The following is a 57,671-nucleotide window of genomic DNA, read 5'->3' as shown; positions in this document are numbered from 1 at the left end:
CTTAGCTGCTGCTGCGCTTCCTTGTAATTAATGAATGCCGGACCTTGCAGGGCAACGATGCCCGGCATCACCATTCTGGCCTCCCCGAAGCCCTGCAGCCGGGACAGAACCTCCGGCACTTCTGTGCACAAGCTTCGCTTCTGCTCTCCCACTGCTGCAAAAATCACCTTGCTGCCGCTGTTCATCCCTGTTCCGGAATAATCAAGCGTATCAATCGTCGTATTGGTCTGAAAATGAATGTCGCGGTGAAGGTCAATCCGCTCCAGAATATAGGTCAGGAAATCAACCACATTATGAGTGCTTATGGCCCGGTCCTCCTCGGCCGTAATGAACAGATACTTGGCCAGGCTAAGCTGGCCGGTTCCCAGGATCCGGTTGGCGATGGTAAGAATCTCCGCCGGCTGCTTCAACTGCTGATAAGGAGTATACCGTTCGCTGCCAATGGCAAACAGCAGGGGATGCACTCCTGAAGCATCAACCGCGTGTACTTCTTTCACTCCCGGAATCTCCTGCTTCACAGCGCCTCCGGTCAGTTCATGAATCAATTCCCCAAAGGCGGTATCCTCCTGAGGCGGCCGTCCCACTACGGTGAACGGGAAGATTGCCCTTTTCTTGGCATACACCTTATGTACTTTCATGACCGGGAAAGGATGCACCAGGCTGTAGTACCCTAAGTGGTCGCCAAAGGGACCTTCCGGTTTGGTCTCGCCGGGATGTATTTCCCCGGTAATTACAAAATCTGCATCCGCGCTGATGCAGAAGCCGTCTACATAGCTGTAGCGGAAATGGCGTCCGGCCAGCAGGCCGGCAAAGGTCATTTCGCTTAAGCCCTCCGGCAGCGGCATGACAGCAGACAATGTGTGTGCGGGAGGACCGCCGATGAAGCAGCTCACTTTAAGCGGTTCGCCCCGCTTGTTCGCTTGGGACTGGTGGATTCCGATGCCGCGGTGGATCTGGTAATGAACCCCCACTTCCTTATTCACTTCATACTCATTGCCGCTGAGCTGAATACGGTACATACCCAGGTTGGAATTCATTATGCCCGGCTTGTCCGGGTCCTCCGAGTACACCTGCGGCAAGGTTACAAAAGCCCCGCCATCTCCCTGCCAGTGCTTAATCTGCGGAAGGTCGGAGATTTGAATTTCCTCGAAGCCTGCCGGGACACCACCGAGTGTCTTAAGCGGCAGAGCCTTTCTCGCGGCAAGCCCTGTACCTATATATTTAAAGGGCTGCTTGAGCGCCTTCATCGGATCATTGCGCAGCGCGATGACATTCTGCGAAGAATCCCAGGTATCCCGGAATATAAACTTGCTGCGCTCGATGGTCCCGAAGAGGTTCGACACCGCACGGTACTTCGAGCCTTTGACATTTTCAAATAATAATGCAGGGCCGCCGGCCTCATAAACCTTTAAGTGGATCGCTGCCATCTCCAGCATGGGATCCACTTCCTCATGAATACGGATCAAATGCCCGTGCTTCTCCAAATCTATAATGCACTCTTCCAAATTGCGATAGGTCATGGTCTTACTCCAATCTGCAGAAGAAATATGAACCTCTTTATTATAGCAAAAAGCCCTCTTGATTTCTCAAGAGAGCTTTACCTTACAAATCTCCGGTAAATTCAATTTCATTATAGGAGTAAAAAGATTGCAGAATCCTCTCACGGTCATCCCGGAAGAGCTGATCGGCCACCCCGGCTACAAGCTTGGGTATGGCGTTCCGGATGCCTGAAATCGCCGAAGCGGACAACCCGCAGCTGGCCAAAGCGGAATAGTTAAATACAAACAAACCATGCAGCAGCTTCTGGCCGTCTTCCCCACGGCTTTGCAGCGCAAACCCCGGGCTGAGATAAGGATGGTCATCAAGCAGCGGATTCACCTTATCTTCCGGGGCTTGATAGCGGTCGCTCCAGCGGGCGATATAACGCTCAACCAGCCGCAGCTCGGGCCGCAGGCCGGGATCACTGAGCAGGCCGGTGCTGACCACAATATAATCAAAGGCAAACTCTCCCTTGGGAGTTGTTACTACCGCTCCGCCCGGAGCAGCCTGCACATCAAGCCACGGGGAACCGAGATGCAGCCTGAAGCCGGGCCAAGCCGCGGCACGGGCAAAGGTATCATTGGTCGGTGGCTGATTGTACTTGAAGAAATGGGAGATCACCGCATATTTATCGTCATCCGCCAATGTATGGAACCGTTCAATCATCCCCGACATTTCCATCTGGCGAATCGGGTTGACGCTCGGCAGCCTCTCCCGCCGTACAAAGACATGGGCTTCGGCTGCTCCTTCGGAGAGCATGTAATTAGCATTATCGAAGGCTGAGGCTCCGCCGCCCAGAATGGCAATTTTTTTGCCCTTCAGTGCGCTGAAATCAATTGCCTCCGAAGTATGCGCGTACAGATGCTCCGGCAGATTTCCGGCAATGAGCGGCGGCACATGCCATTCACCGCCACCCTGAATGCCGGTTGCCAGCACCACCTTCCGGGCCAGCAGCAACCCGGAGGGTGCTCCCGGGCCGGCAATGTGCAGGCGGTGGAGCCCCTCTTCACCAGGCTCAATCAGCTTCAGCTTCACCTCATTGACGACAGGAAGTCTGAGCACCTGCCGGTACCAGCGCAGATAGTTCATCCATTCACCGCGCGGGATTTTGTCCATGGCCTCCCAGCCCTCGGGACCAGCCTGCGCTTCCCACCAGGAGCGGAAGGTCAGGGATGGAATCCCCAAATCAATGGAGGTCAAATGCTTGGGCGTGCGCAGTGTAACCATCCGGGCATAGGTCTCCCAAGGCCCCTCTAACCCTTCACTGTTCTCGTCAATGACCAGAATGTTGGATATCCGTTCACGCAGCAGTCCAAAAGCCGCTCCCAAACCGCTTTGACCGCCTCCGACAATAACAACATCGTAGACATGCCCTTCCAGATGCTCCAGAGGACGTACCCAGTCCGTACCGCCATAGGCCAAATAGGAAAGGTCCGTTTGTACTCGTTCATTTAAAGTTTCCAGGCTCATCATACCTCAGACCTTTCAATGGCATCTTTAGGATATCAAAGTGCATGGCTCTCCGCCAACCTTCACGCTAATACTGATGGCCACATTATATCTTGAATGCTGCGCCTTTTAAATATATATGTTAGGTTTATTGTCATTATAGCTAAATTCCTGCCAACCGATTGTACATAATCACTAATATTTAAACATATTAGCTAGCTGTATATTGACAAACTAAGCTATTGCACTCCACACCTTCTAATTCATGGAATAAAACATGCCACTTATTCCAATTCCAGAAGAGATTCTCCGCTAATGATTGTTCCGTGATTGATCCCTTCACAAATGTCTTTCATGGAACCCGGCTGGTCAAAGTTGAATACATGCATCGGGAGATGATAATCCCTGGCCAGGATGAACGCTGACTGATCCATGACCTTCAAGTTATGCTGGAGCACATCGTTGTAATGCAGGGATTTGAACTTTCGGGCCGCCCTGTCATGTTTAGGATCTGCACTAAGTACACCATCCACCCCTTGTTTGGCAACCAGCAGGGCATCACAATTTACCTCGATTGCTCGTTGAACCGAAGGATAATCTGTTGTCACATAGGGCTGACCGTTCCCTCCGGCGAAAATCACGATATACCCTTTTTCCAAATGGTGAATTGCCCTTAGACGGATATACGGCTCAGCAACAGATGTAGTCGGTATTGCCGTCATTACGCGCACTTCTCTGTCAGATTTGGCTTTGAGTACTCCACGCAGCATTAAGCTGTTAATGACAGTCGCGAGCGTGCCGATATTGTCAGCCTCCGCCCTTTCTATGCCCCAGCTCTCCGCCATGTTGCCACGGAATATGTTGCCTCCTCCGATCACGAGTGAAACCTCAACGCCCAGTTCCACCACGGACATAATTTCACTCGCGATATGCTCCATTTTTTCCGGTTCAAAACCAAATTCCGTCTTTCCTGCCACTGCCCCGCCACTTAGTTTAATGAGTACTCTTTTGTACCTAACCAATCTCTACACCTCCGCATAATAAAAAAACACTAAAGCATAAAATGCTTTAGTGTTTCAATGAAATGAAAATATGAAGATTTGAAAATGAAAGTGCTGTCCGATCGCCGCTCTTCCGTTCCCGCTTCATATTTCCACCTCTTCCAGTATTTTAATTCAATCTATTGTATACTCATCAAGAAGAAAATAGCAACGGCTAATGTCTTAATCTGATTTCTTGAAGAAATAACGCCAATCCGCTATTCACAGCTCATTTCCTCTTTTTCTCTCAGGAGCAGAGTTTCATACATCTCCCTGACCATGATAATCGCCTCATCAATCTCCAGCTTCTTCGTACTTGAGTGAATCAGGGTTCCCAGCCCGATTAAATAGATCGCGAGATTTAGAAAAACCCGCTTAAGTCTGTGTTCTGAGGCTGAATTGAGCCGTTTGCTATGACGCAAATAGGCCATGCTTATGGCTTCGCCTATAAATTCTTCTTGATCCAGATCATAGCTCTTATAACCGGAAAGATACACAGATCTGAACAAATGCTGTTCTTTCTTGGCAAAATGCAAAAATCCGATAGCCAAATTGAGAGCAGGTGAATAGTACCCATCCTCATAAGTTGTCATGCTATAACGCACATGATCTACAACCCTCTGATATGCCAGACTTTTGATCTCCTCCATATTTCCGTACAAGCTGTAAATCGGCTGGGTGGAGCAATTCAGCTTCTGCGCGATATTTCGGGCTGACAACATTTCAAGCCCTTGCTCCTGCACAATGGCAAATGCCGCCTGTATAATTTGCTCTTTCGTAATATCTGATTTCGGCGGCACGATCTGCACCTCCCCTATGAATAACGCTTGTGATATAACGAAGGTTATTAAATAATAATAGGATTGTCAATCCTTCCCACTATTCCTGCATGGAATAATTTTCAAATAAATGGTACATTCAAAATAGAAAATAACCAGCCAATATTGTAGGGATGGTTAACTTAGAATGGAGGAAATAACCTTGGAAGAGACTCCTGGCTCTAACCTTTTTTATTTATCTGAGAACGGTTTTTTGATCATTAGTGCTTTATTAGGAATTACAATCATTATAGGCATCCTATTGGCATTATCGTTTTTTCGCAAAAATCTGACTGGAAAGAAACTAATGTTATTTGGCGCCGAATTGATTTTTTTAGGACTCATTTTTAATGCCATCGTTGATTACAAGGTCAGATACCCCAGCTTGAGTTTTCTGACTATTTTACTAGGAGCAATAATAAGTGTTATTGGTCTTCTCAGTAAGGATTAAGTTCTACCGATTTCTGTAATTCAGCTTTTCTACATAGATTGAACTTAAGATTTTAGAGTACAGGATCAGTCGCAATTACGGTGAATATTTGGACTTCCGGCCGCTGTTGTCGTAAGAATTTCTTGATCAATACCGCTCTTAGCGGTAGAAATCCGAAGACTGCTTATGCTTTCGATGCTAGTTTTCCTTCGGAAAGCTTTCAGGCGGACACTACCGCTCCTCCAGTTCCAAAATCCCCCTCCGTTGCTCCTTTCCCTTATCTCAAGTTTTAAGTTCAATATATAGCCCTTTTTTTTCACACCAGGCAACCGCACTGAAGGCATCATAACCTTATTATCGTTGATCAATATATTGCCGGGCCGGAAATCCATATACACCACACAAGGACCATCCGTTTCTGGCAAAGCTGCAAACCCCCTGATAGAATTCATCATTTTCCTCCCAAGGCATTAAAAAGCCGCAATTCCCGGTTAACCGCCTCAACCATTGCTTTCGCGAAATCCGAATCAAAAAAAAGTCCTAAGCCCTCAGGAATCGGCGCTGCTGTCTCATGATCAAAATCTGCAAAGTCACTGTCCTCCGGCAAATAGTAACCCTGTTTCTCCCGGAGATCTTTCCAATCCTCCACCGGTGGCTGCCCGGCCAAATCAACCACAAAGACCAATCCAATGCCCATATCCAGGTATAGATAATTATTGTGTCTTCGCGGCGCCTGCGGCTTAGCTGAATTCAATTCAAGCGTATGTGATAATTCATTTTCGCCCATCCGCAGCACTACTACTTCGTTGCTGTCTGCATCCACGAGCATCGTAACATATGGGACAAATCCGGCAAGAAACCGCAGCAGGGCAGAATCCCGTAAGGAATCCTCAAACATCCAGCCGACCGGAATCAGACTGAATACTCCCCCGGATTTGAAATAGAACTTTCTCAGCAGCGTTTGCAGTTCTTGCACATCTGGCGCATCATAGGGCGTAAGCAGCTTCAAATTCACAGGATAATGAATCAGTTGTCTCTTGCCTCCATGGTAACGGCTGCTCATATCCTTGTGACGGTACAAATCCTGTATTACGGGCAATATCCCGGTCTTCGTCTCCTCGAACAATATCTTCGATTCCGGCCTAAGCTGCTCCAGAAAAAGCGATTCTATTACACCTTCATGGCCGGCTTCCCTTACTACTGTAAAATGTGGCGCCACCTGCTCCATCAATATGGCTCTAATCGCTTCGTCCTGTACCGGGATTACCTGGGCGAAGGATTCGTCGTCCAACACACTCGAAGCAATAAAATACTGCCCAAGCGCCGTCATCCCGGAAGGTGGCTTGTCCATCGTCAGTCTGTTCTTATAAAAACCAGTTAACCTATCCAGCTCAAATCGCTCCTGCTTCGCGCTATATTCCAGCAAGCAATGGTCTTTGATCCACTCGTACATAGGACACTCCTCCAGTCTGAATACCAAGCTGATGCGGGTACAGGAAAAACATTACAATTCCAGTTTACTCTAATTTGCTTCCATATCATAACAAACAGCGCACACCGTCTTTCATCGGCGCACGCTGTTTAGACTATGTCACATCCATGGATCACCCCAGATTAGAATCTGGCGATGAAAAATTCACGGTCTGCAGGAACATTTCGGCTGACTACCGGATTTCCGTTGGCATCTCTTATTCTCAAAAGATACGGGACCGTTGTTAACGTGGTGATTGTGGGGAATCTGGCCACACCAAAATCATCAAAATCGGCTGTTGTTGTTACGCCTGCGTTGGTTAAGCTAGCTGTCCATCCACTTGTATCTCTTGGTGCATTAGACAGATTCGTAGCAATTACGATAAATCTGTCGAGGCTTTGTCTAATTCTGCGTTTCTTTTTCACTGCGGATGCCTTTGCCTTGCGGGCCATAAGCGCTTTTTTTGCCATAAGTGCCCGTTTTGCCATAAGAGTCTTCTTGTCCACTGGCTTCATTTACTCTTCACCACTTTCTTATAGGATACACTATTAGATTCATTTCCCGTGCTCTCTGAAACTACACTGGCCTACTTGTATTAAAATGTGGTAGTGTCCTAGGTTCATAGATACGTACCCACCGTATCTTACTGTGCATACACTGACTGAAGAGGTGATCACTGAGCAATGAACGCACAGTTATGGCTGCAGCAGCATGCCACCAAATTAAATCGGCCCCTGAAACACAAAGTCCGGCAAACCTATGCCTCTGGCTACAAACCGGTGACCGTTCCGGTCATTGTTCAGTTTAAACGGCCCATCACACCCTCCCGTCTTCTTGCTCTACACAGACATGTCGGCCCGCAGCCATTTATCATAAGCCGCCGTCTGCCTCTGCTCAATGCGGTATCCTCACAGGTATCATTGAAATGTCTGGAACGCATATGCTGCTGGCATGGAGTTCACAAGGTCTATTTGGACGCAATCAAAACGACTTCATTAAATATTGCCACCCCGTCAATCGGAGCTTCAGCCGTTCGGCAAGCGGATGGGCTTACGGGCAAAGGAATCCATATCGCCATTCTCGATACTGGAGTATTCCCGCATCCGGATCTGACCCGGCCGGTGAACCGGATTATAGCCTTCAAGGATTTTATAAATCACCGGAAACAGCCCTATGACGACAATGGTCATGGCACGCATATCGCCGGCGATGCGGCAGGCAACGGCTGGGCAAGCCGGGGGAAATACAGAGGACCGGCACCGGAAGCCGGTATTGTGGGCATTAAAGTATTGGATAAGTATGGCGATGGCTATGATTCCACGATTATTAAGGGGATTGAATGGTGTATTAAGCACCGGAAGCGGTTGAAGCTGCGCATTCTTTCACTGTCCTTCGGCGGACCAGTGAATACTTCATGTGAGGACGACCTGCTCTGCCAAGCTGTAGAAAAAGCAGTCAAAGCCGGGCTCACCGTCGTGATTGCCGCCGGGAACAGCGGTCCAGGCCGCAGAACGATTGAGTCACCGGGCGTTAGCCCTTCGTCTATAACAGTTGGGGCTGTGGATGACCGCCGGACGCTGCCGCAAGGCGATGACCGAATCACCGATTTCTCCAGCCGCGGGCCGGCACCGGGAGGAAGGAAGAAGCCTGACATTGTAGCTCCTGGCGAAACGATCATCTCTCTGCGGTCTCCCGGCTCACAGTTAGCCCGCCAATATCCGTATTTGAGAATAGATAAACAATATTTTGTCTTGTCCGGCACCAGCGTCTCGACGCCTATCGTCTCCGGCGCAGCCGCGTTGCTGCTGCAGCGTTCCCCTTCCCTCTCCCCCTTGCAGGTCAAAACAGCTTTAAAACGGAATGCTTTCCGTCTGGGTCTCCGTCCAAATACCGCAGGTAGCGGAGAAGTGAATGTCAGGTTTCTCCGGCGGTAAGCAAAGGGCACGAGCTGAGCTCGTGCCCTTTCAATGCCTAGTTTTTCTTTTTCCACAGTAGCCTTAACCTTTTATACGTAATTTATGGTATATTCTGTTTTATTATAGTGTAGGGGAGTTGTGCTTGATAATGACTGAAATGCTGCATCTGCATGGCTTTGATCATCAATTTGTAGCTTACTCCGGGGTTACCCTCGATGAGCGCTACGCTGTCTTTTATGTCAGTGACGTTATGGATGAAGAAGCGGTCACTGAAAGCGGGCCTTTTGCCGGAGTGCTCCGTTATGATCTTATCAACCATACCACCGACTTTATCAGCTATGGCCATAAGCCCTATATCCTTAATTATTCGGACGCCGGGTGTTGGATTTATTACACCTATTTGAGCTGGGAAGGCCGGACGGCCGTCTTGGCGATTCATCAGCTGGATTGCCGCAGCATGCAGGCCAGGGAGGTCTATATTCTTCGTTTGACGGATGAGCTGGCGGAAAGCACGGAGGTTTCGGCAATAAGTCGAATGGGATTATATGGTCTGAACGAGCGTTATCTATTGGTTAGCCTGCCTGATCTGGACCCCTTCTCCAAAAAACGAAACTCCGGATTTACCGGATATCTGCTGATCGATGTCGAGCTTGGTCAGAGCTTCCCCGTTCCGGAGAGGATCGGGCCGAATGACCGGATCGTACACTTATCATACACCTCTGTCTTTGAACATAATCACATTGAACAGCTTATGATTGTGACGGGCCGGATCGGAGTCTCTGAGAAAAGGTCGGAATGGGATTACAGCAAATATGATATGCTCGAAGGTACAGCCATACAAAGTGTGGTCATTATTCCGTTGGAACAATTCGTTCAGAATGTCCGCAATCACCTGCCAGTAGACGAGACTTTTATTATTGACCAGTGTGATCCGGCCCATGGGTATGCCGGCATCAGCCAGAGAGGATCTTCTCTTTTCCTATGCAAACAGAATTTTAGCGAGAATTCTTCAGAACTATGTACATACGGTCTAATGGACAGGCAGATGGAAAGACACGGACTTGATGAGTGTTATGACAATATTTATATCGGGGAAGATCTGAAAAAGTTTGGAATCAGAACATCGGAGCCTCTGGATCAGATTTATGATCTTGACAGCGGTGAGTTGTTGTACACGGCCAGCGATCAATATACGATGGCACGGATGATTAATTCCCGCTGTATGCGTACCCGCAAGTTCATCGCAGATCAGAAAGGCCTATTGCTGCAGCTGATCGACATTTATACCTTGCAAGTCATTGGAACCGTTACCGGCCGCTGCGCATCCGTCAGCTATATTCCTGAGGCCGGGGTATACCTTTGTTCTGAAAGGATATGATCTGCAGAAATGCACAAGTATTTCATCCGGGAATCATCATTAATTACAATTCCGGTAGAAGACTTGCTTGCGGCTTATCGTTTCCTTACAGGTCGAGAATAGGTACATTGCCATCCATCCAATTCAACTGGCTGTCAATCATGAACTGAATCGACCAATGTTTGTCGGATGGGTACCAATCATGGAATGCAACAATAGATGCATATAGAGCTTCGATAGAATCTGCAGTTTTGAGCTCGATCACATTACTCATGAGGAGCATGAAGTGATCCGGCTTATGCTCGGCCGCCTCCAGCTCTCTCAGCAGCCATTTATAGGAGGGGAAGAGTTTCTCATTGTGGGCGAGGATCAATCTTCCGGCAAACAGGACAACATTCGTCCGGGAATAATCCATCAGCAGCTGGTTATTCCTTTTCAAGCCCTCGTAGTAATACCATTTCCAGGTTTCGAATTGCGCGTAGAATTTTTTGATATGCTCCTCCTTCTTCTCTGTGGGATATCTGGAGGCCGCCTGTATCCATTCTTCCAAACCCTCAACCTTGGAGTAGGAGAGGAACGTATCCTTGAAAGCAAATTTCGCAGGCTCGCTTCCGTATTCTGCAACCTTGCGGATATAATCTACCGATATTACTTTCCCGTCCACGTAGCCCCCTTCATAGGGACAGGACTCCGTTTCAAAAAAACCGAGTTCATTGGCTGCATACGCCTCTTGATAGTCTTCTTCGGAAAGCACAATCATAATATCAAGATCTGAGGTTTCGTTCGCGTATCCATGCGCGATGGAGCCTCCGATAATGATTCCCAGAATATCCTCCCTGACCTTTAGCTTGGCGGTAATGGCATCAATGGCTTTTTGGTGATGTGTGTACATTTTGCGCGCGCTCCTTTAGTTAACATAAACGTAAATTAATTAACAATAATATTACTACCAATCCAAAAAAATCATAGCACACTCTTTACATATTGCAACAATTTTTTGTATAGATAGGAAAACAATGTGAACAGCAGAAAAAAGCCCGCCTGACACTTCACACAAGTGTTGGCGGGCAATACATATATTTAGTTCAACAAGTGGAAACAGCTTCGCCGTCCTCAAAAGGACGGTATCCGTTTCAGCGGGAAATAGAAGGATAATTTATAACGTAAAGCATATGAATTCTTACATTTTCACAAATCCCGAGCCACTTCCCGGGCCCAGGCCAGCAGCCATTCATCCTCGCTAAAGCTTCCGATGCACTGAAAACCGAGCGGCAATCCCTCAAGGCTTGCTGACGGAAGGCTGAGGGTCGGGCATCCGGCAAACCCCCATATGGCGGGCATTCCCGACCATCCGGTATTATTGTCCGCTACCTTCGGAGCGGTTCCGCCTTGGGCTGGAGACACCCAAATATCTATCCCTACTTTCACCATCAGCGATTTCAGCTCTTCCCGCAGCACCCATTGCTTCCTGCGGTACCCGTCCAGTTCATCTTCTGGGATGGCTTTGCCTCTAAGAATTGCCTCTCTTACCGGAGGACCATAGAGCTCAGCATAATGCTCAAACCAGGATGCATGCCCGCGTGCCATCTCTCCTTCAATGAACCGCAGCATGCTGTCCCCGTAAATAAACTCATCTTCCCATGGCATGTCTGCATAACGGACCTGGTAGCCCAAATGCTCAAGATGTTCGATTTGCGCAGTAAAGGTGGCTTTGACCTCCGGGCTCATCAGTTCCATGTACACTCCCCGCGGGATACCGAGTACAGGCTTCCGATCTACCCGGCGGGGGGTCCAGTCCGGAACAAGATGGGCTGCAGCCACTTCCATGCTTGGCAGATCCTGCGTGAAGAAGCCTATCGTGTCAAAAGAAGGCGACAGCAGAATCACTCCATCCAGCGGGACTCTTCCATAGCTGGGTTTGAACCCGGTCACCCCGCAAAAGGAAGCCGGTGCGATCACAGAGCGCAAGGTCTGGGTGCCTACTGCGAGGGGACATAGACCAGCGGCTACCGCTGCCGCAGATCCTGCGCTTGATCCGCCGGGCGTGTGTTCCGTGTTATGCGGATTCCGTGTAGCCATAGGCCCGTTGTAGGCAAATTCCTCGGTCACTGTCTTTCCTGCAATTAGCACACCTAAGTCGCGAAGACGTCTTACCAATGAGCCCTCCTTATCAGTCAATACTTCTGGAGGAAGCGCGGAACCGGCACAAGTGGGTAAACCGTCGACATGCAACAGATCCTTAATGGCGACCGGCATTCCCCATAAAGCCGGTTTGTCTGCCATTGCAGAGGATGAAGCCAGCAAACGCTCCGCTTCAATGGCCAAACGCCCCTCCAGCTGCTCTTCCGGAACAAAGGCATGGATCTGTGGTTCAAACTGGCGGACCCTTTGCAGATAAAGCTTTACCGCTTGCTGCAAAATAATATCCGGTTTTTCTTCATTACTGTGCAGGTCGGTTAAGGTGGAGCGGGCAAGTTGCACGGTATCATCTCCAAGGTCATTTTTATAATCTCGAATGATATACGGTGCCAAGTCCTATAAGTTACATAAATTTCCTATCCATCAACTGTCACTCTTTCCCCCATTGCCATATTCACTCAGCTTCTCATTCAGCCTTTTGGCTTCTTTCAGTCCATCAATATGCATCATGGCATACACCATTCCTTTGACCACAAGAATCACAAGGACGAAAGCAACCAGAATCTCTCTATCCATCACCTGACTGGAGCTGAAAAACCACAGCCATGCGATGACAAAAACATCCGCTAGCACAAAACATATATAGAAGCTGATCCTTTGCGCTCTTTTCCCCAGTTCAGGGGTATCAATCAATGCGTATTTAAAGGAAGTAAAGGCTGATGCGGCTAATATAATTTGCCAGAGCAGGGAGGGTTTCATCATTTCTGTAGAAGATAAGGTCAACACTAACGCGGTTAAGACAAATAAACAGCCGCAGGCGATTAGAAAATCCTTTGCGATGCGTGAGATATAGCTGCTGACTTTCATCGAAAAGCCTCCTTAGAGTCCTAATTTTTTCTTGAGCACAGGCACATATTGCCTGGAAATGTACACCTTTTCGCCATTCTGCAGCAGCGCCTCAAATTTCCCGTACAGGATCGGGCTGACCGATTTGATTTTGGCAATATTAAGAATGGTTGACTTAGATGCCCTGAAAAAATCGCCCTGCTCATAATCGGCCTCAAGCTCATACAGTTTAAGGCGAGACTCATACACCTTCTCCCGGCAATAAATAAACACCTTGTTGTCCACCGCCTCAAAATAAAACACATCCCCCGGACTTATCACATGCATTTGCATACCGGTCAGGCCAATCAGCTTTTTGGAGCTTGTTTTAATGGAATAAATAAGCCTTAACAACGCGTCGTCAGGTTCATTGCACCTGAGGATAATTTCCGGCTCGCTGCCTTCCGGAATATCCTCAATCGTAATCTTCACCTTGCATCGCCTCCCGCACTTCTGCTTACAGTCACAGTATATTTTTCCGGCATTCTTTATTCAATGGGTGTGAAGCAAGCTGCGAATTTAGAACGATAAGCTGCACAAACAGCTGTTTAAGTCGGAGAAGATTTGCTCGCGAATACTGCGTGAATTCCATCAAACAGTTTGTTCATTGCAGAAGAAAGATGATATTATGACCCTGAACCCCCAATGAAATGAATTGGAGTGAAATCATGATCAACATACTGGTGGTAGAAGATGAAAAGCATGTAAGAAGACTTCTTGAAGCTGTTCTAAAACGCGAAGGCTATTCTGTTGTCACTGCCGAAGACGGAGTTAAAGCTTTGGAGGTCCTTGATTCACAGCATATTGATCTAATCCTTCTGGACATCATGATGCCTAATATGGATGGTTATGAATTCGCAAAGGAAGTAAGAGATGGCAATAGCTTGACCCCCATTCTTATGGCTACAGCCAAACAGCTCCCTGAAGATAAGAAGAAGGGGTTCCGGCTTGGAACCGATGACTATATGACCAAGCCCATTGATACCGAAGAAATGCTTCTCAGAATCCAAGCTCTGCTTCGCCGTTCCCAAATTGCAAGTGCCCGTAAACTGGCAGTGGGTAAAGTCATACTTGATTATGACGCCTTGACGGTAACCCGGGAGGATGAGAAGCAGACCCTTCCGCAAAAAGAATTTTATTTGTTGTATAAGCTATTATCTTATCCGGAGCGGATTTTCACCCGAATCCAGCTCATGGACGAAATATGGGGCATGGAAAATGAAAGTACGGATACAACCGTTAATGTACACATCAATCGTCTGCGGAAACGGTTTGAAGCTTATCCGGAGTTTGAACTGGTTTCAGTTCGGGGTCTGGGATACAAGGCGGTGAGAACACCATGAGCAAAATGAGTAACAAACTCAGCAGCAGAATCTCTCTTCCCCTCTATTTCTCTCTTGCCGTATTCGTCATTTTTCTCATTACTGTTATGATTACAGGGCTGCTCTTCTATCTTGCGAATGTTTTTGGTCTGTTAAATGAAGAAATCGCCCAAGATGGCACCTTGCTTCCCGTAATGACATTAATCGCCTGCACAATTATCGGTACAACGATATCGGCTGTCACAAGCCGGAAAATGGTAAAATCCATCCGGATGTTTATAGAAGCCACGGACCGGCTTGCCAAAGGTGACTTTTCCATGCGTCTTCAGCTCAAAAGTCCTCCGGAATTTAAAATTCTTTCGGAGAACTTTAACCGGATGGCCGAAGAGCTTGGGGGAATCGAAATTCTGCGAACCGATTTTATCAATAATTTCTCCCATGAATTCAAAACCCCCATTGTCTCGATCCAAGGATTTGCCGAAGTGCTCAAGCATGATGATCTTAGCAAAGAGGAACGGGATGAATATCTAGACATTGTTATTGAGGAATCAGCTAGACTAGCCTCCCTCGCCTCGAATGTTCTTGAGCTTTCAAAAATTGCGGCGCAGACGATTTTGACGAACAAAGTACGGTTTAATGTTGGGGAGCAGATTCGCCAATCTGTGCTGCTGCTTGCTGCCAAATTGGAGAAGAAGAATATGTCACTGAATGTTAACGTTCAGGATTACAATATCTCTGGAAACAAAGAGCTGTTGAATCAAGTCTGGCTGAATTTGTTGGATAACGCGATCAAGTTCACACCTGACAATGGCCTAATTGAAGTTGAAATGAAGCGAAATGAAAATAACATTGTCATTCTGTTCCGTGACAACGGTTGCGGTATTCATCCGGAAGCCCTTCCAAGGATATTCGATAGATTTTATCAGCAGGACGCTTCCCACTCCACTACGGGCAATGGTCTTGGATTAGCGATCGTGAACCAGATCATTCATCTGCATGAAGGAACGATTGCCTGCAGCAGTACCCCATCACAAGGTACCACATTTACAATTACAATACCGAATGGACTTTGACTCTAGTCTTGAAAGAACTGAATGGTTCTTTCAGGGCTTTTTCTTTTTTTCAGAAAAGTTAATTTTCAGTTTATCTTGTTTCGTTATCATGGATGCAACACCACATAAAGGAGTCAGAGATATGGTCACTATACTTAAATACTTGAAACCGAAGGAATGGGCTCTAGTCGGGTTTAGTCTCCTCTTCATTGTTGCACAGGTATGGCTGGATTTGGAATTGCCCGGCTATATGAGCGATATTACCCGTCTTATACAGACACCGGGAAGTGAAATGAGCGAAATTATTACAGCCGGAGTCTGGATGCTGCTCTGTGCCCTCGGCAGCTTAGCCACCTCCATTATTGTGGCAGGCATTGCCGCCAGAACCGCGGCTAACTTCTCTTCAAGATTACGCTCCAAATTGTTCGATAAGGTACAGTCCTTCTCCATGGAAGAAATCAACAACTTCTCTACAGCCAGTCTAATTACGCGGTCAACGAATGACATCACGCAAGTGCAGATGCTGATTGTCATTGGTCTGCAGCTGCTGTTGAAGGCTCCTATCCTTGCAGTCTGGGCGATGCTCAAGATCACGGGCAAAAGTTGGCAGTGGTCGCTCTCTACCGGTGTCGCTATTGGTGTATTAATCCTGATTGTCGGCATATGTATCGTGCTCGTACTGCCGAAATTCCAAAGATTGCAGCAACTGACGGACAACCTTAATCGTGTGGCAAGAGAGAACCTCACCGGACTGCGTGTCATTCGCGCGTATAATGCGGAAAGCTATCAGGAAGATAAATTTGGAGTAGCCAACAACGAGCTTACCCGGACGAATCTCTTTGCTAACAATGTATTATCCATGCTGATGCCAAGTATTTCGCTCATTATGAGCGGCTTAAGTCTCTCTATCTATTGGATAGGTGCTGTGTTGATTCAGAATGCCGATGGTGCCGCCAAGATGGGCTTATTTTCAGATATGATTGTCTTCTCATCCTATGCGATGCAGGTGGTTATGGCGTTCATGATGTTGATCATGATTTTTATTTTAATGCCTCGCGCCCATGTCTCTGCCAAACGAATCAACGAAGTGCTGGACACTAAACCAAGCTTACAGAACGGATCGCTTACTTCCTCCAAGGCGGATCGGGTTGGCGAAGTCGAATTTAAAAATGTCAGCTTCAAATATCCTGATGCAGAGGATTATGTTGTAGAGGACATCAGTTTTACGGCAAAAAAAGGAGAAACCGTGGCCTTTATCGGTTCAACCGGATGCGGAAAAAGTACCGTTGTTAACCTGATCCCCCGCTTTTATGATGCTACAGCAGGTGAGGTACTGGTGGATGGTATCAATGTCAACCAATACGAGCAAAGTGCGCTGCGCAACAAAATAGGATATGTATCCCAAAAAGCGATTTTGTTTGGCGGCACGGTAAGCTCCAACGTTGCTTTTGGTGATAACGGAAGTAATCTTGCATCTGATGTCGTTGATGCCGTTTATACCTCTCAAGCTTCGGATTTTGTGGAAAAGATGGACGGCAGCTACGAGGCTCATGTCGCCCAAGGCGGTTCGAACCTGTCCGGCGGGCAGAAACAACGTCTGTCCATTGCCCGGGCCATTGCACGCCGTCCTGAAATATTGATCTTCGACGATTCCTTCTCAGCCCTTGATTATAAGACAGACCGCAAATTGCGCAGTGAGCTGAAGAAAGAAGCCCGCGGAACAACGATGCTGATTGTTGCCCAACGAATCGGCACAATCAAAGACGCGGACAAAATTATTGTACTGGAAGCTGGACGTATGGCAGGCATGGGGACACATGATGAATTAATGCAGTCCTGCAGTATCTACCAAGAAATTGCCTACTCACAACTTTCCAAGGAGGAGCTGGCCTAATGAACAAGAGCAAAGAGCAACTCAACACCTGGAGCAAACTTCTCCGCTATGGCAGAAAATATATTCCCGTAGTTCTTATTGCAATTATCAGCGCAGCAATCGGCACGGTTCTGACTTTGCTGGGGCCGGATAAGCTTTCAGAGATAACAGACTTGATCACCGAGGGCATCGTCACCGGTATTGATATGGAAGCCGTAACTTCCATTGGGCTCTTCCTTGTATTTATCTATCTCCTTAGCTCTGTATTGTCTTTGGCACAAGGATTAATTATGTCCGTAGTTACACAAAAGGTTTCCAAAAGCTTAAGAACCGATCTCTCCCGCAAAATGAACAGGCTTCCGATCTCTTATTATAATAAGTCTACAACCGGTGACATCCTGTCCCGGGTTACAAACGACGTGGATACCATCGGGCAAGCCTTAAATCAAAGTGTCGGCACACTGGTCACCGCCCTCGCCCTGTTTGTCGGGTCTCTCATCATGATGTTCAAAACAAATGTGATCATGACCATTACAGCGATTGTTGCCACCGTAATTGGCTTTGGCCTCATGGCGGTAATTATGAAAAAATCTCAAAAGTATTTTCAAAGCCAGCAAGAATATTTAGGAAAAATCAATGGCCATGTGGAGGAAGTCTATTCTGGACATACTGTAGTGAAGGCCTACAATGGCGAATCGCAAATGCGCAGTACATTTGAATCCTTGAATATGAATCTTAAAGATAGCGCATTTAAAGCACAGTTCCTCTCCGGTCTCATGATGCCGATTATGATGTTTATAGGCAATCTGGGGTTTGTGGCCGTTTGTGTCGCAGGTGCTATACTTGCTATGAACGGAACGATATCCTTTGGGGTTATTGTGGCCTTCATCCTGTATGTCCGCTATTTTACACAGCCGCTGTCACAGATTGCGCAAGCCGCACAAAGTCTGCAGTCGGCGTCTGCAGCAAGCAAACGTGTCTTTGAATTCCTGGATGCCGAGGAAATGGACAATGAGAGTCACAAGGAAGGACATCTTGAAACCGCTGCGGGCAAAGTGAAATTTGAGCATGTGCAATTTGCTTATGACAATTCAGACAAGCTTGTTATTAAAGATTTCTCTGCAGAGGTTAAGCCTGGACAAAAAGTCGCTATAGTCGGTCCTACCGGCGCAGGTAAAACAACGCTTATAAACCTTCTAATCCGGTTTAATGAATTAATGGGCGGGGAAATTTATATTGATGATACCCCAATCAGCAGTTTAACCAGAGAAAACATCCATGATTTATTCTGTATGGTTCTGCAAGATACCTGGCTTTTTGAGGGCACTATCAAGGAAAACCTAGTGTACAACAAAACGGGCGTAACCGATAAAGAAATCGAAGAGGCTTGTAAGTCAGTGGGCTTGCACCATTTCATTCAGACCTTGAGTGCCGGATATGATACCGTGCTCAACGATAAAGTCAATTTATCTACCGGGCAAAAGCAACAGCTTACGATCGCCCGCGCGATGCTTAAGGATGCGCCGATGCTCATCCTCGATGAAGCAACAAGCTCGGTCGATACAAGAACAGAGCTGTTGATTCAGCAGGCGATGGATAAGCTCATGGAAGGAAGAACCTCCTTCGTGATTGCACATAGACTCTCAACAATTAAGAATGCCGATGTGATTCTGGTTCTGAAGGATGGCGATATCTTGGAAAGCGGCAGCCATCATGAACTGCTTGCCAAAAATGGCTTCTATGCGGAGCTTTACAATAGCCAATTCGAACAAGCATCTTAACCCGGTTACAAAGAACAAATGACACTAACCTCTAATAAGCTTGCTAATTTGAGGTTAGTGTTATGCAAAAAAAGCCGCCTACCCCACATATCGCGGGGTAGGCGGCTTTAATTGTTGTGCCAAGTTTTATTTTTCACTCTTGATCGTAAAGCTGCGGACCTTCATCCATTTCCCTGCAACGAATTCATCAATGGTCCCTGTTTTTGTTCTGACGCAAAATTTGTGCTGTGTTCCTTTGTCAAAGCCCGTGGCCTCAAAGAGCAAATCATCGCCTGCCGGACCTTTATAATAGACCTGTTTCAGGCCAAGCCTGCTGAGCAGTTCCAGCTTTACATTCTCAATATACGAACGCGAAATCTCAGTTGACATCCATGTTCCTCCTGCGGTATTCTCTACTTTTCTTTGGATCTGACCAGCTCCGGGAAAGCTGTGTCTTCTTAGAGGATAACGCAAAAACCCCTCAATTACACTTTAAATTTCAAAAAATGCTGCAATAAGCAAAACGATTTCTTATTCAGGAGAGTGTCCCTTCCTTTAATACTGCTTAGTTACGATTTCATCAATTCGGGCCGCCTCCTGCGCGTCCGCTGCTATCAGCAGATCATGGACCGCCTGGTCCTGGCCTCCATTCTTTTCCAGTGCAGCCAGATACCAGCGGGCGATCTCGCGGTTAGTAACATCCGCATAATCTGCACTTAAGGTCTGCTTTAAGATATCCGATGCTTCCTGTACTTCACCCATCATAAGCTTTATCTTACCCGCGTTCAGGGCGATGAGCGGGGTTACAGAGAATGGATTTCCTTGCAGCTGTTCGGGTGGCAGTGTTTTCAGATGCTCCACACCGGCAGTCACATGATCGTAGGCTTGAAGTCCAATTGTGAAATATTCTTGTTTAGCTGCATCGTCCTTTAAATTAAGGGCTTGCTCTCCCAGCATAAGGGAGCGGCTGATCAGCGTACTGTACCATTCAATATCCCAATTATACTTGTTGGCATTATCGTGGTAGACCTTGAGGGCAAGGTCGCTTTGATTTTTAAGATCATAATAAGAAACCAACTGTTTCAGTAATTCTTTATCGTAAGGCTCTCTCTTTAGCGCAGTCGTCAGCAAGGTGTGCGACTCCTCCAGAAATTGTTCGTTCTGCGTCTGGGAATACACCTGCTGATCCAGTGAAGACAAATAGATCGTCGATTCCGGATGGCCTGGACGTATCTTCAGCGCCTTGACCAGCGGAGCTTTGAGCTCATCATAGGATTGGCTCACACTGAACAACTGCCGGGCTTTATTGCCGGCATTGTTGGAGCTGATATAGTTAATGGACAGAACCAGCATGAACACCGCCCCTGCCGTAAGGATTGCAAGGTACCCGTAACGCACCCCTGCCTTGTTCCAGTTCCGGCGCAGCGGTTTGCTGTCCATCACCACTGCCATTCCTGCCAGGCCCAGAAAGACCAGAATTCCCATAAACGCATAGCTCATATTGAAATCCAACAGGCTATGAATAAGAATGGATAATGCAATAATCAGATAAAAGAAACCATTGTTGAATTCATCCTGCTTCCTTGCCGCATACCCGCGAATATACTTATAAAAAATATAGAGAATGAAACTCATAAACACAACAAATCCGACTATCCCCACCTCAATCAGATACTGCAGGAAAAAATTATGCACTTGATGGCTGACATAGGGATTATTCTGATATTGCCCGAACACTGCCTGCCAGCCGTCACCTCCGATCCCAAGAACCGGATTATCCTTAATAACCTTCACAGCATCCTTATAAAAGGTAATCCGCTCCAAAACACTATGCTGCTTGAAGTTAATATTCTCCAGCCGGACTTCAATGTGATCCGGAAGAATACTCCGTACGCCTGTACCGATCAGCAGAAAGGCAATAATACCGACAAGCGCTACCGAACCCAGCGGAATCCACATTCCATTCAGTTTCCGGGAGTTCTCGCCGTCCAGCTTGCCCCGGAGCCATGGAGCCAGGTAACGCTGCACTGCCCAGCTTAATCCGGCTGTGAGGAGCGAAGCCCCGAGCAAGTAGCTCCAGCCCTTTAATGCCGATGATGACGTGAAATTCGTATTGAGGCTGATTCCCAGATTAGTGACAGGTGACGCAATAATTAAAGATGCCAATCCAGAAATTCCAAGATGAATGATCCATAGAATCTGCTGCACAGACTTCAGGAATAACAACAGCAATATAAATACTACCGGCATCATGACAAGCCCGCCGCGTGACAGCGTGAGCAGCATGGAAACGATAATCGGGACGAGCATGAAGCCGTGTATCAGCCAGCCGTACCCCTTTTTGGAGCGGACCAGTGCAAACAGAGCAACAAACAGAAAGGCCATTAAGAAGGCTGCATACGTATTGGCATACTGAAATATCGAGGTCAAGCGCAAACCGTTGGAATCGGTTATCAGTGCACCATTGTAAGTTCCATTGACTACCTCGTTTGTGAACCAGCCTACCAGACTGCCAGCTAACTTCCCGCTCCCCAACCAATTGAGCAGGCCAAACCATACAATGATATAAGCAATACTCAAGATGGCCTGCTGTACTGCAAAGTTCACCTGCTTTTGCTTTAACAGGTAGAAAGAGATTATAAAGACGGCAGCGTACATAGTCTGAATAAACAGCATGTTCATCGCTGAGAAATGCGAAACAGCTACAAACAGTGTGAGTGCGTAAATAATCGGCAACATAAATGCAGCCAGGACAAGCAAGTCACTTTGCTCCTGCAGCTTGAATTTTTTATAATTCAAACCTACCCAGCCAAACAGCATAAGACAGCATAATAGAGCAGACACAAAGAGTGGTTTCTCGAATATGAGCTGCTGACTATTAAACAATCCCCTCTGAAATGGCGCCCATCCCAGAAAAAGGATAAAAGCGGCAGCCAACAGCCATACCACCCCTGTTGATCTGTCGTTATGCTTCAGCTGTACAGCGTTTTTTCCATACACAGGTTTCGACACAAGTTATAACCTCCACACTTACTAGATTCATAAATTTATAATGTTTAATAAATCTCACAAGGCTCAATTAGCCCTTTTCCCATATTTCAGCAGATGGTAGAGCCCCAGCGGTTTCTCTTCGCCATGCGCCAACCGGACAAGGTTCGGCCAGTGCGCGATAACCGCCAGCAGCAAATATACACTGACAAACGCAGGTACCCACCACTCCCCTATGGGAACTACCATCCAGGCATAAATCGTCTCCACAGCAAAAAAAGTTAAGGCAAACACCGACATTCTATCAACGATCAGCAGCATAAGAAGCCCACAGACTAGTAGAATCAGTGTAAACAGTGGCTGGAGCGCCATAAACACACCTATTCCTGAGGCAAATCCCTTACCTCCTTTTAGACCCAGCAATAAGGGATAATTATGGCCTAATATTACAGCACAACCCGACAAGTAACCCGCTAGCCTCCCGGCTTCGACTCCTCCAATTGAAGTCATAATCATCTTGGCAATAAGCACACAGATCAGCGCCTTAAGTAAGTCTATCAATAAGGTTGCTACTCCGTATTTCACGCCAAATACCCGGGCCATGTTCGTCGTTCCGGCATTTTTACTTCCTAGCCCCCTGATATCCTTGTGCATAAACTTGTTTGAGACTATCACCGCTCCGCAGATATTCCCCAGGAAATAGCTGACGACTCCAATTAAAGACAGTTGCCACCAATACTGCATTAAGATAATTTGATCCACTCCTTAGCGTATGTATAACGCAAGCATTTTCAATTGATGACTGTAATAATATGTAACTTATATTGTACAGGAAACTCGAAAAATGTAAAATAATGAACAGGCAGGAAGATTACTGTGAATAAGCGAAAGTATCTTACCCTCGTTAAAAGTCATCATTTATCATTATCTGCTTTCAGCAAGGACACCAGAAGTTTCCTTCCGTTTGCTATAACTTTGGGCATGTTATTTTGAGTACCCCAATAGAGATCTCCCAAAGCCAGCTTAATGCAACAAATTCGAATATGGATCTGCTTTTGAGTCAGGATCTCTTCTCCGTAGCCTTCAAAAAACGCTAACTTGGCCTGTTCATCCTTAATAAAATATTTCTCAAACAGTACCGAAAAATGGTCCACATCTACGCCCCATAACATGTTCTCGAAATCAATCAGTCCGGTGAAAATCCCGTTAGAATCTACCAGCCAGTTGCCTGGGGTAGAATCCCAGCTTATAGGGACAGGCTTGCTGCCTTCAAAAACACCGGCATTCTGTAGAGCCCACTCCAGCAGTTCAAGCTCAGCAGGCTGAAGAAGCTTTAGTTCCATACATTTACCGGCCATATCCTCAAGCGTGCTGCGGATATAGACAACAGGATCCGCATGATGATATAGCTCAATGGGATTCCCGTCTTTATCCGGACGGCCAAACCAATCACCGGTCTGTGAATCATGCAGCTGCCTGGTCAATTGCCCTGCTTTATTGTAAGCAGCGTATCGCTCAGCCGGCTCCAGGTTTGCTTCTCTCAAAGTGATTCCATCGAGTGCTGAGATTAAGACGGCTTGCCAACCCTCCCCTTCAAAATCTGCAATAAGCTCCGGCACATAAGGCTTTAAGCCATTCACCCAGTGGTTGTAGGCATACACTTCGGGATGCCATCTTTGAATACGGCTATGAGTCTTCAGGTAATAACATGTCTGATCTTGGGCCGCTTGAATCTTCCACACTCCTGTTCTTGAGCTGCCTTGTCTGTGATCTGAGAGAACTTTAAATGATCCAATACGCGCTTCTACAACAGCAGACAATTCATACGGATAAATCTGTGGCTGATTCAATGTTATCCCCCTTTATGATGGTGATCTGCGCAGAACAAATTTCTGATGGGGATAATCAAATTCCTCTGTCAGCTCATCCTCAACAAATCCAAATTTCTTATATAATGGACGCGGGGCTGCCCCCAACGGATCATTTGCTCTAAACGTAGTTACGGAAAGCTCCGTATCCTCCGGAAACAAAGATAACATTTGATCGATCATCGCTGTGGCGATTCCTTGTCTGCGGTGATCCGGGTGTACGGCCATGCAGGAAAGACATTTGGCATTATAGGAGAAGAGCATCAGCCCGGCAACCTCGCCAGCATAGACCGCACAGATAGCCGTCCGCCTGTTAATGTTCTTAATTACGGTCTGTTTATAGCCCTCCAGCAATTCTTCGCTGTGGAGACCCGGAAAATTACTGCGAACAGCTTCAATCATTGACATCCATGAATCAACATCCTGCATTTCCGCAAATTTCACTTTATATTGTCCGTTCATTACATTCGCTCCTTCACTCCGTGATTAACGGGGTATGCCTTGCAGATTAAACTACCCAATTCGGGATATGATGTTTGAAATATGCTGCTACCTTCTGCATTTCGTTCATCACACATTTTATCGAAGAAAATAAACTCAGTGATGCAATCAAAAGGAAAAGACATCAGGCTCTAACCTCTCTCGGTTCAAGCACACTGCGCAGGTATCTTCCTGTATGGGAAGCTTCCACTTGTGCCACCTGCTCTGGAGTTCCCTCCGCAACAACATATCCGCCTTCATTGCCGCCTTCCGGTCCCATATCAATAATATAGTCCGCCGACTTCATCACATCCAGATGATGTTCAATGACGATGACAGAATGCCCGCTGTCCATCAGCTTGTTCAGTGCAAGCAGCAGCTTCTGTATATCCGCCAGATGCAATCCCGTTGTAGGCTCATCTAGAATATACAAATTGTGGGCACCCTTCTTGATCTTGCCCAATTCGTAAGCCAGCTTCACTCTTTGCGCTTCTCCACCGGACAAGGTGGTTGAACTCTGGCCAAGGGTCATATATCCCAGTCCCAGCTCATTCATAATCCCCAGTTTATGCTTAAGGTACTTATGGTCCTCGAAGAAGATACTGGCTTCTTCCACGGTCATTTGCAGAACATCGGCTATGCTTTTATCCCGGATCTTGATTTCAAGACCTTCTTCAGAGAACCGGTTGCCTTTGCACACCGGGCAGATGGATTCAATGTCAGCCATAAACTGCAGGCTTGTGACGATAATCCCGTCGCCCGCACAGTGTTCGCATCGTGTCCCGTTCGCATGGGTAAGGCTGAAGTCGATTGGCTGATACCCGCGCGCTACGGCATCAGGCTGCATGGCGAACAGGTCACGGATTTTATCGTATATCCCGATATAAGTGGCCGGATTGGATTTGCTGTTTCTCCCGATCGGTGTCTGATCAATATTGATCACATGGTTTAGCAGCTCCGAACCGAACAGATAATCATGCTCCCCGGCGACAATCCGTGCACCCGTTTTATCTATTCTCAGCTGCTTGGACAGAATCTCGTTGATCAGCGAGCTTTTCCCAGAGCCGGATACCCCGGTCACGCAGATAAAAACACCCAGCGGAATGTCCAGGTCCACATTCTTGAGATTATTCTCCCGGGCTCCCTGAATGGATAAGAAGTGATCTCCCAGATTCCGCCGCTGCTTGGGAATGGGGATGCTTGCGCTTCCGGATAAGTATTGGCCCGTAACGGACTCCGGCTCGTCCATAATATCCTGCATCGTTCCGCTCGCAACAATCTCCCCGCCATGAATACCGGGTCCTGGGCCAATTTCGATGATATGGTCAGCAGACTGTATCGTATCCAGATCATGTTCAACCACAATGATCGTATTGCCGATATCGCACAGCTTTCTCATCGTATCAATCACCTTACTCGAATCACGCGGGTGAAGTCCGATGCTCGGCTCATCCATAATATAGAGCATGCCCATCAGCTCACTGCTGATTTGCGTCGACATTTTGATCCGCTGCATTTCGCCTCCGGACATGCTGTCGCTTCTTCTGCCCAGGTTGATGTAATAAAGCCCGATTTCGATCAGCAGGGAGATTCTCGTGTGCAGCTCGCGGATAATGGTCTCCCCTACATCCCGTACCTCTTCCTCAAAGATCAAGCCATCCAGAAATTCCAGCAGCTCATGCAGCTGCATGCGGGTGAGCTGGTCAAAATTCCGGTCCCCGACCGTAATCTGTAACCGTTGTTTCTTCAGCCTCGCTCCACTGCATGCCGGGCATATTTTTTCGATCATGCACTCCTTGATAAAGGTCGGTTCAAACGCCTCCGAGGTGGATGACTTACGGATATATTGCTTGTACCAGTGTTCCATCTCATGCACAAATCCCGCAAACGGCCGGTCCCGGCCGGTAATCCAGTTCTTCTTTTGTGAGGTAGGCGGGTGCAGCATGGGGACGAGTTCGCCTTTGGTGCCGAAGAAGAGCAGCTCGTGAACCGATGTAGGAAGTTCATGGAATGGTGTATCCAGGCTGAAGCCATATTTTTGGGACAAGCTGTACATCATCACCGAGCGGTAGCTGTCTTTGCCCGATGTGTTGAACACCGTGTTCTTCAGCGCTCCTTTATTAATGCTTTTCTCCGGTGCAACCACCAGAAAGCGCGGCTCCACGACATAGGACATGCCCACACCCATGCAGGTATGGCAGGCGCTTGCCGGAGTATTGAAGGAGAAATGGAACGGCTGCATATCGCAGAGGAAGAAATGATGCTCCCGGCAGCCAAAATGGTCGTAGAACCCGTCGTCCACTCCCCCGATCACTTCTACCTTGATCAATATATCCTCATCCAGCGCCAGCATTGCCGCTTCGATGGTCTTGGTCAGCTGTATGTAGGTGTCATGCTTTAAAGTAAACCGGTCAATAACCATCTCGATCCGGTACGTTGCGGATTCATCCAGCTCAATTTCTTCCGACAATGACACCGGAGCTTCGTCAATAAGCAAATGCTTGAAGCCTTTGGCCCGCAGCTGCTGGAAAGTATAGCTGTAGTCTTCCCCGTAGATTTTGTATACAGGCGCCCGCAGCTCAACGACCGTACCTTTAGGCAGTGCCGAGATATGCTCGGCGATCTGGGCTGCAGACAGCTGCTTGAGCGGATGGCTGCATTCCGGACAATGTCCGATGCCCGCTGTCGCGAACAACAGCCGCAAATAATCATTGGTATCCGTCACAGTCCCTACGGTGGAGCGGGGATTATTGTTACCCTTTTTCTGTTCTATGGCAATGACCGGGGACAAGCCCCGCACAGAATCAACCTTTGCTTTCTTCACCTGGCTGATCCGGCTTTTGGCAAAATTCGAGATCGAATCAAGAAATCTCCGCTGTCCCTCCCCATAGATGACATCAAACGCGAGTGAGGATTTGCCGGACCCGGATACCCCGGTGATGACCGTTAACTTGTCCCGCGGGATCTCTACCGAGATATTCTTGAGATTGTTCTGCTTGGCCCCCGATATTTCAATTGTCGTGCGTACGGACATATGCGAATTCCCCCTTCTTTTTATGGAATATACAAGAAACCAATTTCCTCGACGGCCGGTTTGCTCTTGGAGGTGATGCGGATCGTTTGTGACACCTTCTCGATGATACCCTTCCCGGCCATATACTCCAGGATATTGATCAAAAAATGACTTTGCATATGAAAATGCTTCGCCAGCAAGGTTACGGTCTTCATCTCCTGATCTGCCATAAATTCAATGACCGGGCGCTTAATCATGTCGAGATGACGGTCCAGGACTTGTCCTATCGTGTCAATGGCGTTCTGAATTTCATCCTCACTTAAGCGCCTGGACATTGGGTTCTGATAAAAGGGGGCCATACGTTCCGGACTGTGTTCGAGGATCTTCAGGACCGACTCCCGGATCGGCGGCTCACCTTGTGAGCACAGCTCCATGTTGGCTATCAGATTGCCTGCCTTAAGCAAAAAATACTGGGCATAAAGCAGATCTTTGCGCACCGTCAGCCATTTTTGGCATTTGTGGTACACATCAATCAACTCACAGGCATTCCAAAGCAGGGACAACGCAATATCATAGCTTCCCAGCTGCTTGAAATCTTCGAAGTAATCATAGAGACTGTCATCGGAAGTATAGATCATCCGCCCCTTCGCAAAAAAAGACTGCGGCATCGAGCCGCCGATCATTCGTTCAAAGCCCCGCTTGAAGGTACTTCTCTCAAACAGCTGGACGTTTATAGTAATTCCATCCTCCACGAGACAATAAGCGTTCTGTTGCAGGGTTTGGTCGCGGACGACCAGGCCCATGTCGATATCGCTTTTCTCCCAGACTGAATCATAAGCGAGACTTCCGCACACAATGACGGCAATAACGTTCGGATCTTCCCTGACCCTGTCCACGAAGCTTTCGGTCGCGGCCAGATAGCGGTCTTTTAACTCCAGCAGTACTCTATCATCCATATCCAATGATCCTCCACCCGCTCCATATGATTGAAATCGCTTGCCGATTCTGGAGCTTGTGGTAAAATTATACTTCACGTTTTCCATGAAAACCGGACAGAAATTGCTGGAAGGGAGACCCCTATGGATCATTATTTACTGGAAACTATCAACCGGACAACGGAATATATTGAAGAGCATCTGCTGGAAACGCTCTGTCTTGATGATATCTCCGGGCATGTCAATGTCTCCAAATTCCACCTGCTGCGCATCTGGAAAGGGGCTACAGCCACTGGCCTAATGGAGTATGTGCGCAGAAGGCGGATTGCCCTGTCGCTTGGCGATCTGCTGAATCAGCGGAGCAGCATTGAATATATTTCCGCCAAATACGGCTTCAGCTGTGAACGGACCTACAACAGGGCTTTTAAGGAAGAGTACCATGTCACTCCGGCCAAATGGCGCAGATCGCCTTCGCCGCTGAATATCCTGGACCGGTTCAATGCCGACTTTATGAGCCGCGCCGGAGATGGCCTCGTTTTTTTTCGCTCCATCTCGGTATTGCCCCCTTTTTCAATAGCAGGGCCCACCTATACTATTCATGCAGAGGACAACCTGCTGTCCCAGGCTGCGGCCCGTTATGGTGTCGAATTCTTCACGCTTTCCCGTTCCAGGATTATGAATCCGGTAGAGAAGGATGTCTATATCGGCTTCACTTCCATTCCCGAGCCCTTTACCGGGTCTATGATCTACCAGCCCTCCCTGCAAATCAACCACAGCAGCATCATCCCGCCTGACCTGAATATCAAACATATTAAACCGCATAAATACGGTGTATTTACCTATATCGGGCTGCATCGGCCCGAGGAGATTACCCCGCACTCTCTGAGTGAAATCTGGGAATACATCACCTCGACCTGGATGCCGACTGTACCTTTTCAATTAGAGGAGAAGTTCAGCTTTGAATATATTAATTACGCCAAGGGCAACAAGCATTATTGCGAGTGTGATCTGTATTTTCCGATATCGGGATTATGAACTTAATCGAACTCCAGACCTTTCGCCATATGCACGGAGGTGACGATAATCCCCTCATGAAATTAGTATCATATAAATAAGAAGCGCCCCAAAATAGTACATACAACAAACCAAGCCCCTGTACCTCAGAGCTTGGTTTGTTTGCGCGCTATAAAGGGAATTACGTTCTAAATAGAACACTATATTTCTTTCTTCCACACGGTCAGCTCCACGTCCAGCTCAAAACCGATATGCTCATAAAAAGGCTGCATGGGACCCGTATATGCCTTGACCATCCCCATTGCCCGCAGCCGGTTTAGAGCTTCATAAATAATCGTTCGCCCCAGCCCACGCGTCCTGTAATCCCTATGAGTACCCACCGGTTCAAGTATGCCCATCTTGTTCTCCTCGTCAAGAAAAACATTGCAGAAAGACACGACCTCCCCTAGCTCATTAACAAGAGACAGATCAAGCTCAGACCGATAACCGGGAGCTTCAGCAATCCCTCCGTAGTATTGAAGCATCTGCTCCGCATATGGAGTTCCCGGATAATTGAACGCCATAATATGCCCCTGCGCCTTAGCCCTATTAGAGACATCCGCTCCAGAGCAAAGAGTGAACCCCGATGGAATCTCCACAGGGAAAATCCGGTCCAGCGCGATAGAAACGAAATTATCGCTTTCGTTCGGAAGAAGCTCATATCCGCGACTTAGCGCCATCTTTTCCAGCTGTGGCATAAAGGCCGGAATAGCCAGTTTGCAATAACCGGCTGTTCCCTGGCGGGACTTCTCTTCAATGAATTCGAACATTTCCATCAGCAGGCTTTCCTGCGGCTGTTCTTTATCGAGTTGGAAATAGAAATCGCCATCCTTGCAGGCTACGGCAACCAGCTCGCCGTCCTCTTCTTCCCATAACCCTATATTCTGCTCCCATTCGGGAAGCCACCCGGCATTCTTTTGCAGGAAAAAAATCTCGAATTCAAAGCGTGCAATCAGCCAACTATTCGGCCGCCCAAGATTACTATAAACATGTGAAAGAAATTGGCGTACTTTCAGCATATCTTCCGGAGTGTAGGCTCTGAACCGTACTGTCATCGTTAATCATCCCCTTAGTCTTCTGTATGACCTTATTGTAAGTAAATTGCAGGCTGGGATGATATACCGAGATCTCTTATTAAAGGTTGTGAACCATGACTCATCTAATTATTTTGGTGTATCGTCACCCACTCACATAAACCTTCCAAAACAGGTAATAGTGTTTCGGCTTTATCTGTGAGACTGTACTCGACTTTAGGGGGAACTTGTGGATACTCTTTCCGTATCACCATACCGTCATTGAAACACCATCAATTAAGTAAGGTTGAATGATATAGTACTTCTCCATCGCCATTTGTCGATTAGTTTCAGAATAAGATGATAAAAAACGCTTTGAAACTTCCACACTTAACCTCTCCTTTTTAGAAAACTAGTGTGTTAACCTGTTCCATTATTCAAGGTTTAAATTTAAAGCATCTAATTTTCAAGAGCTTTTGTTTAAATAACGATAGACAGTTGTTCTAGAAATATTCCACATCTGTGCAATATCTTTAATCGATGTCCCGTTATTCGCCAATGTCTTTAACATTTCAATATCTTTTTCTGTAAACTTTTCGGGCCTTCCCCCTAAACGTCCTCGAGTTCGAGCTGCCTCTCTTCCTGCTGTCGATCTTTCTAATATTAGATTCCGTTCAAATTCTGCGAACGCAGCAAACAAGTGAAACATTAATTGTCCAGTTGAATTTTTTTTATCCATAGTAATATTTTCTTGTAAGCTATGAAAACTGATTCCTCTTTCATTTAAATCATTTACAACTTTAATCAACTCTTGCATATTTCTTCCGAGACGATCTAAGCGCCAGACAATTAATGTGTCTCCTTTTCGGACAAAATCTAAAGCTTCTGTCAATCCTTCTCTTTTCTTCTTCACACCACTAATTTTATCTACAAAAATCTTTTCACAACCAAAAGTAGTTAGACTATCTTTTTGTAAATCTAAATTTTGTAAACCTGTAGAAACTCTTGCGTATCCAACTTTCATTTTTTCACCTCTCTATGATTGTATCATAACTTAATATAACGGCGGTTATTGAACATAGATTATTTCATGAGTTTCTGAACACTCTATACAATAAAATGTATTATAAAAAATATAATTTCGATTGTGTTCAGAAAGTGGTGATTTACTGGACATATTATATAAAAAAACAAAACAACTCCATTAACTTATCTCTTAGGAAGGATAATGTTCTATGCAATGGTTTTAATCTTTTATAATGATATTAATATTTCAATACTAATTGACATGTGAATGGATTATCGGTATAGTGTGAATCAATTCACACTTCACATTAAGGAGTAATCTATGCCAAAAAATACTTTCTTTCGTTTAGATGAAGCAAGGCGCGAGGAAATATCTAATAGCGCTATGCATCTTTTTGTTGATAATCTTTACGAGGATATAACTATGAAGATGGTTTTGGATAGTTTGTCCATGCACCCCGGAACATTTTATCGGTATTTTGAAGACAAAGATGACCTTTATTGTCTCTTAATACGTAATGTGACCCAGAAAAGAGCTGCGTATTTTAATAACAGTAATGAAGATTCCCTTTTCCGGTTTTTCCTTACTGGCTTATTTGGTAACGTTAATGGCATTGTGACCGAGCCACTGAATGAGTTGGAAATCAAACTCACTGAAACAATTTTATACATTCCTGAGAACATTTTGCTTAAAATATATCTGAATGTGCTTAAGGGCGAGTCATTCCCCTTGATCAAGGACATTTTACGCCGAATGAGGGTTGATGGATATCTCCGACCTGATATTGACGACGACCTGATTTCTTTTATGTTTGAGTCAATGCAGTTTAATTTAGTCATGTTTTTTAGGGAATTCGATATTAAGGACTCTAAGCTGCAACATAAGATTAGCAAGTACTTTGCTGACTTTATGGGTCATGGGCTGCTTGAAGATCATAAATATTCTGAAATTGTTAGCGATATCAAGAAAGCCAAGGAGTAGATATGATTCACTGAAGATAGGATGTAATAGTTTCACAGTTTTGAAAAGCGCTCATAGCGCAATGTATGTATTTCACATTCGCCACTTTTATTAATTAAGGGGGAACAAGAAAATGAAAACTTATGACGCATTTCCAGAACCAATTGGCGGCTATACTGTCGGTCGAACCCAGATGGATTTTGAGTACACGGCATCAGATCACTCAAAAAGAGAACTGACGGCGTTTGTGTACTATCCGTCCGACAGTAGCGAAGGTAAGACTACATCAACGTACATGTTTCCTGAAGTCTACGAAATGTTTAATGAGCAGCCACTTATCACTGCGTATCATAAAGGGAAGGATGTTTTCTCTATAGATATCAAGACCCAGTGTTACGACGACCTTGCTCTCTCCGGGAAGGAAAAGCGCTATCCGGTGTTATTCTATGTTTGCGGCGGGGGCGGTTCTCCAGAATGGGGTACAGTGATCTGTACAGACTTGGCAAGCATGGGATATGTTGTGGTAAGCATCGGCCATCAGAATAGCACGATGTATAAGCGTAAAGATGGGCGCCTGTTTAATGTATCAAAGGATTTTTCGGATGTCATTATGGCGTTTTCTGAAGATCCGGAGATGCTGGCGTTGGCTGGTAAGATGGAGATGCGGCCTGACGATGAAACTGCCATTGAGATGTGCCATAACGTGCTTACACTGCCGATACTTGCCAAGTTAACAGAGTATAGTGAATTACAGGCAGAAGATGTAAGGTATGTAGCCGATTATCTTTTCAAACTGGACTCTGGAGAGCTGAATTCCATCTTTAAGGGCAGATTGTTGCTTGACATCGGCATGGGCATAGTCGGACATTCTTATGGAGGGCCTACGACGGCGATTGTTTGCCGGGACGACGACCGGTTCGCCTGCGGGATTGGCTTGGATAGCGGTGCGTTCGGCCTTCTCGACAGCGACCTTAAGAAACCCTTCTTGCTACTGTTTTGTGAACCTAACTATAACATGAATGCGATAATTGGCGCTAACAATAGCATGGAAACCTATTATTTCTCTGTTGATCGTGTTGCGCATTTAGATTACTGCGACATCGTGTTTACCAGTGTTAATGAGGAACTCAGAGGCGAACGGGATGCTATGGAGATGCGAAATCTTGTTACAGACTATACGAAGAACTTTTTTGATCATTACATACTGCAGAAGGCTGCAAGTGTGGAAAGTCTGGCATACGATGGCGTGGACTTGATCAAGAAGACCAGCAACAAGTGACATAACCGAGAGGTTGCTGATAAACGCATGTCAAAGAGCTAGCCGTACAGACACAGAGCCGATAACCCTATTACGCGGTTATCCGCTCTCTCATATTTCAGGCATTGTTTTCTATTTGAGATGATAAGCGGTGTTTTCACCGTTGAAAAACACACTTGAAGATGTTAGAAATTGGCTGGATTCTAGAACAGACATTGAGATTACAAACCTATCAACAGACTTAACCAAGAAAAAGAAGCTAAAATTATACACGCTTGGAAACAAACTTCTCATACCAAATGAATTTATACTATTGAATCTAAAACATCTCATACCAACGTCACATAAGATCACACAGAGTTAATTCAATAAAGGGGGACTTTAGTACAAAAAGAGCTTGTATCTAAGTGATACAAGCTCTTGTCTATTTGTGTATTCTTACGCAAAATAAGTTTTAAAAATGGTGCAATATAAATTACAAATTTACACACGTTCGTTGGCGAGGACGATATCGAGGCACAGACCCGGCAGACGCTGGAGAATCTCGATCGCGTGCTGGCGGGATTTGGTGTCACGAGGTCGAACCTCGCTTATGTGGAGATCTATCTGACAAACGCGCAAGAGCACTTTGAGACATGCGGCGGACTGTTCAAGGAATACATGGGAAAACACCGGCCAGCCGGCAGTCTCATCGGTGTGACCTTCCTGGCTTACCCTGAGCAACTGATCGAAACCAGTGCCGTCGCACACACTGACTAACTCTATCATCGCACCCTGAAATCCAGCGCCTTACGCTGTCGCAACACTCCGGCGCAAAACTACACTGCTCGCGGCCCCTCATAAAGCTAAAAACCCGCAGATTCATCTGCGGGTCAATGTTATCTCTTCGAATATACGATTTTCTTAATACTCTCTACCGACAATCCGAACTGGTCTGACAATTGTTCGATGGTCACACCCTCGCGGAAACTCTGGCGGATCTTCTCATTACGGGCAACATAATAGTTAGCCGCACCTGAATTCTCGCCCCATTTTCTCCGCTCGCTTGAACGGGTTGGAATATAGATCAGTTCCCCCTGAATATACCGCTGGATCTCTTGAAGTAGTCGTTCCGGGAACACATCCGTCGCTCTTATATAATCCATAAATGGCTCGCTCCTTAAAATAGAATAGATATTCTAAGGGCAAAGCCTGCTTAATAAACACAACTTTTAAGTTTACAGGCGAAATTATTCCTTCGCTCCATGCCAAGCATCGCCTTGTTTATTCCGCAGGCTTTGCATGGAGCTTGTTGAGTACGAAATCAATAATCTGGTACAAGGTTTACACCCCCTAATCAGCGCCTTATGTCACCAAGCAGAGTTACAGCTCATGGTATTCACAAATCTTACTGTAAAATATAAATCCAAACAAGGCAACCACTAAAATTACACCTTCCGGGAGCTTTGAAAGAATACAAGAAACCGCCCAACACCAGAAAGTGTTCAGCGGCTACTTGGGCTGGTTTTATTTATTGGCCAGCATGATATTCACAATAGAATCCAGTTGTAGCTCCAGAGAATAAGGGTCCTCCATATATTCAGGCAGTACCTCCAGCGAAATATTCTCAAAGCCTTCCTTCATATGGAGCGCCTTGTCCGTTGGCGGAAGAATCAGCATTTGATAGATCGTGGGACTGCCGTAATTTCTGCAAAAGAAAAACGCCACCTCAATTTCTCCAGTGACGTTAATATACTAGGATTGCTGATATACCGTAGCCGTAATCTTATCTTTCGGACAAATAAACATATAATAGATGCCCTCTCCGTAAGGGCCAAGCTGTGACCAATCTAACTGGGCTATAAATATCATATTTTCAGAGCAGCAGGGACAGGCCGGATATTCTGCATCCTGAATCCAGGTCGGGTGTCCGCCAACCTGCGAGGCTGCGGGTTCCAGTGTCCACTCCACGGCATGATATGCATTTCGCGGTTGGGCAGCGAGATGCAGGCGGGGTGCAGCGGCTAAATACTCGTCATTATCGTCCCCAAGATTAAGATCCGGCAAAGGTTGCGGTGCTTGATTGTATATACTCCAGCGGGGTTCTTCTTGAACTCCAGTTTCCATATAAATCACACTGTAACTGCCGCAGGACAGGCATGTATCCACCTTAAGCCACTCATCTGCCAGAGCCAAATCACGAACCGACGGATGATTATTCCGCAGCTCCATCAGCCGTGTAAACCCGCTGCCGCACCACGGGCATTCCTCCGGGCCCGCTCCCAGAAACCGTGCCGGTTCATTCGCAGCAAGGTCAGCATTCAGCGGTTCCGCCGCCCGTTCAATCGCAAATCCGGTGTGAGAAAACAAATCCCGCCGCACTCCGGCTTCTGTAAGCTTCCAGCCGGCCTCAAGTGAGTATTGATCAGGTGAAACAAAAAGCTCTTTCGCCCACTGGGGCGGTTGCTCCCGCCACTGCTGAAACTGCTGAACAATCCGTCCGTCTCCTATCCAGGCTAAGGCCAGCAGCAGATGATTGCGGTTCTCATTATCCTGTTCCACCTGTTCCAGCAGCTGATCCCGGACCTCTGCTGAAGCATCTTTATACAAAATCCCCGGGTAATACAGCTCATGGCCGATAAGCGCAGGGATACAGTCCGTAAGCCGCACGTTGTTGTAACAGAGCAGCGACAAAAGAATATCCACGCTGGTCTCCTCGTCACCGGCACTGAGCAGATCTAATGCATATGCCTTCATCCTCTGCGCATCCCCACCCGACAAGGCAGAATACACCTGCTCGCGGTTTAAGGGATATGGCAGATAGCGGATCAAAGGGTCGTAGGCTTGTTTTGTATGCATAATCTTAAGCACTTCCACCGGATCAGCGATTCCTTTATATAGATCCACATCCCTGCGGTGCTGTTCAATATAAGCCTGGCGTTTGCGGCGTTCCTGTGCCTGATAACACGGCATGCAGAATCCGCCCGTTTTGTGGGCAGTAGCCGGTAAAATGGTTGCCGCACAGTCTTGGCTTTGGCAGGGAATCCGTTCCGTCACTATTTTCCACCTCACTTACAGGTTCGCCCTGAATTATTTCTCCTGCTTCTGCAGCTTCTTCTTTTTCGCTTTGTCCTCAGCTTGTTGAAGATTCTCAGCCACTCTAAATTCGACGATCCGGCTGATTAAATCATAGGGCACCGGCTTATCTAAAGGGAATTGAACGGAACCTTTGGCTCCCTTATATTCCGCCAGCTCCTCTTTGAAGGCTTCAACCCCGCTCGGTGCCGGATACAATCCAATATGTTTCTTAAATGCCGCAAAATGGACCAGATTGCCATGCAGCTCGAAAGTAGGCATCTGATAACTTATCTTTTCTTTCGCCTCAGGGGCCGATTCTTGAATGACCTTTCTCAACGTTTGGAGGATCTCCTGAACTTCAGGAGCAGATCCCGAAATATAATCATCCACAGATTCATAAGTAATTTTGTTGTCCATAACATTTCCCTCCTATAGCCTGCCGGCGGGGAATCCCCAGCATGAATTATTTTTTTCTGATCTTTTCTGTTTCCCGCTCGTAGATTTCAATGTACTCCTGCACCGTTATCTTGCGGCTCAGTTCAGCAATAAGCCCGTATGGAATGTTGTTTGTTTTTTTGAACCGGATACATGATTTGCCCATATCAAGCTTTGTCTGGACATGCTTCGGATACTCCTCGCGGAACCACGCCAGTAGCTCAGGGTGCATATACAGTCCCATATGATACAGTGCGATAAAATTCTTTTGTGAGGCTATGCTTATAAACGGAAGAGGCTGTTCAGCATTCACGTGATAACCCGGCGCATACAAGTGATGTGGAACAACATAGGTAATCATGCCATAGGACATCGTTTCCTCGAAGCCGCTTGGAAGATTCCCCTTGATTGTGCTCCGTAGCTGCGTAATGGCTTCCTGACGATCTTCCGGCAGTTGGCTGATATAGTTTTCCAGACTTTCCGACTCGTATTTCATGCTGACCCTCCTCGAAGAAAACACTTTAATTTATCTCAATATTAAATTGAATCCGGAAACTAGACAAGTTTAAGTCAACGTCGCCTGTTTCCTTCCATCAGCAGACCGTTGAAAATGGGTGAATGGAGTAGGCATATCGCCTGATCCATGTATCCATGGCAAACGTATACTATGGTACATTCACACAATAAAGTTGAGAGAGGAATTAGCGTATGATCGAACTTGCGTTAGCTTTTCAGGATCAGGATGGACACTATGCCGAGCATGCCGGAGTTGTTTTAGCTTCGGTTTTCCACAATACCGCTTCCCGTGTTAATGTTCATATTTTGCATGATCAGACTTTAACGGAAGAGAACAAGTCAAAGCTCATGAGACTAACAAGCCGATATAAACACACCATTACGTTCTATCCCATTACTCTTCCTGAAAACATGCTTCAGGTAATGGAAAATGTAGGCTCGATTAATGTGTGGACACAGGCATGTATGTACCGCTTGCTTCTTCCCGCACTTATCCCGGTTGAAAAAATCATCTATCTGGACTGCGATGTGCTGGTCAATATGGACCTTGCAGAGCTGTGGCGAATTGATCTGGAACAGTATTATTTAGGCGCGGTTTGGGATCAGGGCATTATGGAAGTTGCGCATGTTATCAATTCCAAAGGTTTGGTTCCCGAGCGTTATTTCAATTCCGGAGTGGTTCTGTTTGCCCTGAATACTATCCGCTGCCACCAGGAATGGTACGAAGAAACACTGCACTTTTTGCGCAGTTTCCCGGATTCCACGATGCCTGATCAGGATGCATTGAATGCAGTTTTCGGGGGGAATTACCTTCAGTTGGATCGGCGCTTCAATTTCTTCAACCAGTCTATACCCAATCATGACTTCCATAATAAAATTGTCCATTTTACCGGAGCGGAAAAGTTTTGGGATCAAAACTCTCCGGGGGCAGGGCTGCATCATAAATACCTCAGCCTGACGCCGTGGAGAAAATTCAGAACGTATTTGAAACGGAGAAAGCGGAAAGTCACCCACCTTAAACTTCGTTACAAAAAAAGCAGAAGACTTCATTTGAAAGTGAAACGGTCGAAGACTCTCCGCCTCTCCTTAACCGAACTAAGCATCATCAGACAGCTTAGAAGCCGTAGAGCGAATCTTCTCAAAGCCAAAAGAAAAAGCCGTTATACTAGACATTAGCTTGGAGCAAACAGCCCTATCCAATGATATGGCTGTTTGCTTTTAATTTAATATGGACTATATAAACTAACCGAGCGTAAAATATGGAGGACTGTAAAGAAAGTAAAAAGGAGCTAACACGATGGAGGATTCTTACATACAGGCAGCGGCAAAGCTTAGCACTCTCTTGTTCATAATCATTGCTTTGATCCAATTGCTGCTGACGTTCGGTTTGCCCTGGGGCGAGATCACAATGGGCGGGAGATATAAAGGCAAATTGCCTGGAAAGCTGCGTTTTTTCAGCCTGCTGTCGGTTTTCATTCTCTTATTCTTTTCAGCAGTTTCGCTGCAACACGCCGGAGTCCTTGCCTCGGGATTCAGCTTTCATTTCACATCTATTTTCATCTGGATCATTGCTGTTTATTTGGGCCTGAATACGTTCGCCAACCTTTTCTCCAAGAGTCCAAAAGAAAAATGGATCATGACCCCTTTAGCCGGGATAGCCTTCTTGTCCGTGTTAACAGTGGCCATTTACGGGTAAGCACCGGTCTACAAATTCACCCATCTTATCGAAAGGCAGGATCAAACCTCCATTTCCTCCAGCCACTCTATGCAGACAGGTAAAAAATCAGCATAATCCGCAATAGCTTGTATTGTCGGTATGACTTGACTCGTTCCCAGCTCTTGTTCCGCAGCGTCTGTACTTTCCACTCCTAGCGAGCGTTTGATGCTATAGCTGAGCCAGTCCAGCTTCCCTTGAAATCCGCAATTCATCACATCATGCCAGTTATCGCCGATCTTGCCTCCATGCTTGCGGTATGTGCTGATCATTGTACGGAAAGTGTCTTTGTTAACATTCCCCGTCTCAGAGGCCGACCAATACAAAGCTACTTCGATCAGCTCCTGCATGGGGTTAACCGCCCCGGCTGCTTCCCAGTCAATGATAACCGGAACATGATTGTTATCCCATAACACATTTTTCGGATCTAAATCTCTGTGGCTGATCACCTTGTTATTCATCAAAGCAACCCCTGCTGCATTCGCCTGCTGCTCCCACAGTTGCAGCTTATTCAAGTATTCTGTCAGCATGGACGACCATTCCAAGTGAGCTTGCTCTCCCTTAAGGGCGTAACTCTGCCAATCCACGGTTGACGGTACATAATCTTCCTTGGCTGAATCAGCTTCATCTGTAAGTTGAGTGAAATCTATGTGATGTATGCCCGCGAGAATTCCGGCAATTTTCTCGCAGGCATACATATCAATGGTCCCGGAGGATAGCGGCTTTCCGTCCACCCAAGGAAACAGCAGCACATATTGACCCTCTACTTCATGCATAAAGTTCCCCTTCGATACGATAGCCGGAAGGGCGTTTATACCTTGCTCACGGGCCAGAGTTGCCACCTTTTCCGCAAAAATATAGTTCTCCATCGCTGTGCTCCGCTTCATAATTTGCGGATTCAGCACTTTTACGGCATATTCAGCCCGGTCCGTAGTTAAGCGGTACATTTTATGAAGGAACCCGCCGAAAATTTGTTCCGGCTGTGTTGTTAATTGCCCCAAATCGTAAGCTGCGCACAGCTTGTTAAAATCGAATTGCTGATGCAACGTTTCCATAGTCCTATAATCCTTCCACTTAATTAAATTGGCCCGGCCTTCGGCCTCATTCTAATCTATCATAGAATTGGTTATTTCTGGTGTGAAGAAAATGGTTCTGAAATGGAGGGTTATCTACTTTCATTGTTGAGTTGGAATTTTCAAGGTATAATCACAATTATAGGTCGTGAAGAACACGCCGCTTCCACACTATTCATCTCTCGAGTATTAATCCGGGATGAGTGGTGCGAAAGCGGCTTTTTCTTGTTGTTCGTAACAATTCTTAGGGAGGGAAAGCAATGGCACGGTTCGAGCAGCAGTACATGGAATGGTTAGAAAAAAATCTCACGAATGAGATTAATCCTAGACGGAGGGAGCTGATGGCCAAAGGTTTGGGACATGGAACGGTTGAATTTTTAAGGAGAGTCTGGTTCCCGGCAGTCGGGAATTTTGACCATCTGTTTCCTGAATGGGAGGTTCGGGATTTCAATAATGGCTATCGGTATTTGGATTTGGCCTATATGCCAGGGGGTGCTCGAGGAGGAATTCAAATTCAGGGATATGGTCCGCATGCCAGAGATCTTGATGTCAGGAGGTTCAAGGATCTGTGCATGCGCCATTGTTTGTTATCGCTGGACAGCTGGACATTTCTTCCGATTGCCTACCTATCAGTTATAGAAGAACCGAAACAATGCCAGCAGCTTGTGCTCGCTTTTATTGGCAAATTCATCGCAACCGATGTTCCCTCCACATTAACCTGGCTTGAAGCTGAGACTCTTCGTTATGCGAGACGGTTACTGCGTCCGTTCACACCAGTAGAACTGACTGCACATCTGAAGGTAACCAATCGCCATGCCAGAAGAATCCTGCAAAACTTGGTTGAGCAGCAGCTGATTGACATTGAGAGCGGCAAGCAGCGTATACGTACCTACCGGCTTCGGTTATAACAAGTTAATCATTGGGGACTATGAATGGACAGGCTGAGGAGGACAGGCTGAGGAAACACACAGCATTGCAATAATGTGCATCGAATAACCTCAAGCGGACCGGGGAGACCTTATTTGCAAAAATTCGGATCCTATACCCGACTTTCGGACTCAGATGCAGCTATTTGCTCAACTCTCTCCTATTTAGGAGTAACTGAAAGCGAATAAAGGCTATACGGTCCGCGAACCTGGTAAAAAGAGCTAACCAGCATAAATAGAGGCTATACAGTCCGCAGCTTGCGGGGATGATCTGCTAGGTACGTATTCTGGTAGTTTTTCGGGTACGTACTCCGGTGCGTTTTCCATTACTCTTTCGGGTTGCACTCCGGTACTTTTCTGGTGCTCTTTCCAGTACTCTCTCGGGTTGCATACTGCGATACTTTTTCTGATGCGCTTTCCGGTACTCTTTCGGGTTACGTACTCCGGTACTTTTTCTGGTGCGCTTTCCGGTACTCTCTCGGGTTACGCACTCCGATACTTTATCCGGTGCGTTTTACGGTAGTTTTCGGGTGCGTTACGTCTTCCGGTGCAAGTTTTCGGGTGCGTTACGTATTCGGGTACGTATGGTACGTATTTCCCTGCCGCTAGCGCCCGATCGAGCACACCATGGAATCGCGCAGCCGCCTATTAGTAAGTACTTACGGAGTACTGGCCATCTGGTGTTTATAACAACTCAAAGAAACGGCATTTCTGCCGTTTCTTTGGATGCATTGCCAGAGAGTTACCCTCTATTCAAAACTCTGCAGCAGCCGCTCCACATACTCCGTGGAAACTTCGGCACGCTTGCGCAAATTGCTCTCCCGCCCCAGCTTTAAATAAGAGGATAGCAGCTCTTTCATAGCAGTGCCTTCGTCAATAAAGCTGCGGATATATCCTTGCGGCTGTGCCAAGTGCAACGCGGTTCCCAATTTAACAAGGGCCGTCTCCGTATGTCCCATTCCCTGATGTAGCACACTCTGCAGGATCAGCACCTGAATCTGGCCCCGCTCACGGTCCTCCTGGCATAACAGCTGATACATCCGCTCCAACAGCTGCAGTGCATTATCCGCATGTTCGCAAGCCGCAAGCACTCTCGCCAAGATCAGATGCTCGGCAACAAGGTTCGGAGACACCTCGTCCGTAAAGGTTACATCGCAGCTCTGCAGCCAGGCGCGGGCCTCTTCCACCCGGCCCTGCTCCAGTGCCAAGAAGGCTTGCTCCGCTTCAACTCTTTTCATAAATAGCAAATGATCCGGGGAATCAATCTGTGAGCCCAGACCGGAGAGCAGCTCCAAAGCGCCTTCAGGATCACCCTGGGCGGTATGAATTCTCACGGCGCTGACGGTAAGGTGAATCAATATCCGTGCATAAGGCTTGATATCCTCACGCTTGAGCGCCTTATGAACAGCGGCAGCAGCTTCCTCCAGGCGGTTCCACTCATAGAGCAGCTTGGTATAGGAGACAAACAGGAATCCTACAAAAGGATATTCCCGTTTCCTCTCCCAGACAGTTATCCACTTCACCAGTGTCTCTTCTGCATAATGAAGATCGTTAATATAGACCAAATGATCGTCGAAGGCATCATATCCCTGGTGTCTGTTGCGCCCCATCGTTTGAAAAAAGCTGCCCTCCGGGATATGCTGCTTCATCTCTTCGAAGTATTTCGACATGATTACCAAATCTTTGCGCAGATAGGCAGAGACCGAACTCATGAAGTAGATGTTGCCCATCGCCTGATGATATGCTTGTTCGCTTAAAGTGGCTTGCAGGGTTTGGAATGAAACCTCAGCCTGCTGAATTCTTTTAAAAGCTGTTTCCCATTTCCCTACTCCGAGCAGCACAGAGATATAGAAGACTTCCACCATTGGTTTCCCGGCATAATAATGCTCCGGAATGACGGATAACCATCGGTTGAGCACAACACTTCTGGATTGCAAAAGGTGAAGGATATTCTTCTCAATCAATCGGACAGCGTCCTCATATTGCTTGCCCTCCAAGTAATGTTCCACCGCTTCCGCTTCAAATCCATAATGCTCCCACCAATGCGCCACATGGATATGGGCCTCAGTTATTTTTGCCGGATCTTTGGCTGTCAGCTGTTCCTGCAAGAAATCAGACAGCAAATGATGATACCGGTACCAGTTTCTCTGATCATCCAAAGGGATAATGAACAAATTCAGCTGTTCCAGGCTCTCCAATTGCTCCTGGCAATCCGGCTGACCGGTTACCACTTCACAGATGGAATGGTTCATCCGGCTCAGGATCGAGGTTTCCAATAGAAATACGCGTATGGGCTCAGGCAGATGACAGAACATTTCTTCCAGCAAATAGCGGGAGATGTCCTGATGCTGGCCTCTTATGCCATCAATGGAGCGGGGGATGTTATCACTGCTCTTTAGAGCAATTGCGGCCAGCTGCAGTCCGCTGATCCAGCCTTCGGTCTGGTGGTAGAGCTGTGTCACCTGTTCCTTCGTCAACCTTAAATCCGTTGTCTCCCGAAAGAAGATCATCCCTTCATCCAGTTGGAAGTTTAAATCCTGCATAGTTATTTTATGTACAGTGACTGCTTCCGCTTTACTGCTGGTCAGTATGGCCAGGTCGGTACGGCCAGCGATAAAAAAGTGAATATGAGGCGGCAAATGCTGGAGTAGATAAACCAGCGAATCATGTATTTCCGGGAGACTGATGAAATGATAATCATCGAGTATAATGACCAGATCGGCAGCAGTTTCTCTGAATTCATTCAGCATAACGTCCAGTGCAGGCTCTGAGAAGATTGAGGAGCCTTTCTTAAGCAAAGGCCGGATTCTGGCTCCAAACCCAGGAAACTGCTCCTCGACCGCAGCTGTCACATAGCTCCAAAACGTGATCCAGTCGTTATCCTGCTTATCCAGGGACACCCAGGCGGCACGCAATCCACTGTATTTGACCCATTCACTTAACGCTGTTGACTTCCCGTAACCGGCGGGTGCTGATACAACAGTGAGCCTTGCAGTCATTCCTTCATTGATCTTGTTCATCAGACTTGGCCGGGGTACCAGGGAGTTGCGGCCATGGGGGATGTGAAGTTTTGTGCTTTCAATCATTATGTATTCCTCCAAATTGCAGCAAGCAACCCTATGTTTTAAATTTGTATAGTTAAGCCTATTATATCAGACGATACTTCCGATAATAAAGCTATGTTCTGCCCGAAACCATAGAGAACATAAGGAGTTATAGTGAATCTCAGGAATGCCCTATATAATGGAAGCAGAATAAACAAGTAGGAGTGTAAACGATGCAGCAACGCAAACGGATTCTCATCATTGAAGATGAACAGGACATTTCCCGTATTCTGAAGGATTATATTACATTGCAGGGTTTTGACGTACATATTGCAGACAATGGCGTGGACGGTCTTCGGCTGCTAGAAACAGTACAGCCCGATTTCATTATTCTGGATATCATGCTGCCTGATGCAAACGGGATTGAGCTGTGCAGACAAATCCGCGATAAAACCCGGACGCCAATTCTCATTCTAAGCGCCCGCAGCAGCGATACCGATAAAGTGCTGGGGCTGGGATTCGGTGCGGATGATTATATGACCAAGCCCTTTTCCCTCAGCGAGCTGGTGGCAAGAATTCAGGCTCATCTGCGCAGAATGGAGAGCCTCGGAAATCCGTTGCCGCAGGACGAACTGATTTCTATCGGTACCCTGACCATCGACAAAAAAGCCTATAAGGTAACGCAAGGCGGTCGTGAGATTTCGTTGTCTGCCAAGGAATTTGAGCTGCTGTTCTTTTTGGCCGAGCACAGAAACCAGGTATTTTCCAAGAGCCAGCTGCTCGATCAAATCTGGGGCTACACCTCCTTTGGAGATGAAAGCACTATAACCGTGTACATACGCCGGCTGCGTGAGAAGCTTGAAGCGGACCCTTCCAATCCTGAGTATCTCAAAACCGTATGGGGAGTCGGCTATAAATTCAACCTGGATTAAATCAAAGAATGGAGCCGCTGAACTATGTATTGGAGAAATTGGTTTAAACCGTGGTTTGCCTCAGCCATCGCTTGTATTGTAATTATGGGAGGCTGCGGGGCGTTCATTCAGTATAGACTTTCAACTACGGAACAGGATGTTCTTCCGGACGAAGTGGTGAATCAGGCGCGTATTGAGATAAGCGGTATTATGTTGGTTCTGGAGCAGCATCACACCGAAGTCTCCAGTCAGAACAGGATACGGGAAGAACTGCGTAAGTGGAGTGAAGAAAAGCAGCTCCACCTGCAATACACTGGCCTTGACGGTACCATTCTTTTCGACTCCTCTGCTCCACATTCCATGAATAAGGACAAACTTAATCTTAAAAGTGATCTGCATTATGATCTATACAGCTCCAAAACAGCACATGAAATGTTCAAACTGGCCTTCCCGGTTGTTGATCCTGAGTCCGGAGTGCAGGCTGGAAATGCGATCTTCACCTTGCCCGGCTCACTCCTCGCTTACAGGCAAACTACGTCTTTTCCTGCCATGTTCACTCTGCTGATGATAGCCTTGCTCCTCGTGCTGCTGCTTCTATTCCGGCTCCGGTACAAAATCAATCACGACCTCCTTCATCCGGTTAACGGTTTAAAGGATCATGCCGAGGCCATTCTCAAGGGGAACTACGGGCAGAAAGCCGAATATGCAAAGCAGGATGAAATAGGTGAGGTCTACGCCGTATTTGATCAAATGCGGAGTGAAATTATGACGCTAAGCATGCAAAAAGAAGCGCAGAGCAAGGCCCAGAAGGAGCTCATCTCCAATATTTCACATGATTTGAAAACACCGCTGACCATCGTAAAAGCCTACATTGAGGCGATCCGCGAAGGGGTCTGCTCCGATCTGCCGGCGGTTATGGCGTATATGGAGATTATGCAGGCGCAAGCCAACAAGATGGCCATGCTGGTCGAGGATTTGCTGGTGCATGCTTTAAGAGATTTGGACCAAATTTCTGTACATCCCGTGGAGCATTACAGCAAGGAGATTTTCGAGTCTATCCTCAGGCCGATAGGCCCTTATATCCGTACGGCAGGCGTGGAATTTACTGAGCCTTCCGAAATCCCAAACGTGCTGATCCGCATAGATCCTGTCCGAATCGAACAGCTTCTATCCAATCTTATCGCCAATGCGCTGAAGCATACTTCTGCCGGAGATACGATCCGGGTAGCCATCGTCCAGGAACAGCATCAGCTTACGGTGACCGTATCCGATACAGGGGAGGGAATTCTGCCGCAGGACATGCCCTTTATATTTGAACGTTATTTCCAGGGACATGCGCCTTCACAATTTGAGAAGCGGTTCAATGAGGGATCCGGACTGGGTCTGTCGATCTGCAAACATATTATTGAAGCCCATCAAGGCACCATTTCCTTTAAAAGCGCCAAACATCAGGGGACCGAATTTTATTTCACCCTGCCTATATGCTGACAGATCCTTGCCTTGTAATAATTTATTAATAACCTGATAAGCTTATTGCAAGATTCCCCCTCTACAATGAAGGAAAATGATAACTGGAGGGATTTATGCATGCCGAAAACCGCGATACTTCATACCAAAAACCTGTGTAAAACCTATTCCACCGGCAGCGAGCAATTCCACGCCATCCGAAATATTGATTTGGACATCTACCAAGGGGATTTCACCGTAATTATGGGAGATTCCGGGTCAGGAAAATCAACGCTGCTCTACTTGCTTAGCGGTTTGGACACGGTCACCGCAGGTGAAGTACATTTCAGCCAGCAGCGTATGGACAGCTTCTCCGAAAAGGAGCTTTCCGGGCTGAGAGCCCAAAAAATCGGATATATCTATCAGAGCAGCAATCTTGTGCCCGATCTGACACTGCTGGAAAATATCGCTTTACCCGGCTATGTTGCAGCAAGACCACGGCGTGAAGTGAAGCAGAAAGCCTTGTCGCTGATGAAGGCAATGAGCATTGAAGAGCAGCAGCACCGGCTGCCAGCCGAGGTGTCCGGGGGCCAGCAGCAAAGAGCTGCTATTGCGAGGGCATTAATCAATACGCCTGAGATCATTTTTGCAGATGAGCCGACAGGAAGCCTGAATTATGATCAGGGCGTTGCGGTACTCGATATTTTGACAAGCATGAATGCCGAGGGACAATCCATCGTCATGGTCACTCATGATATCAAATCAGCCTGCCGTGCGAACCGGCTGATCTTTATCCGCGATGGTCAGGTTGGCGGCGTGCTGGAGCTTGGTGCTTTTACCCCTGATCAGCTGCAGGACAGAGAGTCCCTCATCTTCTCCTACATCTCCCGTGAAGGGAGCCTTACGTAATGCATGCAATAATGACGATTTGCTGGGGGAATCTGAGGAAACGCAAAGTTCAGAACAGTCTGATTGCGCTGCTTATTCTGCTGTCCACGCTGCTGACGAACACCGCGATAACCGTTATTTCGAACTCGGAAGATCTCTACGAAAGCCTGCATCGCGACACTAAAGGCTCCCATGAACTATTAATGTTCAGCAGAGGTCTTCATAATCCGCAGAAGTCAGCCCAGTGGTGGTCCCAGCAGGATGGCGTAACGGCATCCGTGCTGCTGCCTTACAAGCCTTTGGCAGGAGTTAAACACAGCGGAGAAGATATCCCTAACCTGTATTTGTATATGATGAATACACCGGACCGGCCTTTTGGCACAGATGAGCTTGTATTTGCCCAAGGACCGGAGACTGCTCATCCCGAGCAGGGCACGATTTGGATTCCAACCTCGCTCGCCTATAAATATGATGTTTCCATTGGTGACGAGCTTCAGTTCAAGACAGGTAATACTCCTCTTAGCTTAACTGTATCTGCTGTCGTGATCGACCTTCCGCTGGGAGGGCCCTTTTCCACAACAGCGCGGATCTGGATGAACAGCAGTGACTACCAGCAGGATCTAAGCTCTATACAAGACACAGATTCATATATTCTAGGACTCCGTTTCGCTGACTACAGCCAGCGTGCTGATTATTGGGAACGGTTTGAGAAATTTCTGGGCACTCCATTTATGGAAGAGATGAACAGCTATGAGCAAATTTCAGCTTTCTACTTTATCATGAACAAAATCATCGGTTTTGTCATGAGCTTCCTTGGCATTGTTATGATGCTGGTTGCCTTGTTTACGATCAGCTTTACGATTTCGGATGCGATTCTGGCCAATTACAAAACCATTGGGATTTTCAAATCCATGGGTCTGACTTCAAGGCAGATTATAGGCACCTACGTTGCCCAGTACAGTTTTCTTGCGCTGCTGTCCATCCTGCCCGGGCTATGGATCAGCCGCTTTTTATCGGGAGTGATTATTGAACAGTCTCTATCCTTCTTAAAAACAGATCATTCCTCGATCCAGCTCCAGGGAGCTTGGAGTGATTGGATGGTCGGAGCAGGGATGCTGCTGCTGATTCTTGTATGTGTATGGCTTTATGCCAGCAAAACCCGTTCCATCCAGCCGATGCAGGCCATTCGTTATGGCATGTCTGAAGCCTCGCACAGCAGCCTTGGCAAACGTTGGAATGGCCGTGGAAAGCGGGGCCGTGAGTTTGAGCGCTGGCCGGTTCCTGCTGTCATCGGGCTGAGAAATGTAACCAAAAATCTTAAAGGCTCTATCCTGATGCTTATTCTGACCACCGTTACAACGTCAGTGCTGGTCTTCGGCTTTGTCCTCTTGAACAGCATCTATCAAATGCAGAAAACCTCACCGCTGTGGGGTTATGATGCCTCTGATATTGTTGTCATGGTCGTGAACGAAGCGAATTTCGACCGTGAAGCTCTGAATGCCGATGTTAAGGCCGATCCCGCTATCATGAACCTTAACTGGGCGGGCCAATCCATCGGCGTTGTGTCTGCAGAAACCATGCGAAGCTCCGGGAAGGTGGGCGATGCTTCACAATCCCTCAGCATTCCGCTTAATGCCGTAGAAGGAAGTCTGGATGAGGTGGGCTTCGCCTCCTTAAACGGCAGAAATCCGGCCAACCGGAATGAAATATCCATCGGCATCAACATCTCCAGGCAGCTTGGAAAAGAGCTGGGGGATGTTATCGAGCTGTATGTTGAAGGAGAGCAGCATACCTTCACAGTGACCGGCATTTATCAATCGATTGCCAATATGTCCAATCAGGCCAGAATAACCTCGGATGCGCTCACCCAGTTTCACCCTGATACAGCTTACTTGAATTTAATAAACGACGATGATGCAGATAAGATAGTGCAGCAGCTGAATGACAAATATGGCCCTGGAATTCAGGCCATCAAACAGCAAACCCTGCTCGATTCGGTATTCAAGGAAGCTACAGCGGTTCTGATCATTCCGATGAGCATTCTGAGCCTGCTGTTTCTGCTGGTCACCTGCCTCATTATTTACAGTACCTGCCGGATTCATATCCGCAAGGAAACCAAGACCTATGGCATCTACAAATCCATCGGGCTGACTTCGAATAACATCCGAGGCGCAGTAACCTGGAGCATTGTGGCGCTGTCCGCGGCGGGTACGGCTCTCGGCATTGGCTGCGGGGTATTCCTCCTCCCCGGCATATTAAGAGGGCTGCTCTCCTCCTATGGTATTGTCAAGCTGCCGCTCCTAATGCAGTGGGCTGGCATCTCCTTCCTCGCTTTGCTTTGTATGACCGTGGCCGGTCTTGGCTGCTGGATCGCCTCCAGCGTTATCCGCAGCACTTCACCACGGGTTCTGGTCACGGAATGACAGTAGCTATTTGAATAACCCATTGAACCGCCCTTTTGCGGACCGCTGGGTTTAGTAGATAACAGCAAACAGACAGCAAGCCAGCTCAGATGTCGAGCTGGCTTGCTGTCTGAAAGAGGGTATTCGGGTGCATCAGAAGGAGATACTGTCCCCGGGAAGCAGAGAATACAGTCCCGTAAACCCTTCTTCCTCCAGGATGGAAAGCACCTGATCTGTCTGCTTCTTAGGGGCATGAACCAGCACTGTGCGGCGGCTTGGAACAGCCCGCAGCATCCGGCGGATGTCAGGAAGGCCTTGATGCACCTTGTAGCGGATCAGTGAAACCATGCAGCTGCCGCTGCCTTGCTGCCCAAGCAGGTTGCGGCCAAAGCTGCCTTCAGGCAAATGACCTGTAAAAATCACATGGCTGCCGGGAACATCAAGCAGCTGCTGGTAATACCACTGGGCTGTAGGCGACTGGAGCAGTGCGTCGTTCGTGAAGATTATCTTATTCTTCCGCTGCCGCAGTGCCTCCTTCCGCTCGGAAGGACTGGAGACTGCTTTCAAGTTTCTGCTGTTCAGGAGCCGGTCAATGCAGCCGGGAGCCTCATCTCTCAGCCAACCTGAACGGGTTCGCAGCGCTCGGAGCGGAGCCAGCAGAGCCTCTTCCACCACAAGCTGCGCTTGTGGAAACCGCTCAGCAGCCCAGATGAGCAGCTCCTGGCCCCGGCCTTGCAGCGGCATCGGCAGCAGCACACAGCCTCCGCCTTCTAAAGTATCCCGGATCGCAGTCTCCAGCTGCAGCAGTTTCACATGCTGCTCTTCGGGATCCGCTCCGTAGGCGGCGTCGATGATGGCCAGATCGGCTTCTCCTTGCTCCCTGCCTGCCTCCGGCCCGGACAAGAACAGCGCCTGTGGCCGGTCTGCTGCCAGCAGCTGCGACTCCTCGGTGTAATCACCGGAGAAGTAGACCGTCTTCCCCTCCCATTCCAGGGCAAGCCATACCGCACCAGCCAAATGTCCGGTTCGACCCCACTGCACACGCAGGCCAGGTGCAACGTTCAGCCAGGTGCGGGGTCCGGCCTGTTCGTCCAGAAACATAAACTCCATCGCTTGCTTGTCTTCATCTCCATAAGGCAACCCGGCTGACTCAGCGGCCGCATATCGGCTCCACGCCTCGAAATAGCCGGGCAACTGCCTGACGGTATCGCGTGTTGTCCATACTTTCCCCTTATAGCCATATTTATAAAGCAGCGGAAGGGCCATCGAATGGTCCTCATGGGCATGGGATAGAAAAACCGCTTGAAGCTGCGGAATAACCGCGGCATCCAGCAGCGGATACTCTCCTTTCCCTTCCTTCTTCACACCACAATCGAGCAAAATACAGGATTCCTTACCCTGTAAAAGGTAGGAGGAGCGCCCATGCTCCCCGGCGCCCCCCCATATGGTCAGCTTGGTCATAGTTGTCTCCGCTTTCTGTCTGGACTTAAGTATTGAATTACAAGCAGCAATGCAGTTGTAACGCCTACAGAGATTACGGCCATTGCCATGCCCATCGCCACTGCACCTTGTTCAAACTGGGCAAAGATATAAGTCGCCGACGTCTGCATCGACGGCGGCAGAATCAGCAGCGAGGCCACCAATTCACGGCCGGAGATGGTGAAGGTCATCATCCAGCCAGCCGCCATTCCGGGAAGAATGAGCGGCAGCAGGATACGGCGGAACACGTAAGCCTTGCTTCCGCCAAACACCTGCCCCGCCTGCATCAGGGAGGAATCAATCTGCCCGTAGCTGGCCTTGACATACTGCACGGTGTAGGGAAGGAACAGCACGACATAGGTGAGCACGACCATCCCGTAAGTGTTATAGAGCGGGACCGGCATCCAGCGGGCATTCCATAGGAGGATCAGCCCAACGACAAGGACAATGCCCGGAACTGTGTTCGGCAGCAGGCTGAACAGATCGGTCCATTTTTGCCGCCATGCTGTGCCCTTGCCAATAATCAGCGCGAGCCATGTGCCAAGAATTACTGCGATGCTCGAAGCAACAATCGCCAGGCTGAAGCTGTTGATCAGTGCCTGCAGGCCTGGTGATCCTGGAGAAAGCAACTCAGCATAATGACTTAACGTCAGGTTCCCCCACGACAGCCCCTCCCCGCGCAGCTTCAATAATGAGGCGGTAATAATGGAGAAATACGGGACTCCGACGGAAGCGAGCAGCAGCAGCACAATATACCCCCAGCTGAAGAAGCCCAAGGCTCCCTTTGCGGCGTAATGCTTGCTGCGTATCCCTTTCCCGCCCACCAGGCGGTAAGAATAGCGGCTGCTGATGATCGTCTGGATATACCAGAGGATCAGGCAGACTCCGAGCAGCAGGCTGGCCAGTGAAGTCGCTTTGCCGAAATCAATCGGCCAGCTGGAAATATATTTATGAATTTCCGAGGTCAGAACATAAAACCCGATTTTACGCCCGAAGGTCGCAGGTGTCCCGAATTCAGCAATCGTCTTGACAAAGATCAGCAGCACACCAAGCCCGTAACTCGATAACAGCAAGGGCACAATAACTCTTCTAACCTTGTAAAAGAATGGAGCGCCGTGAACCGAAGCCGCTTCCTCCAACCCGCCTCCGATTTGCAGCAGCGCATTTCGCAGCAGCAGATAGAGGAAAGGAAACAGATGCAGGCTCATAATCAGCACCATCCCCCCATAGCTGAAGAAGTATGGGGTCAGCGCTGCAGAAGACGGAAGAACCTGCTCCATATAGCCACCAGTTTGCATAAATAACATCCACCCCATGGAACCGATGTAAGGCGGCGTCATGAACGGAATCAGCAGGACAACATCCAGCCAAGCGTGACGCCCGATGTCACTCTTGGCCATAATCCAAGCCAGCGGCAAGGCGAACACTGTAGTCAAGGCGACTACGCTTGCTCCAAGTCCCAGAGAATTCAGCAGCACCTTCATTAGCCCGCTGTTTCCGGTAATGGTCCTGAGCGGCGCGGTGATATCGAGTTGTTGACCAGGATAAATGCTGGTCCAGAAGATTAGAAGCAGCGGCAGCAGCACCAGAATGACCAGTATACACAAAGCAAGGCTGCTGCTCACCCACTTAAATGAGCGTAAAGCGTTATTTTTCATTCCGCTTATTTGAACAAATCTGTGAATGTTGTGGACACTTCATCGCCATGTTCGTTCATCCAATCCCATTTCACGTCAAAGGTTTTGATCTCATCCAGATTGGCGCGGTTCTCCGCCTTCACATCGCTTCTTCCCGGCAGCAGGTACGCCTTGGCTACGAGTGCCTGGGCTTCATCGGAAAGCAGATAATCAATAAATGCTTTGGCGTTGTCCACATTTGCACTCGTCTTAATTATGGCCGCCGGACGCGGGCTGATTACTGTGCCCTCTGCCGGATACACGATATCCACCGGTTCTCCATCCGCTTTGGCTTTGTAGGCCATATAATCAACTCCTGCAGCAACCACAGATTTGGCACCGGTAATTACCGGATCTAGTGCTTCCTGATTCGCCCCTGCCATCGCCACCCCATTTGCTTTATATTGCTTGAACAGATCCCAGCCGCTGTCTCCCTGAGCACTCAGGTAACCGGTCATGAAATCCAGTGCCGATCCGGAGAGCGAGGGATCGGGGATGTTGACCAGGCCCTTCCATTCCGGCTGGCCCAGGTCAGCCCAGGAAGCCGGCGGTGTGGTTACTTTCTTGGTGTTATAGACAATTCCCAGTGCGGACGCACTGTAGCTGAAGTAATTCCCTTCCGCATCCGACCAGTCACTGACAAGTTTGCCGGCATTCACCGCTTCTTGATAAGGAAGCAACAATCCGTCGTTTTTCATGCCCTGCATGGAAGGCAGGGAGGCAAGAACCACCACATCGACCACCGGGTTGGATTTCTCCGCTTCCATCCGCGCCAGAATCTTGCCTGTGGTACCCTGGAACATTTCCACTTTGACTCCGGTTTCCGCTTCAAACCCTTCTTTGATTTTATTCGCCAGTCCCTCAGGTCCAGCGCTGTATACCACAAGACTGCCGCTAAGCGTATTCTCTGCCGGTGGTGAGGCTTGTTCAGTAGCAGACGGAGTATTATTGTTTTTGGTCTTGCTGTCGTTCTCTTTAGCGTTAGCCTCAGGTGTATTGGAGGAACCGCAGCCAGCCAGACTGATGCTTAGCACGGCAGTCAAGAGAACGGAACCTAGTTTGCTTTTTTTAATGAATTTCAAGGGAAGACCTCCTAATAATAATTGTGATTAGTTCAGATGGTGAATGTGCTTCTGTGAGGCATAGACCTGAATGCTCTCACCCACCGTTAAGCGGTGTGAATGATAGGCCGTCCAGGTGCCCATTCCCTGCATCTCCAGAATGACCTCATAGCGGTCACCCATATAGCTGACATGCCGGATGATTCCGGTAAATGCCTGAGAGGTTCCCTCCCTGTCGATCCAGCGTAGTTGCTCCGGCCGAAGCATTTGCTTCCCGTGGACAATCCAGTTTGACCTGCCGATAAAACGGGCAACAAAAGGCTCTGCCGGCTTCTTGTAAATTTCCTCGGGGGCACCGGTCTGCAGGATGCTTCCGCCATGCATGACAACCACCTCATCCGACATGGACATCGCTTCGGTCTGGTCATGTGTCACGTACAGTGCCGTGATGCCCATGTCCTTCACCAGGGAGAGCAGCTCCAGCCGCATCTCATCCCGGAGGACGGCATCCAGCGCACTGAGTGGTTCATCGAACAGCACCAGCCGGGGCCGGGTCACCACCGCTCTGGCAAAAGCGACCCGCTGCTGCTGCCCGCCGGACAGCTGATGGGGAAACCGCAGCTCCAGTCCTTCCAGTCTTACGCTGCGCAGCGCTTCCTGCACCCGGCTGCGCAGCTCCTTCTTCTGCCGCGATGCCCGCAGCCCAAACGCTACATTCTCAAAGACACTCAGATGCGGCCAAAGCGCAAAATCCTGAAAGACCATGCCGAAATTCCGGCGGTGAATCGGCTGGCTGATCTTCCGGCTACTGGAGAAAATAAGTTCCCCGTCAGCCACAATTTCTCCGGCATCCGGTGTTTCCAGTCCTGCTAGCAGACGAAGCAGGGTGGTTTTACCGCAGCCCGAAGGCCCAAGCAACGTGGTAAAGCTTCCTGCCGCAATGGTCAGATCAGCAGGCTTCAGGGCATGCACGTCACCGAATTTCTTTTCCAGTCCGCTAATGATAAGCTGCTTCATTCTCATGTACCTGCCTGTTCTTAACTTATAAAGAGATAATGACTGCACTAAAGTAAGGTTGCTATGAACATGTCCTTAGTTTATAGGCAAACAATTCCCGCAATATTTGCCGGGTGTAACGCCGATATTAACTTTTTCACCGATTTATTTTAACATTCATAGAATTTTTCTATGTTATCGTTTAGCTAGCAGACGAGGGAGTGAATAGAAATGAACCTGAATTTGATTAAGCTGCAGATCGTAGAACTGCTCCATAAACACAGGAAAATCACGACAGTAGCCGAAGAATTGGGACTGAAGCAGCCTACAGTGACTTATCATTTGAAGAATTTGGAGCAGCAGCTCGGGGAGAAGCTTTTTGAGTCGAGAATGGATAAAATGATCCTGACGGAAAGCGGCAAGGCGTTTCTTCATTATGCCGTCAAAATCAATGCACTGGCCGCAGAGGCCGAGCGGGTAGTGAAGGAGTTCAATAATGCAGGCCGCGGCACGCTCAAAATCGGCGCAAGTTATGTGCCGGCCACGTATATTCTCCCCCAAATCCTGGGCCAGTTCGGAGAGCAGCATCCGGGAACAACGATTTCGTTATCGGTTAAACCCTCCCCTGTAATTAAAGAGATGCTGGTAAATCATGAAATTGATTTGGGCATATTGTCCACCGAATCCTTTTATGTGCCCACTCTGCACAGCCAATCCTTATGCGAAGATGAGCTTGTACTGGTGTTCGCCCCCACGCATGAATTTGCAGCTCAGATCAGGCTTAGTCCATCCGAGATCGCATCGGCCCATTTTATTCTGCATGACATGGAATCGAGCACACGCCAATTGACCAACAAATGGTTTGAACGATCCGGCGTAACGCCAAGAGCCCATATCCTGCTCGATTCACTGGAGGCGATCAAGCAATCGCTTATGGGCGGCAGACATGTGTCTTTTATTTCGCGGCTTGCCGTGGAGGATGAGGTGGCAAGGGGAAAATTAATGATGCGTACTATTCCGGACTACAATTTTCAGCGGCATATCTTCTATTCTTATAATCGCGACCGCCACTACTCCCCGCTGATCGGGTTGTTCATCGACCTGATCCGCACGATCCGCATCTGAAGGCGAGACAAGCAGAAAGTAATTGGAACAGGGTGATTGGAAATAGAGTTATTGAGGGCAGAGTTATTAAGGGCAGAGTGATTGGGGGCAGAGTGATTCGGGGCAGAGTGATTCGGGCAGAGTGATTCGGGCAGAGTGATTCGGGGCAGAGTGATTCGGGCAGAGGTTGAGTGCAGAGTGAAATGATGCGGACCGAGGCGCCCTTATCCACATATATACGCCTCATTAAGCCACCTTTCGGACTGAGATGCAGCTATTTGCTCAAATTACCTCCAAAAACACGATGCTGGAGCATAATAACGGCTATACGGTCCGCGAACCCGGAGAAATGAACAGATACGCATAAATAAGAGCTATACAGTCCGCAGCCTGCGCGGGAGTTTGGTTTGAGCGGAGATTGGTTTGCGCTGGATTGGCTTGGGCGGAGCTTATCCTGCTATGTGGGTTGGTTTACGCGGGGGATTAGCTTGCGCGCGGATTGACCTGCTTAGAGGCTTGGCTCGGGCGGGATTGACCTGCTCAGGGATTGGTTTGCGCGGGTGCGCGAGATTGGCTCGGGCGGGATTTACCTGTTTAGGGAATGGCCTATGTCGCGGATTACCTTGCTCAGAGGCATGGCCGGGCGGATTGGCCTGCTCAGAAATCCCCCTGCACAAGGGATTGACCCCTCCCGCTCCACGGCCTTCACCAACTAGAAAATGCGTGCTTATCCGGGCACGCGGGCAAATCAGGACCACCCGTCCAACGGGTGGTTTGCTCTAGGGGTATAACCCCTTGTTGCCAAACTGCGCCTAAAGACGCTAGCCTAACCACACATTTGTTCAGGCTCAGTGTAATTTGTCATCTTCACTTACCCGTTAAACGGGCTTATTTCTTTTTGTTCCTTTTGTCACTGAATGGATCTTCGTATTCTTTTACACTCAATTTGTCTATGGCTTGGTCATGTGCTTCTTGTTCACGGATGTATTTGGCTACCGTGGCTTCATTTAAACCCACGGTGCTCACGTAGTATCCTTCCGCCCAAAATTTTCGATTCCCATACTTATACTTTAGTCCAGCATGCTTCTCAAAGATCATGAGCGAACTTTTTCCCTTCAGATATCCCATGAACGTGGACACGGCGATCTTCGGCGGTATCGCGACCAACATGTGCACGTGATCTGGCATCATGTGTCCCTCTATGATCTCGACTCCTTTGTATTTACATAAACGCTTGAAGATTTCGATTAAATCTTTCCTTACTTGATTATATATTTCTTTCCGTCTATACTTCGGG

The 57,671-nt window shown here is 47.8% G+C and carries 51 protein-coding genes and 2 pseudogenes (1 of these 53 running past the window's edge); 20 read left to right on the top strand and 33 right to left on the bottom strand.

Annotated features, from left to right (window positions below):
• From ACQ76X_RS25430 to ACQ76X_RS25415, 4 genes are all read right to left on the bottom strand, one after another.
• Nucleotides 1–1,520, bottom strand: partial view of a UbiD family decarboxylase gene (locus ACQ76X_RS25430; RefSeq protein ID WP_438496525.1) — the 5' portion only. 316 nt of this gene lie to the left of the window's left edge; the window shows 1,520 of its 1,836 coding nt (coding positions 1–1,520); its start codon is at nucleotides 1,518–1,520; its stop codon lies off the left edge, out of view.
• An 82-nt stretch (nucleotides 1,521–1,602) separates the two neighbouring features.
• Nucleotides 1,603–3,009 (bottom strand): FAD/NAD(P)-binding protein, encoded by a 1,407-nt coding sequence (locus ACQ76X_RS25425; RefSeq protein WP_438496544.1) that lies wholly within the window; start codon nucleotides 3,007–3,009, stop codon nucleotides 1,603–1,605.
• A 263-nt stretch (nucleotides 3,010–3,272) separates the two neighbouring features.
• Nucleotides 3,273–4,010 carry a UMP kinase gene (gene pyrH, locus ACQ76X_RS25420; RefSeq protein ID WP_076113160.1) on the bottom strand — a complete coding sequence of 246 codons (738 nt, stop codon included), beginning with the start codon at nucleotides 4,008–4,010 and terminating at the stop codon, nucleotides 3,273–3,275.
• A 236-nt stretch (nucleotides 4,011–4,246) separates the two neighbouring features.
• Nucleotides 4,247–4,828: a TetR/AcrR family transcriptional regulator gene (locus ACQ76X_RS25415; protein ID WP_438496524.1), complete on the bottom strand. Its 582-nt coding sequence runs from the start codon at nucleotides 4,826–4,828 to the stop codon at nucleotides 4,247–4,249.
• A gap of 166 nt (nucleotides 4,829–4,994) precedes the next feature.
• On the opposite strand from ACQ76X_RS25415, the gene ACQ76X_RS25410 reads away from it, so the two are divergent.
• The gene (locus tag ACQ76X_RS25410; RefSeq protein ID WP_438496522.1) at nucleotides 4,995–5,297 is read left to right on the top strand and encodes a hypothetical protein; all 303 of its coding nucleotides are present in this window, start codon (nucleotides 4,995–4,997) and stop codon (nucleotides 5,295–5,297) included.
• 65 nt (nucleotides 5,298–5,362) lie between these two features.
• On the opposite strand, the gene ACQ76X_RS25405 is transcribed toward ACQ76X_RS25410, so the two are convergent.
• From ACQ76X_RS25405 to ACQ76X_RS25395, 3 genes are all read right to left on the bottom strand, one after another.
• Nucleotides 5,363–5,701, bottom strand: a complete 339-nt coding sequence (locus ACQ76X_RS25405) for a hypothetical protein (RefSeq protein WP_438496521.1) — start codon at nucleotides 5,699–5,701, stop codon at nucleotides 5,363–5,365.
• Between the two features lie 26 nt (nucleotides 5,702–5,727).
• A complete protein-coding gene (locus tag ACQ76X_RS25400) occupies nucleotides 5,728–6,729 on the bottom strand; it encodes a hypothetical protein (protein ID WP_438496520.1) in 1,002 nt (333 codons plus the stop codon).
• Nucleotides 6,730–6,890: 161 nt separating this feature from the next.
• Nucleotides 6,891–7,262, bottom strand: coding sequence for a hypothetical protein (locus ACQ76X_RS25395; RefSeq protein WP_052091984.1), 372 nt, complete (start codon nucleotides 7,260–7,262; stop codon nucleotides 6,891–6,893).
• 168 nt (nucleotides 7,263–7,430) lie between these two features.
• On the opposite strand from ACQ76X_RS25395, the gene ACQ76X_RS25390 reads away from it, so the two are divergent.
• Nucleotides 7,431–8,681, top strand: a complete 1,251-nt coding sequence (locus ACQ76X_RS25390; protein WP_438496519.1) for a S8 family peptidase — start codon at nucleotides 7,431–7,433, stop codon at nucleotides 8,679–8,681.
• Nucleotides 8,682–8,811: 130 nt separating this feature from the next.
• Nucleotides 8,812–10,041: a hypothetical protein gene (locus ACQ76X_RS25385; protein ID WP_438496518.1), complete on the top strand. Its 1,230-nt coding sequence runs from the start codon at nucleotides 8,812–8,814 to the stop codon at nucleotides 10,039–10,041.
• A gap of 85 nt (nucleotides 10,042–10,126) precedes the next feature.
• Here ACQ76X_RS25385 and ACQ76X_RS25380 read toward each other — a convergent pair whose 3' ends face one another.
• The 4 genes from ACQ76X_RS25380 to ACQ76X_RS25365 form a co-directional block, all read right to left on the bottom strand.
• Entirely contained in the window at nucleotides 10,127–10,912 is a 786-nt protein-coding gene (locus ACQ76X_RS25380) for a nucleotidyltransferase domain-containing protein (protein WP_438496517.1), read from the bottom strand.
• Nucleotides 10,913–11,208: 296 nt separating this feature from the next.
• On the bottom strand, nucleotides 11,209–12,501 hold the full coding sequence (locus ACQ76X_RS25375; protein WP_438496516.1) for an amidase: 1,293 nt from the start codon (nucleotides 12,499–12,501) through the stop codon (nucleotides 11,209–11,211).
• An 81-nt stretch (nucleotides 12,502–12,582) separates the two neighbouring features.
• Nucleotides 12,583–13,026, bottom strand: a complete 444-nt coding sequence (locus ACQ76X_RS25370; RefSeq protein ID WP_438496515.1) for a hypothetical protein — start codon at nucleotides 13,024–13,026, stop codon at nucleotides 12,583–12,585.
• 12 nt (nucleotides 13,027–13,038) lie between these two features.
• A complete protein-coding gene (locus ACQ76X_RS25365; protein WP_438496514.1) occupies nucleotides 13,039–13,476 on the bottom strand; it encodes a LytTR family DNA-binding domain-containing protein in 438 nt (145 codons plus the stop codon).
• Nucleotides 13,477–13,712: 236 nt separating this feature from the next.
• Between ACQ76X_RS25365 and ACQ76X_RS25360 the strand changes: the two genes are divergently transcribed.
• From ACQ76X_RS25360 to ACQ76X_RS25345, 4 genes are all read left to right on the top strand, one after another.
• On the top strand, nucleotides 13,713–14,387 hold the full coding sequence (locus ACQ76X_RS25360; protein WP_438496513.1) for a response regulator transcription factor: 675 nt from the start codon (nucleotides 13,713–13,715) through the stop codon (nucleotides 14,385–14,387).
• Nucleotides 14,384–15,439 (top strand): sensor histidine kinase, encoded by a 1,056-nt coding sequence (locus tag ACQ76X_RS25355; RefSeq protein ID WP_438496512.1) that lies wholly within the window; start codon nucleotides 14,384–14,386, stop codon nucleotides 15,437–15,439. The genes ACQ76X_RS25360 and ACQ76X_RS25355 overlap by 4 nt, the downstream gene beginning before the upstream one ends.
• 121 nt (nucleotides 15,440–15,560) lie before the next feature.
• Nucleotides 15,561–17,312 carry an ABC transporter ATP-binding protein gene (locus ACQ76X_RS25350; protein WP_438496510.1) on the top strand — a complete coding sequence of 584 codons (1,752 nt, stop codon included), beginning with the start codon at nucleotides 15,561–15,563 and terminating at the stop codon, nucleotides 17,310–17,312.
• Complete coding sequence (locus tag ACQ76X_RS25345; RefSeq protein WP_438496509.1) at nucleotides 17,312–19,072, top strand: ABC transporter ATP-binding protein; 1,761 nt, start codon at nucleotides 17,312–17,314, stop codon at nucleotides 19,070–19,072. Before ACQ76X_RS25350 ends, ACQ76X_RS25345 begins: the two co-directional genes overlap by 1 nt.
• A gap of 126 nt (nucleotides 19,073–19,198) precedes the next feature.
• On the opposite strand, the gene ACQ76X_RS25340 is transcribed toward ACQ76X_RS25345, so the two are convergent.
• From ACQ76X_RS25340 to ACQ76X_RS25310, 7 genes are all read right to left on the bottom strand, one after another.
• Nucleotides 19,199–19,441 carry a hypothetical protein gene (locus ACQ76X_RS25340; RefSeq protein ID WP_340899311.1) on the bottom strand — a complete coding sequence of 81 codons (243 nt, stop codon included), beginning with the start codon at nucleotides 19,439–19,441 and terminating at the stop codon, nucleotides 19,199–19,201.
• Nucleotides 19,442–19,606: 165 nt separating this feature from the next.
• A complete protein-coding gene (locus ACQ76X_RS25335) occupies nucleotides 19,607–22,063 on the bottom strand; it encodes an O-antigen ligase family protein (protein ID WP_438496508.1) in 2,457 nt (818 codons plus the stop codon).
• 63 nt (nucleotides 22,064–22,126) lie between these two features.
• Nucleotides 22,127–22,783: a glycerol-3-phosphate acyltransferase gene (locus tag ACQ76X_RS25330; protein ID WP_438496506.1), complete on the bottom strand. Its 657-nt coding sequence runs from the start codon at nucleotides 22,781–22,783 to the stop codon at nucleotides 22,127–22,129.
• Between the two features lie 170 nt (nucleotides 22,784–22,953).
• On the bottom strand, nucleotides 22,954–23,889 hold the full coding sequence (locus ACQ76X_RS25325) for an aminoglycoside phosphotransferase family protein (protein ID WP_438496505.1): 936 nt from the start codon (nucleotides 23,887–23,889) through the stop codon (nucleotides 22,954–22,956).
• 12 nt (nucleotides 23,890–23,901) lie between these two features.
• Complete coding sequence (locus ACQ76X_RS25320; protein WP_340899315.1) at nucleotides 23,902–24,369, bottom strand: GNAT family N-acetyltransferase; 468 nt, start codon at nucleotides 24,367–24,369, stop codon at nucleotides 23,902–23,904.
• A gap of 163 nt (nucleotides 24,370–24,532) precedes the next feature.
• Nucleotides 24,533–27,421 carry an excinuclease ABC subunit UvrA gene (gene uvrA / locus ACQ76X_RS25315; protein WP_438496504.1) on the bottom strand — a complete coding sequence of 963 codons (2,889 nt, stop codon included), beginning with the start codon at nucleotides 27,419–27,421 and terminating at the stop codon, nucleotides 24,533–24,535.
• Between the two features lie 20 nt (nucleotides 27,422–27,441).
• Nucleotides 27,442–28,356 (bottom strand): nucleotidyltransferase, encoded by a 915-nt coding sequence (locus ACQ76X_RS25310; protein ID WP_438496503.1) that lies wholly within the window; start codon nucleotides 28,354–28,356, stop codon nucleotides 27,442–27,444.
• Between the two features lie 123 nt (nucleotides 28,357–28,479).
• Between ACQ76X_RS25310 and ACQ76X_RS25305 the strand changes: the two genes are divergently transcribed.
• Nucleotides 28,480–29,370, top strand: coding sequence for an AraC family transcriptional regulator (locus ACQ76X_RS25305; protein WP_438496502.1), 891 nt, complete (start codon nucleotides 28,480–28,482; stop codon nucleotides 29,368–29,370).
• A 179-nt stretch (nucleotides 29,371–29,549) separates the two neighbouring features.
• Here ACQ76X_RS25305 and ACQ76X_RS25300 read toward each other — a convergent pair whose 3' ends face one another.
• The 3 genes and pseudogenes from ACQ76X_RS25300 to ACQ76X_RS25290 all read right to left on the bottom strand — a co-directional run bounded on the left by ACQ76X_RS25300 (nucleotide 29,550) and on the right by ACQ76X_RS25290 (nucleotide 31,425).
• Nucleotides 29,550–30,443, bottom strand: coding sequence for a GNAT family N-acetyltransferase (locus tag ACQ76X_RS25300; protein WP_438496501.1), 894 nt, complete (start codon nucleotides 30,441–30,443; stop codon nucleotides 29,550–29,552).
• Nucleotides 30,444–30,547: 104 nt separating this feature from the next.
• Nucleotides 30,548–30,682, bottom strand: a pseudogene (locus tag ACQ76X_RS25295) (winged helix-turn-helix transcriptional regulator); the annotation flags it as partial.
• Between the two features lie 185 nt (nucleotides 30,683–30,867).
• A complete protein-coding gene (locus ACQ76X_RS25290; RefSeq protein WP_438496499.1) occupies nucleotides 30,868–31,425 on the bottom strand; it encodes a recombinase family protein in 558 nt (185 codons plus the stop codon).
• Between the two features lie 324 nt (nucleotides 31,426–31,749).
• Between ACQ76X_RS25290 and ACQ76X_RS25285 the strand changes: the two genes are divergently transcribed.
• From ACQ76X_RS25285 to ACQ76X_RS25275, 3 genes and pseudogenes are all read left to right on the top strand, one after another.
• Nucleotides 31,750–32,409 carry a TetR/AcrR family transcriptional regulator gene (locus tag ACQ76X_RS25285; RefSeq protein ID WP_438496498.1) on the top strand — a complete coding sequence of 220 codons (660 nt, stop codon included), beginning with the start codon at nucleotides 31,750–31,752 and terminating at the stop codon, nucleotides 32,407–32,409.
• A gap of 112 nt (nucleotides 32,410–32,521) precedes the next feature.
• A complete protein-coding gene (locus ACQ76X_RS25280) occupies nucleotides 32,522–33,667 on the top strand; it encodes a choline esterase (RefSeq protein WP_438496497.1) in 1,146 nt (381 codons plus the stop codon).
• Between the two features lie 471 nt (nucleotides 33,668–34,138).
• Nucleotides 34,139–34,405: pseudogene (locus ACQ76X_RS25275) on the top strand (RidA family protein); the annotation flags it as partial.
• A 119-nt stretch (nucleotides 34,406–34,524) separates the two neighbouring features.
• Here ACQ76X_RS25275 and ACQ76X_RS25270 read toward each other — a convergent pair.
• The 5 genes from ACQ76X_RS25270 to ACQ76X_RS25250 form a co-directional block, all read right to left on the bottom strand.
• On the bottom strand, nucleotides 34,525–34,791 hold the full coding sequence (locus ACQ76X_RS25270; RefSeq protein WP_438496496.1) for a CD3324 family protein: 267 nt from the start codon (nucleotides 34,789–34,791) through the stop codon (nucleotides 34,525–34,527).
• 361 nt (nucleotides 34,792–35,152) lie between these two features.
• Nucleotides 35,153–35,353 (bottom strand): hypothetical protein, encoded by a 201-nt coding sequence (locus ACQ76X_RS25265; protein WP_438496495.1) that lies wholly within the window; start codon nucleotides 35,351–35,353, stop codon nucleotides 35,153–35,155.
• 27 nt (nucleotides 35,354–35,380) lie between these two features.
• Nucleotides 35,381–36,682: a DUF1963 domain-containing protein gene (locus tag ACQ76X_RS25260; RefSeq protein WP_438496493.1), complete on the bottom strand. Its 1,302-nt coding sequence runs from the start codon at nucleotides 36,680–36,682 to the stop codon at nucleotides 35,381–35,383.
• A gap of 33 nt (nucleotides 36,683–36,715) precedes the next feature.
• On the bottom strand, nucleotides 36,716–37,120 hold the full coding sequence (locus ACQ76X_RS25255; RefSeq protein WP_438496492.1) for an iron chaperone: 405 nt from the start codon (nucleotides 37,118–37,120) through the stop codon (nucleotides 36,716–36,718).
• Between the two features lie 46 nt (nucleotides 37,121–37,166).
• A complete protein-coding gene (locus tag ACQ76X_RS25250) occupies nucleotides 37,167–37,634 on the bottom strand; it encodes a DUF1801 domain-containing protein (RefSeq protein WP_438496491.1) in 468 nt (155 codons plus the stop codon).
• 212 nt (nucleotides 37,635–37,846) lie between these two features.
• Here ACQ76X_RS25250 and ACQ76X_RS25245 point away from each other — a divergent pair, with 212 nt between their 5' ends.
• The gene (locus tag ACQ76X_RS25245; protein WP_438496490.1) at nucleotides 37,847–38,830 is read left to right on the top strand and encodes a glycosyltransferase family 8 protein; all 984 of its coding nucleotides are present in this window, start codon (nucleotides 37,847–37,849) and stop codon (nucleotides 38,828–38,830) included.
• 121 nt (nucleotides 38,831–38,951) lie between these two features.
• Nucleotides 38,952–39,350, top strand: coding sequence for a hypothetical protein (locus ACQ76X_RS25240; protein ID WP_052091981.1), 399 nt, complete (start codon nucleotides 38,952–38,954; stop codon nucleotides 39,348–39,350).
• 41 nt (nucleotides 39,351–39,391) lie between these two features.
• Here ACQ76X_RS25240 and ACQ76X_RS25235 read toward each other — a convergent pair whose 3' ends face one another.
• Nucleotides 39,392–40,423: a phosphotransferase gene (locus ACQ76X_RS25235; protein ID WP_438496489.1), complete on the bottom strand. Its 1,032-nt coding sequence runs from the start codon at nucleotides 40,421–40,423 to the stop codon at nucleotides 39,392–39,394.
• Nucleotides 40,424–40,701: 278 nt separating this feature from the next.
• On the opposite strand from ACQ76X_RS25235, the gene ACQ76X_RS25230 reads away from it, so the two are divergent.
• On the top strand, nucleotides 40,702–41,349 hold the full coding sequence (locus tag ACQ76X_RS25230) for a transcriptional regulator (RefSeq protein ID WP_438496488.1): 648 nt from the start codon (nucleotides 40,702–40,704) through the stop codon (nucleotides 41,347–41,349).
• Between the two features lie 767 nt (nucleotides 41,350–42,116).
• On the opposite strand, the gene ACQ76X_RS25225 is transcribed toward ACQ76X_RS25230, so the two are convergent.
• Nucleotides 42,117–44,453, bottom strand: a complete 2,337-nt coding sequence (locus ACQ76X_RS25225; protein WP_438496487.1) for a hypothetical protein — start codon at nucleotides 44,451–44,453, stop codon at nucleotides 42,117–42,119.
• A gap of 191 nt (nucleotides 44,454–44,644) precedes the next feature.
• Between ACQ76X_RS25225 and ACQ76X_RS25220 the strand changes: the two genes are divergently transcribed.
• From ACQ76X_RS25220 to ACQ76X_RS25205, 4 genes are all read left to right on the top strand, one after another.
• Nucleotides 44,645–45,343 carry a response regulator transcription factor gene (locus ACQ76X_RS25220; protein ID WP_438496486.1) on the top strand — a complete coding sequence of 233 codons (699 nt, stop codon included), beginning with the start codon at nucleotides 44,645–44,647 and terminating at the stop codon, nucleotides 45,341–45,343.
• A 24-nt stretch (nucleotides 45,344–45,367) separates the two neighbouring features.
• Entirely contained in the window at nucleotides 45,368–46,810 is a 1,443-nt protein-coding gene (locus ACQ76X_RS25215; RefSeq protein WP_438496485.1) for a HAMP domain-containing sensor histidine kinase, read from the top strand.
• Nucleotides 46,811–46,909: 99 nt separating this feature from the next.
• Nucleotides 46,910–47,677 carry an ABC transporter ATP-binding protein gene (locus ACQ76X_RS25210; protein ID WP_438496484.1) on the top strand — a complete coding sequence of 256 codons (768 nt, stop codon included), beginning with the start codon at nucleotides 46,910–46,912 and terminating at the stop codon, nucleotides 47,675–47,677.
• The gene (locus tag ACQ76X_RS25205; protein WP_438496483.1) at nucleotides 47,677–50,079 is read left to right on the top strand and encodes an ABC transporter permease; all 2,403 of its coding nucleotides are present in this window, start codon (nucleotides 47,677–47,679) and stop codon (nucleotides 50,077–50,079) included. The genes ACQ76X_RS25210 and ACQ76X_RS25205 overlap by 1 nt, the downstream gene beginning before the upstream one ends.
• Nucleotides 50,080–50,211: 132 nt before the next feature.
• Here ACQ76X_RS25205 and ACQ76X_RS25200 read toward each other — a convergent pair whose 3' ends face one another.
• Genes ACQ76X_RS25200 through ACQ76X_RS25185 form a run of 4 tightly spaced genes read right to left on the bottom strand, consistent with a single transcriptional unit; the run spans nucleotide 50,212 to nucleotide 55,291 of the window.
• Nucleotides 50,212–51,519 carry an MBL fold metallo-hydrolase gene (locus ACQ76X_RS25200; RefSeq protein WP_438496482.1) on the bottom strand — a complete coding sequence of 436 codons (1,308 nt, stop codon included), beginning with the start codon at nucleotides 51,517–51,519 and terminating at the stop codon, nucleotides 50,212–50,214.
• The gene (locus tag ACQ76X_RS25195) at nucleotides 51,516–53,195 is read right to left on the bottom strand and encodes an ABC transporter permease (RefSeq protein WP_438496481.1); all 1,680 of its coding nucleotides are present in this window, start codon (nucleotides 53,193–53,195) and stop codon (nucleotides 51,516–51,518) included. Before ACQ76X_RS25195 ends, ACQ76X_RS25200 begins: the two co-directional genes overlap by 4 nt.
• Nucleotides 53,196–53,200: 5 nt before the next feature.
• On the bottom strand, nucleotides 53,201–54,295 hold the full coding sequence (locus ACQ76X_RS25190) for an ABC transporter substrate-binding protein (RefSeq protein ID WP_438496480.1): 1,095 nt from the start codon (nucleotides 54,293–54,295) through the stop codon (nucleotides 53,201–53,203).
• A gap of 27 nt (nucleotides 54,296–54,322) precedes the next feature.
• Entirely contained in the window at nucleotides 54,323–55,291 is a 969-nt protein-coding gene (locus tag ACQ76X_RS25185; RefSeq protein ID WP_438496479.1) for an ABC transporter ATP-binding protein, read from the bottom strand.
• A 210-nt stretch (nucleotides 55,292–55,501) separates the two neighbouring features.
• Between ACQ76X_RS25185 and ACQ76X_RS25180 the strand changes: the two genes are divergently transcribed.
• Both ACQ76X_RS25180 and ACQ76X_RS25175 read left to right on the top strand, forming a co-directional pair.
• The gene (locus ACQ76X_RS25180; protein ID WP_438496478.1) at nucleotides 55,502–56,395 is read left to right on the top strand and encodes a LysR family transcriptional regulator; all 894 of its coding nucleotides are present in this window, start codon (nucleotides 55,502–55,504) and stop codon (nucleotides 56,393–56,395) included.
• Nucleotides 56,396–56,934: 539 nt separating this feature from the next.
• A complete protein-coding gene (locus ACQ76X_RS25175) occupies nucleotides 56,935–57,090 on the top strand; it encodes a hypothetical protein (RefSeq protein WP_438496477.1) in 156 nt (51 codons plus the stop codon).
• 172 nt (nucleotides 57,091–57,262) lie between these two features.
• On the opposite strand, the gene tnpA is transcribed toward ACQ76X_RS25175, so the two are convergent.
• On the bottom strand, nucleotides 57,263–57,671 hold a 409-nt coding region (gene tnpA, locus ACQ76X_RS25170; RefSeq protein ID WP_438496476.1), incomplete at its 5' end, for an IS200/IS605 family transposase.

The organism is Paenibacillus sp. IHBB 3054 (genome assembly GCF_051594305.1).
GTDB lineage: Bacteria > Bacillota > Bacilli > Paenibacillales > Paenibacillaceae > Paenibacillus_AQ.
Note: the sequence above shows the minus strand (reverse complement) of the source record. Positions and strands in the feature narration are given on the sequence as shown.

Coding starts and splice junctions, on each gene's coding strand:
- ACQ76X_RS25245 (WP_438496490.1), top strand. CDS start 37,847: ATGATCGAACTTGCGTTAGCTTTTCAGGATCAGGATGGACACTATGCC.
- ACQ76X_RS25395 (WP_052091984.1), bottom strand. CDS start 7,262: ATGAAGCCAGTGGACAAGAAGACTCTTATGGCAAAACGGGCACTTATG.
- ACQ76X_RS25350 (WP_438496510.1), top strand. CDS start 15,561: ATGGTCACTATACTTAAATACTTGAAACCGAAGGAATGGGCTCTAGTC.
- ACQ76X_RS25345 (WP_438496509.1), top strand. CDS start 17,312: ATGAACAAGAGCAAAGAGCAACTCAACACCTGGAGCAAACTTCTCCGC.
- ACQ76X_RS25290 (WP_438496499.1), bottom strand. CDS start 31,425: ATGAAAGTTGGATACGCAAGAGTTTCTACAGGTTTACAAAATTTAGAT.
- ACQ76X_RS25425 (WP_438496544.1), bottom strand. CDS start 3,009: ATGAGCCTGGAAACTTTAAATGAACGAGTACAAACGGACCTTTCCTAT.
- ACQ76X_RS25255 (WP_438496492.1), bottom strand. CDS start 37,120: ATGGACAACAAAATTACTTATGAATCTGTGGATGATTATATTTCGGGA.
- ACQ76X_RS25360 (WP_438496513.1), top strand. CDS start 13,713: ATGATCAACATACTGGTGGTAGAAGATGAAAAGCATGTAAGAAGACTT.
- ACQ76X_RS25240 (WP_052091981.1), top strand. CDS start 38,952: ATGGAGGATTCTTACATACAGGCAGCGGCAAAGCTTAGCACTCTCTTG.
- ACQ76X_RS25180 (WP_438496478.1), top strand. CDS start 55,502: ATGAACCTGAATTTGATTAAGCTGCAGATCGTAGAACTGCTCCATAAA.
- ACQ76X_RS25195 (WP_438496481.1), bottom strand. CDS start 53,195: ATGAAAAATAACGCTTTACGCTCATTTAAGTGGGTGAGCAGCAGCCTT.
- uvrA (WP_438496504.1), bottom strand. CDS start 27,421: ATGTCCGTACGCACGACAATTGAAATATCGGGGGCCAAGCAGAACAAT.
- ACQ76X_RS25380 (WP_438496517.1), bottom strand. CDS start 10,912: ATGTACACACATCACCAAAAAGCCATTGATGCCATTACCGCCAAGCTA.
- ACQ76X_RS25310 (WP_438496503.1), bottom strand. CDS start 28,356: ATGGATGATAGAGTACTGCTGGAGTTAAAAGACCGCTATCTGGCCGCG.
- ACQ76X_RS25185 (WP_438496479.1), bottom strand. CDS start 55,291: ATGAAGCAGCTTATCATTAGCGGACTGGAAAAGAAATTCGGTGACGTG.
- ACQ76X_RS25235 (WP_438496489.1), bottom strand. CDS start 40,423: ATGGAAACGTTGCATCAGCAATTCGATTTTAACAAGCTGTGCGCAGCT.
- ACQ76X_RS25215 (WP_438496485.1), top strand. CDS start 45,368: ATGTATTGGAGAAATTGGTTTAAACCGTGGTTTGCCTCAGCCATCGCT.
- ACQ76X_RS25250 (WP_438496491.1), bottom strand. CDS start 37,634: ATGAAATACGAGTCGGAAAGTCTGGAAAACTATATCAGCCAACTGCCG.
- ACQ76X_RS25210 (WP_438496484.1), top strand. CDS start 46,910: ATGCCGAAAACCGCGATACTTCATACCAAAAACCTGTGTAAAACCTAT.
- ACQ76X_RS25205 (WP_438496483.1), top strand. CDS start 47,677: ATGCATGCAATAATGACGATTTGCTGGGGGAATCTGAGGAAACGCAAA.
- ACQ76X_RS25370 (WP_438496515.1), bottom strand. CDS start 13,026: ATGAAAGTCAGCAGCTATATCTCACGCATCGCAAAGGATTTTCTAATC.
- ACQ76X_RS25355 (WP_438496512.1), top strand. CDS start 14,384: ATGAGCAAAATGAGTAACAAACTCAGCAGCAGAATCTCTCTTCCCCTC.
- ACQ76X_RS25270 (WP_438496496.1), bottom strand. CDS start 34,791: ATGGATTATATAAGAGCGACGGATGTGTTCCCGGAACGACTACTTCAA.
- ACQ76X_RS25230 (WP_438496488.1), top strand. CDS start 40,702: ATGGCACGGTTCGAGCAGCAGTACATGGAATGGTTAGAAAAAAATCTC.
- ACQ76X_RS25280 (WP_438496497.1), top strand. CDS start 32,522: ATGAAAACTTATGACGCATTTCCAGAACCAATTGGCGGCTATACTGTC.
- ACQ76X_RS25220 (WP_438496486.1), top strand. CDS start 44,645: ATGCAGCAACGCAAACGGATTCTCATCATTGAAGATGAACAGGACATT.
- ACQ76X_RS25410 (WP_438496522.1), top strand. CDS start 4,995: ATGGAGGAAATAACCTTGGAAGAGACTCCTGGCTCTAACCTTTTTTAT.
- ACQ76X_RS25300 (WP_438496501.1), bottom strand. CDS start 30,443: ATGACAGTACGGTTCAGAGCCTACACTCCGGAAGATATGCTGAAAGTA.
- ACQ76X_RS25400 (WP_438496520.1), bottom strand. CDS start 6,729: ATGTACGAGTGGATCAAAGACCATTGCTTGCTGGAATATAGCGCGAAG.
- ACQ76X_RS25330 (WP_438496506.1), bottom strand. CDS start 22,783: ATGCAGTATTGGTGGCAACTGTCTTTAATTGGAGTCGTCAGCTATTTC.
- ACQ76X_RS25225 (WP_438496487.1), bottom strand. CDS start 44,453: ATGATTGAAAGCACAAAACTTCACATCCCCCATGGCCGCAACTCCCTG.
- ACQ76X_RS25320 (WP_340899315.1), bottom strand. CDS start 24,369: ATGAACGGACAATATAAAGTGAAATTTGCGGAAATGCAGGATGTTGAT.
- ACQ76X_RS25200 (WP_438496482.1), bottom strand. CDS start 51,519: ATGACCAAGCTGACCATATGGGGGGGCGCCGGGGAGCATGGGCGCTCC.
- ACQ76X_RS25285 (WP_438496498.1), top strand. CDS start 31,750: ATGCCAAAAAATACTTTCTTTCGTTTAGATGAAGCAAGGCGCGAGGAA.
- ACQ76X_RS25390 (WP_438496519.1), top strand. CDS start 7,431: ATGAACGCACAGTTATGGCTGCAGCAGCATGCCACCAAATTAAATCGG.
- ACQ76X_RS25305 (WP_438496502.1), top strand. CDS start 28,480: ATGGATCATTATTTACTGGAAACTATCAACCGGACAACGGAATATATT.
- ACQ76X_RS25340 (WP_340899311.1), bottom strand. CDS start 19,441: ATGTCAACTGAGATTTCGCGTTCGTATATTGAGAATGTAAAGCTGGAA.
- ACQ76X_RS25385 (WP_438496518.1), top strand. CDS start 8,812: ATGACTGAAATGCTGCATCTGCATGGCTTTGATCATCAATTTGTAGCT.